The following is a 41,505-nucleotide window of genomic DNA, read 5'->3' on the forward strand; positions in this document are numbered from 1 at the left end:
CCTTGATCATTAACCCTGGTGTGGATGAAGGCTTATCGTTTGCAGGCTATCCCTTGGCTGCTCAGGTTCGCGAAACAGTCGCTGCTGAAATGTTTCGTCGCCGTGGACTGGCATGTCTCGACTGGATTACCGACAGCATTTCTGACGCTGTGGCAATCACTCTTGCACGAGAAGTCGCTAAAACGAATCCAGACTTTGCAATTCAGAAATTAAAAGGGATGGGACGCTATGTTGGTATTGTCCCTAACATGATTCAATCTGCAGTCATCAATCGCGCGGCGATGCGGAGCGCTCCCGAATTGATTGAGTTACTGAAAGATAATAAATTTTCTGTTCAGGCAGTTACAAATTTCGCACCCGACTTCAATTTTACTGAATACATCAACGATATGAACGGGGCGGGAAAGGTCACCAATTCAGCTTGGAAATTTTTGGCTGCGAAAGATCCGGATCAGACGCGATCCCTGTTGATCGAGGGATTAGGTGGCTCGTCTGGCAATGGCTTTTCGGCTGCGGTGGAAGGGATGGCTATTATCAATGGCGAAACCGAAGCGGCGAAATGGTATGTCTCAATGCTAGATGAAATCCCCGAGACGACGCGCAAGGAAAGCTTGCGAATGCTGGCACTAAGCGACGCGAGCCCTCGACTTGAAGCGGTATTTAACGGTTTGCAAAGCGAGCAAGATCGCGCCGAATTCGGAGCCAATCTGTTGAATAACTATAGAACGAAAACCGAATGGTTGTTAGATGAATCTGTGGAGGTTCGTGGCAAAATCATCGAGCACTGGATGAAGAACACCATGGCTCGCACCAAGGGACCACTCAATGCGAAGGAACTCATCAACACGATGGACAAGTTGAATTTTCCCGAGGAGTCGCGGGAAAAACTGCTTAGCCTTCTGCCACCGACGAGCAACTAACGGAAATCAGCCGATCAACTCAGCCAAGCCCGCTTCATCGAGAATCGGCACGCCAAGTTTTTCCGCCTTGTCGCGTTTCGAACCACCACCATCGCCAGCCAGCACGTAGTCGGTTTTGGCAGAGACGGAACCGGTGACTTTGCCGCCTTTGGATTCGATGAATGATTTCATTTCACCGCGCTCCATGCTGAGGGTGCCGGTGATGACGAATGTCTTGCCCGCAAGCGGAAGTGAGGAAAGGTCGGCTTCGTCGAGAACAGGCAGGTAGTTGTCGGATTTTGGATCAATGCCGAGCTTCTGCATTTTTTCTAACACATGGTGTCCTGCTTCCGAGTTGAAGAAAGTCACGATGGTTTCCGCAACAGCAGGACCGACATCGCCGGTGATGTTGTATTGCGCGAGAAAGGCGTTTTGCTTTTTCGCTGTAGCTCGTTTGTCGTTCAAAAGTTCGCGAAGGATCTCGGAGTTTGGGATGTCGCTCAGCTTTTGATGCAGTCGTGAAAGTTCCTTTGCCGCAGATTCGCCAAGGTGGCGAATGCCCATGGCAAACAGCCAGCGGTTGAGCGGTTTCTCACGGGCGTCATCCAGCGAGGCCAATACCTTCGCGGCGTTTTTCTCGCCGAAGCGTCGCGCTGCATCGTCGGTGCCAAGGTTGAGTTTCGCTAGCTTATCTTTATTTAGTATGAAAAGGTCCAGCGGGGTGTGGCAAATGTCACGTCGCACCAAGGCCTCGGCCACCGTTTCGCCCAGGCCATCGATGTCCAATGCTTTGCGCGCAGCGAAGTGGGCGATGCGTGTGACCGCCTGCGCCGGGCACTGAAAATTGGTGCAACGCCAGGCGACAAAGCCATCTTCCTGCTCAATCGGGCCCTCGCAGGACGGACATTTTCCGCTGACAGCTGCGAATAGGTTGTAGGGTTTCGAATCCGGCAGATGAGAAATGACCCGAACGATGGCCGGGATGATCTCGCCAGCTTTCTCGATCAAAACCGTGTCGCCAATTCGGACATCCTTGCGGTCGATCTCATCCTGGTTGTGCAAGGTCGCGCGCGAAACGGTGGAGCCGGAAATCAGCACCGGAGTCAATTCCGCGACCGGAGTAAGCACGCCAGTGCGCCCGACCTGGATGCTGATTCCCTCCAGCGTCGTTTCCTGTTGCTCGGGTAAAAACTTATAGGCAGCAGCCCAGCGTGGAGCACGCGAGGTTTGTCCGAGCTTCTCGCGCAATGAAAGATCGGCCACTTTCACTACTGCACCATCGGTGCCGTAATCGAAATCATGTCTCACGACTCCGATGCGAGCAACTGCCGCTAACAATTCGTCCTGGCTTGAAGCTGTTAGTATCGGCTGGTTGCCTGGGATGCCAAGCCTGGCTAGCAGCTTGTGAAAATCGAATTCGGTTTTTAGCGGTGGCCCTTCATATGCGCCCAATCCATGAGCGATTAGAGCAAGCGGACGTTTCGCTGCGATCTTGGGGTCGAGTTGTTTCAAGGTGCCAGCCGTCGCATTGCGCGGATTGGCAAACGCAGGAAGGCCTGCTTCATCACGTTCTGCGTTCATGGCGGCAAATGCCAAATTCGGCATGAATATCTCACCGCGCACTTCTAACACCCGGGGAGCACCAGCCCCTAAGAACAGCGGTACGTTGCGGATCGTACGGACGTTGTGGGTGATGTCATCACCAGTTTGAGCATCGCCCCGAGTTGCCGCATAATCGAGCGTTCCATCTCGATATAATAGGCTCACAGCCACTCCGTCGATTTTCGGTTCGATCGTGACTTGAACCTCTTCACTGCCGAGGTTTTTGCGTAGACGCTGATAGAATGAGATCAATTCCGCTTGGGGATTTTCCACGTCCTTTAGCTCAAAAACATTGTCAATACTCAGCATTGAGACTGTGTGCCGAATTTGTTGGAAGTTTCGAATAGGTTTTCCAATTCGAAGCTTAGATTCATCTGCAGTATACTCCTTTTTGAAACTGGTAATGAGAACTCCAGGTAATTCCAACTGGCTTTCGCCACTTCTTTGATCATCACGACCAACCGATTGCGTTGGTGATTTTGGGTCTTGAAGCTCCGGATATTTTGCCTCTAGGACTACCAACTCGCGGAACAACTTGTCATAATCGGCGTCGGAAATTTCCGGCTGGGCCTGGGTGTAGTAGAGCCGATTGTGGTGCTGGAGTTCCTCGCGCAGTTCATGGATCCGGCGTTTCTCATCGGCTGGCGGAGTATCGGGAAACAGATCCATATCGGGCATGGCAGGAATTTCCCGGGGAACGGCTGAAAATTCAAGATAATGGTGCATTGCAATTTTGCAGAAGATCCCTAATCTCGGACCGTTCAAATGACCGGGGGAGCTGTCAGTGAAAATGACGGATTGGTGATCGCGATGCTGATTGCCATGGCCTTGAGCTGTGGTGTGGTCTTGATGCTGATTTTTACGATTGTTTGGAATGTCCGGCGTCGGGATGACGAAGTGGATGAGTTGCTTGAAGAGATCCGCGCGACCGAAGAAGTTGAGCAACCGGTGGTTGCCAATCAGGAGCCGACCGAACGACGGGAACCCTGGGAACGTCCCGCGGATTGGTGGAAGTGACGCCTGAGCTTGGCGGACGCGGGGATTGATGTAGTATCGGCGTGACCCGGATATTTTACCACCGCGGTTCATGCTAAAAACGCCATGCACATACCCACCCTGATTGCCCGGAAACGTGAAGGAGAAGAGCTGACCTCGGATGAAATCCGTGAGCTGATTGCTGGCTACGCCAAAGATGAAGTGCCGGATTATCAAATGTCCGCCTTTGCGATGGCAGTTTTTTTCAAGGGGATGACCCCACGGGAAGTCGCCGCGTTAACTCGGGCGATGATGGATAGCGGTGATTGTTTCCAATACCCGGCGGATCGCCCAACGGTGGTCGACAAACACTCCACTGGCGGAATCGGCGACAAGGTTTCTTTGATACTCGCGCCATTGGTCGCCTGTGCCGGCTGCTGGGTCCCCATGGTTTCCGGTCGCGGCCTTGGCATCACAGGCGGAACTCTGGATAAATTGGAATCGATCCCAGGCTTCAATGTCCGGGTCGAAATGGACGAAGCGGTAAAACAATTGCAGCAGATGAATGTGGTCATGATGGGGCAAACCGAGCGGTTTTGCCCTGCCGACAAGCGCTTGTATTCGCTGCGAGATGTCACCGGCACCGTGCCATCGATTCCTTTGATCACGGCATCGATCATGTCGAAAAAACTCGCCGAATCGCTGGATCGCTTGGTTCTGGATGTGAAATACGGCACCGGCGCGTTCATGCAGACCCAAAGCGATGCGGAAGCGCTCGCCGCCAGCATGACGGCTGTAGGCCAACAAATGGGCGTCGAGGTTTTCACCATTCTCAACCCGATGAGTGAGCCTACCGGCCGGACGGTGGGCAATGCCTTGGAAGTCATCGAAGCCCTGGAATGCCTGGAGGGTGGGGGACCTGCGGATTTGCGTGATATCGTCTTGGAATTGTCGATGCCGATTAGCGGAAAATCCCGAGCCGAATTGGAAACGCTTCTCGACGGGGGAAAACCGCGTGAGCTTTTTGATCGAATTGTGATCGCTCAAGGCGGAGATCCCGCCGATTTGAAGAAACTCGGTGAAATTCACCGCGCTCCGCTGATCCGTGAGGTGCTCGCACCTACGGCTGGCATCGTCGAAGCGGTCGATGCGGGCCTGGTAGGCCAAGCTTCGCTGCAATTGGGAGCTGGGCGGGCCAAATCGAACGATGGGGTGGATTTCTCCGTCGGATTTGACCAATTGATCAAATCAGGCGAATCCGTGACGTCCGGTACTCCGCTTTGCCGCATTCATGCCCGGAATCAGGCCGATTTTGAAATGGCGGAAGCGATGATTTTGAAGGCAATCCGGGTCGCAAATTGAGGAAATTTCAAAGGAATGAAGATTCATTGAATTTCCCGGTTGCCAAAACGGAAAGGTGCTGTCTATTTTTCGCCCGCCGCAGGCGAAAGCCTCCCAAAAGCCTCATGGTGTAATGGTAACACTCCGGATTTTGATTCCGTCATTCTAGGTTCGAGTCCTAGTGAGGCTACTTTACCAAACGAGTTCAGGAACAACCCCGATCTCCATTGGAAGTAGCAAGTCACTGTTTAAGCAAACACACGGTGGCAATCATGAACGAAGCAGACTGTTTCGTTTCAGCTGTCAGCAGTTCTCCAATTGATCTGCATGATTTTTGATCCGTTCGCATTTGCGTGCATGAATGTTGAGGATTATTTAGGCTGACCGCACTCTCGTTAAGTAATGACTCTGAAAACATCCGATTGGCTTTCCTCACGACATCCGGTGCTTGAATGTCTTGGCACCTGCGTGGCTGGCCTTCTTTACGCGGTGGCGCTCAAATACTTTGTATTTCCATCGAAGATCATTCTAACAGGATTCGAGGGACTGGCTGCAGCTACAGCTTATTACTTTGAGAAAAATTCTCTGTTCCTGTGGCTTTACGGAATTTCACAGCTGATCCTGATTGTTTTCGCCTTCTTCAAAATCAGTCGCGGATTTGCGCTACGCACCATGCTGACCGTCTCGACGGTATTGTTAGGTTTGGCCTTTCTGCCATTTTTGGAATTCGCGGATCCGGGATCCAGCAATGAACGCATCCTTCTCGTATTGTTCGGGGGCATTCTCGCAGGGTTGGCAAAAGCCGTTTCTCTGCGCCTCCGGGGATCCACAGGAGATGAGGATATCTTGGCAGCGTGGTTCGCCATGAGATACTTGAAGCCGGTTGGCACGATTGCTGTCGGCGCGGCTGCCGTATCCACCATTTATGGCCTAATCCTGGAATTTTTGAAAAGCGGTAGCATTGAACCTGTGGTCAACACTCTGATGTATACCAGCATCTATATCTTCGCTTCAGCAGAGACACTGAATAACTTTTTCCGAAAATTCAAATTGGTGTTGCTGACGGTTTTCGGCAATGACCCAAAACGTTTGGGCAATGCCATTACAGCTGCCGCTCCGCATCGCACTTATACCATTCATCAAGCAACAGGAGGATTCAGTTCGGATTCGGTGCATTTGATCCGAACCGTGATCACTCACGAAGAGTTACCTGAAATTCTGGATGGCATCCAAAAAGCCTGCCCGGATGCATTTTGGTTCCATCATGACATTGAAGGGATTTCCAGGAGATATTATATCAAGCCGATTGGTTGAATCCGGGGGCAGGGGGTTACGGAGCCGTAAAATTATCTGCCCTTTGATTGTTGTCTGGAGTGATGTCTGCGGTCCGGGCGTTTACGGAGAGTGAGGAAACAACCTGGAACGAAGTGCCGGATGGAATGGAGGAAAGATTGATGGGAATGGAGGAGGTGTGGCTGTCTCCAACAACAAGTGTGGTGATGGTGGACTGACGATTTCCGCCAGGAAGACTCACATCTAACAAAGTGTTGATCAGTGCCTGGGTACCACGATTTTGAATCGTAACCTGAAGAACCTGGCCTTGCTGAGTGGTGACGATCCGTTGATCCGTGATCGCAACGTCCACAATGCCCGGAGTTGATCGATTGATGATGCGCCGGATATCCACAATGCCGTATCCATATTCGGAATCCGGTCCAGGAATCCCGGCATCATCGGCATAATTGGTAAGCAGTGACAACGCCTCAGTTGCTGAGACTTTTTTTCCGGATCCATCTGACATGATGGCGGCCAAAATACCGGTTACCACCGGGGCACTTGCGGAGGTTCCACTGAACTGCACATATTTGCCACCTGGCCAGGCTGTATTGATGAAATATCCGGGGGCCGTGATATAGAGGTAGCTACCGAAATTGGAGAAGTTGAGATGTTCACCTCTGCCATCGACTGCGCCGACGCTAACGACTCCTTGATAGGCTGCAGGATAAGCTGCATTGTCTTGCCCATCGTTACCGGCGGCAGCCACAATCAGGATGCCGCTATTTTGAACCATGGCCGTCGCTTCCTGAATCAAACTACTATCTTCGTAGGAGCCAAGTGACAGGTTGATCAGATCTGCTCCCGCATCGATCGCAGCTAACATTCCAGCGGCTAAGGAAAATGAGTCCGTGATGCCTTGTTCGCCACTTACGCGAATGGAAATCAAATCAACAGCTGGTGCGATCCCGGAAGCCTGTCGCTCTCTACCTGCAATAATCGAAGCTACGGCCGTGCCGTGTCCATTGGTGTCATCGGGGTTATCTGGTGGCTCGATGATGTTGGATATCGCTGCAAGCGGTGGCAAAGTGGAGTGGGGGACAATCCCGGTGTCTAACACCGCCACTTTGACGCCAGCTCCCCAGCTCGAATGGTCGCCGGTGATGCCCAGCCAAGACAAGAGTTCAGCACCAAATCCAACTGCCCCTGGCTCTAAATCACTGGATGGAAACGGTCGGTCTGGAACCCTCGAAAGCGCACTGCGCGTGGTGATGTTCTCGTTTTCTAACAGCTCCTGAAGATCCGCTAGATCCGTGTAGGAAATGCGGATCGCATGCAAGGGATCCAGTCTCTGTTCCAGAGTGACTTTGCTTTGTGAAAGTGCAGCCAGGAAGCCCCCATATGAATCCGCCGAGGGAAAATGCAGGATCGCCTCATTTGGATTGGCACTAGCGAGCATTTCGACGGTGGTGCCATCGTCAAATTGATCACGTTGGTTGGAACGAAATGAGTGAGGAGGGGTGTAGCGATTGGTTTGCCCGGATGGTTTGCGTGGATCTGAGGAATGATCGGATTTCGCCAGCTTGTCGGGAAACAATGCATTCTTCAGATCAACGACCAGCCACCAACCGAGGCAGGCGCATAAAATCACAAAGATGACAGAGATAAGAATGCTGGTTTTTCTGCGCATGGGGAACTTTTGGGCCAATGTGAATTTCCAGGCATTTGCTCCAGAGACTCATGCCATTAACCGCAATATGGCCTAAAAGTTGCCACAGTTCCAGTTCATTGAATTGAAATTCAGACCCAGTGAACAGGCTCTACACTGCAATGCGCATCCGCAGATGCTTGAAAGGTAGTCACAAGTCGGGAACCCAACACCTGTGACTGCCTTTCTGACAAAACCAGAATATTCGAATCATGATTTGTCCCATGATTCATGAAACCCGATTTCCGGATTCCATAAGCACAGCCATTACGATGGCTCGGCTTGGATGAAATGAACGATATCCTTGCGGGCTTTCGTCAGATCTGGCGGGTTCAAGTAGAACATGTGTCCGCCGTCGTAATGGGTAAACGTGATGTGCCCGCGCAGGCTTTTTGGAAGATCCATCATTTGGTGAATCGAGTATTCCATGCCCGATGGCGGCGTTGCCAAATCCGTGTATCCGCCCATCACCAGCACGCGCAGATAAGGGTTTTCTTTGAGTGCTCCGGACAGCTCGTCGCTCATGTTTACATAGCCGTTGCTGGCGTTCCATTTCCACGGTTGAACTTCACCGGTCAGGATTTCATAAGGCTGATCTTCCTTCCAACCCAAGTCGCTCCCAAGGTAATTCAGCATGGCGGTTGCAAAAGGGCCATAGGCCACTGAGTAAGAAGCATCACCACGAGGAAATTGCGAGGTTGCATCGCCGCTGTCCCAAGCCACCCGGCCATCGAATCGACCAATGGCTTTGCCTTCCTTGCGCAACAATTCAGTCCGGAAAAGAGATGAACTGACCCGCAAATCGTGATCGCGCCAGAATTGGGCATCAATCCCGGTGTATTTCTCGAGTTTTTCAGAAACGCTCTTCAATTCCTCATCAGAAATCGCAGTTCCTTTGATCAAGGCTGCTGCGTATTCACCAAAGGCAAAATCACGGCATTCCGCTACCAACGAGTCGCGATCTCCCTGGATTTTTTTGAAGTGATGAGCAACGCCGGTGAAAGATGGCAGGAAGACTTCGTAAGCCAAATTGTTGCCTTGGCTGGATTGCAAGGTGCGGAAATCCATCAAGGTGGACAGCATGATCACACCATTGAGGCTCATGCCGTAACGCGATTGAAGATGTTCCGAAAGTCCGGCAGCACGGATGCCGCCGTAGGATTCTCCAAGCAGATACTTGGGTGAATCCCAACGATCATGTTCGGTGACCCAGCGCCGGATGAAATCGCCAACCGAGCGAATGTCGCCATCCACACCGTGGAAATCAGATGCATTCACGTCCTTGCCAGCGCGGCTGTAACCAGTGGATACGGGATCGATGAAGACAATATCCGCCACATCCAGAAGTGAATTGGGATTTTCGATCATCCGCGCAGGCGGTGGCGGCGGCATCGTGCCATCGCCAGGAAATTCGACTTTGCGTGGACCAAATGCACCGATGTGCAGCCAAACGGCGGATGATCCAGGACCGCCATTGAATGCAAAAATCACAGGACGTTTGCTGGAGTCCTGAATATCCGTGCGCTCATAGCTCACGTGGAAAATGTAGGCGGAAGGATCGCCGTCTTTTTTCTGCAATTCCAGTTTACCGGTCGTCGCTTTGTAAGGAATTCGTTTGCCGTCAATTGTCACGGCATTTTCCGTAACCACAGGATCGCGCGATTCTTTCGATTCCGATTTTTTCGAATCATCTGACTTCGGCTTGTCTTTAGGCGGACTCGGCTGTGCGAAAACAGCCATGCTAGTCATGAGTAGCAGGGAAAGAACTGGCTTCATGGCGCGGCATGTTAGCCACCGAACCAGTCTTGTCGAGGGACGGTTTGGTTATGATAACTGAGAATTGTTACTTGTTACAATATATGTAATACGGAATCGAAGATCCAGACGGCTGGGTCCATGGACCAGAGCTTCCTGCCTACCCGACTGCTAGGACGGGTTTTTTCTATCGAACTCGATCGGCTGGATTACTTGCCTTGCAGCTTTGCGACGATGTCAGCTCCGACATCAAACGTGCCGGTGCCGAATGGTTTCACTTCTCCGTTCTCGGAAACTTGATATTCGAACGCTTTGATCGGCTGGACGCCTTGGACCTGTGAAAAAAGATAAACCCGGATGGTCATCGCTTCATGGCCTGTGCCACCGTCCAGTTTGGTAATCGCATATTGGATCTCGTTCAGACCGTCCAAGGCTCCGCCAATGACAATCTCTGCTTCTTTGGCATTGGCGAATCGATGCTGGCTGATTTTGTTCACCAAAAGCTTCACCTCACGTCCCGGGCAAAAAACGTAGACTTTCGCGATGTATTTGGCGGGCTGCGCAAATATCGGAGTTGGCGGAACCACGCCGGATGGTTGTGCTTCTGGCGTTTCCTCAAGATATTTCACATTCCCAGCTGCGAGCTCTTTCCTGACATCCGGCAAGGCTGTTAGATTGACGAAATCCGCCCGATCGTAAAGCCAACCTGTGGGCTCCTGGATGAATGAGAGCACCAAAAGATTGTCGGTCGGATCTCCGCCGACTCCAAAATCGATTTTGCCGAAATAGGATGCCTTTGCGGTGCGGCCATTCTGCTTTGCTTCCAGAAACTTGAGTCCGGCGATGGTTGGCGGCGGTGTGGGTAGCTCAAAAACTGCTGCCGGGAACGGGCGCTTTTCGGAGACGATCCGGTTCCTTACCTCGGCCCTTCGGTAGGTTGCGGTGAAGCGCGACCAATCCCGTGAGTCCTTCTTAATGATGGACTCACGCCAAGCACTGTAGGTCTTTTCCAACACCGGCCGGAGTTCATTCTGCGCCTGGCTCACGATGGCAAGCAACATGCTGGTTGCAAAAATCAGTCGAATCATACGCCAAAAGATTGGACAATTGGGCCCATCTCACAACAAACAAATCGCTGCCCGTTCGCAAGGTGGAGCGGGTCGTTTCTTTCCATGAGTAGTATTTTGCAAAAAGTGGCGCCAATCGGCGAGGCGCGTGAGCGTGAGATGCTGAAGGATTCCGCTTCCTACATTTATCATCAAACTCCTGATGGTGACGTTCTTGCCCATGTTTTCCTGCCTCAGCAGCCGTCCGAAAAACCGGCTCCTGTCGTGGTTTTTTTCCATGGCGGTTTCTGGGATAGTTCGATGCCCACTCAGTTTGTCCCCCACTGCCTTCATTTTGCCAGCCGCGGTGCGATCGCTGTTGCTGCAGAAACCCGGACTGCCTCGAAAAATGGCACGGGAGCGATGGAGGCCATCGAGGATGCACGTGAGTTGATCCGCTGGTTGCGCAACAATGCGGATACCTTGAATTTGGATCCGGACCGCATTGCTGTCGGCGGTTCTGCAGGTGGTGCCCTACTCGCTTTGCTTACGGCGATGCCGAAGCCTAAAAATTTGCCACCAGTCGATGGCGTTGATTGTCGGCCACAGGCACTGATTTTGTTCAGCGCTTTGGTCAATACTTCGCCTCGCGGCCAAGGATCCGATCGCTTTCCCAATGCCAAACTGGCGAAAGCGAACAGCCCGATGTCTCTGGTGAGAGGCAAACTGCCGCCGATGGTGTTCTTCCACGGCAAATCGGACCGCATCACTCCGTTTGAAGATGTTGAGAGGTTCTGCCGCAAATTGAGATGGCGGCGAAATAAGTGCAAACTCATTGATTTTGAGAAGTCTGACCACAGTTTTTTTAATTTTAACGTAAGCCATACTCACTTCGAGCTAACGGTGAGAGCGGCCGATGATTTCCTGGTCGATTGCGGTTTTCTGGAGCCGGATCAGGAGCATCACGACACCTTTGCGTGAGCTGACGCGGGCAGAAATCGCGTGCTGATTTTTGCGAGTTTGAGAGGGCGCAGCGTCTATTTTGGGCGCAGCGTTTCATTCACTCAGACTGTCCGGGCACAATTCCTGCTTGGCAGCGTAGTTGGCCTGCCGTTTATTGTCCTTCCCCGCAGGTCGGTTCACCCAAAACAGGTCCCGCGGATCACTGACGATCAAAATCTTCCTGATGAACCCATTCTACCATTCAAGCACCCCGCTGGTCCCCGGTTCCTTGCACCGGCTATCCGAAGAACATGACAACTGCGGTATGGGCGCAATCGCCCACTTGAAAGGTAAACGCAGTTACGAGATTCTCGATCACGCGCTGACGTCAGTTTGCTGCATGACTCACCGCGGTGCGGTCGATGCAGACATGAAAACGGGCGACGGATCCGGTGTTCTCACCCAGATCCCCTACCCACTTTTCAAAAAAGCTCTGGCGAAGCTCGGGCACGATTTGGAAAACGAGGCGGATCTCGCTGTCGGAGTTTTCTTTATCCCTCTCGATCATGAAGCGGCGGACCAAGAAATCAAAACCATCACCGCAGAGGTAATCGCAAAACGTGGCATCTCGCTGCTGGGATGGCGCGAGGTTCCCGTAGATGTGGATGCTCTCGGTAAAATCGCCATAGCCAGCCGCCCGCACATTCAGCATTTGCTGATGCTGAAGCCTGCCGGGATGGAAGCACTCGCCTACGAGCGCCAGCTCTACCTCTGCCGCCGGGAAATCGAGCAACGCACCAAGCACATTCACGGTTTTTACATGCCGTCGTTCTCAAGCCGATTGATTTCCTACAAAGCGCTGGCGATGCCTGCTGCGTTGCGGAATTTCTACCTGGATCTCCAAGACCCGGACTATCAGATCGCGATTTCCCTCTATCACCAACGTTTCTCCACCAACACCTTCCCGGCGTGGCCGCTCGGACAACCGTTCCGGATGATGTGCCACAATGGCGAAATCAACACGGTCGAGGGCAACCGGAACTGGATGACTTCCCGCGAGGAATTCTTCGCCTCACCGGTTTGGGGAGATGATATCGAATGGGTGAAAAATCTGATTCGCCACGGTGAATCGGACTCGGCATCGCTCGATCACGCGCTGGAGCTGCTGATTTTGTCCGGCCGCTCCCCGGAGCACGCGATGTGCATGCTGGTTCCTCCGGCTTATCGCAACGATGAGGATATTTCCAACGACCTGCGCGCCTTCTATCAATACAATCGCTCCTTCTCCGAGCCATGGGATGGCCCGGCTGGATTGGTGTTCACTGACGGCACAAAGATCTGCGCTTCGCTCGATCGAAATGGCCTGCGCCCTTCACGGTTCAAGGTCACCAGCGACGATATTCTCTACATCGGCTCCGAAGCCGGAGCGGTGATTTTTGAAGATTCCAAGGTCACCCGCAAAGGTCGTCTTGGCCCTGGTCAGATGCTCTCTGTCGATACTTCGACCGGAGAATTCCGCAACGACAAGCAGATCAAGGAAGCGCTTGCTCGCCAGAAGCCATATCGCCGTTGGATCGATGAAAACCGGCTTGAGCTCCGCAAGTTCGTCTCGCCCTCCGCTCACGCTCCGGATCTCGATTTTGCTCCGGTTGATCTTTCACGCCAACAAGTCGCGCACGGCATTTCGTTGGAAGAGCTCGACATGGTCTTTCCGCCAATGATCAAAGGCGCGCAGGAAGCGGTCTTTTCGATGGGAGATGACATCCCGCTGGCAATTCTTTCGAGCTATCCCCGTTTGCTTTACACCTACTTCAAGCAGCTCTTCGCGCAGGTGACCAATCCACCGATCGATCCGATCCGTGAATGGGCAGTGATGTCGCTCGGCGCGGGTCTTGGCCCGGAGCGGAACTTGCTCGACGAAACCGCGCGTCACTGTGCCACGGTGAGCTTGGAAAGCGCGATCCTGTTCGAGCACGAGCTGGAAAAGATCAAGCACCTTGGAGATCACGGCTACCACGCCCGGATTCTGGACTGCACCTGGTCCGCCGCCGATGGTGCTGCGGGTCTCAAGAAGCGTCTCGATGAGCTTTGTGCTGAAGCAGAAGCGGGCGTGCAGGAAAAGTGCAGCATCCTGATTTTGACTGATCGCGGGGCATCCGCTGAACGCGTGCCCATTCCGACGCTGCTCAGCATCGGCACCATTCACCACCACCTCAATCGCATTCGCAAGCGGATGCGCGCTTCCTTGGTTGTTGAAACCGGTGAAGCACGCGACGTTCACCAGATCGCGTGCTGCTTCGGGTTCGGCGCTACCGCCGTTTGCCCGTATCTCGGCTATGCGACGGTTCGCCAGCTTGTGGCCGCTGACAAAGGTAAGGGCAAGCTCGGTGAAATCACCGTCGAAAAGGCGATGACCAACTACCGCAAGGCGCTTGAGAAAGGACTGCTCAAGATCATGTCGAAGCGCGGCATCTCGGTGCTCAACTCCTATCAAGGGGCGCAGACCTTCGAAGCCATCGGTATCGGCAATGAAGTGGTCGATTTCTCGTTCACGGGCGTTTCGTCCAAAATCGGCGGAATTGGTTTCAGTGAAATCGCTGAAGAGTCGATCATCCGTCATCGTGCCGCATTCGAGTCTGAGATTCCAGAAGGTGAAACGCTCAATCTCGGCGACCCAGGCTACAATCGCTACCGCAAAGCCGGAGAGCGCCACGCATTCAGCACGGAAGTGATCAAAAACTTCCACACCTACGTCAAAACCGGCCGTGCCGAGGATTACGAGGAATATGTTCGTGTCTCATTGGAAACCAATCCGGTAGCCATCAAGGACTTGATCGAATTTGTGCCGGCGTCCAGCGGTCCGATTCCGATCGATGAAGTAGAAAGCATCGAGTCGATCCGCACCCGTTTCACCACCGCTGCGATGTCGCTCGGCGCGCTCTCACCCGAGGCTCACGAGACCCTGGCAATCGCAATGAACCGGATCGGTGCAAAGTCTGATTCTGGCGAAGGCGGCGAGGATCCAGTCCGATACAGCCCGTATCCGAACGGAGATTCCGCACGTTCTTACATCAAGCAGATCGCATCGGGACGATTCGGCGTTTCCGCTTACTATCTGGTCAATGCCGATGAGCTAGAAATCAAAATGGCGCAGGGTGCAAAGCCTGGCGAAGGCGGTCAGCTGCCCGGTCACAAGGTCAATGCCTTGATTGCCCGTCTGCGCAACACGCAGCCTGGAGTGCAGCTCATTTCCCCTCCTCCACACCATGACATTTACTCAATCGAGGATTTGGCCCAGCTGATCCACGATTTGAAAGAGGTCAATCCTCGGGCCCGCATCACGGTAAAACTCGTCGCCGAATCCGGTGTGGGAACTGTCGCCGCAGGGGTTGCCAAGGCATCAGCAGATAACATCCTGATTTCCGGTCACGATGGCGGAACCGGGGCTTCCCCGCTTTCTTCGACCAAGCACGCAGGTTCGCCATGGGAGCTCGGCCTGGCCGAAGCGCAGCAAACGCTGTTGATCAACAACCTCCGCAACCGCGTGACCGTCCGGACTGACGGCGGTATCCGGAACGGTCGGGACGTTGTAATCGCGGCGATCCTCGGCGCGGAGCAATTCAACTTCGGAACCACGGCCATGATCGCCATGGGTTGCGTTTACGTCCGCAAGTGCCACTTGAACACCTGTCCGGTCGGCATTGCTACCACCGATCCAAAGTTCCGTGCGAAATTCAAAGGCACCCCGGAAATGGTCATTAACTATTTCAATGGTGTCGCTGGAGAAGCACGTGAATGGATGGCCAAGCTCGGTGTCCGGACGATGGATGAACTGATCGGTTGCCCGCAATATTTGCGCCAGCGTGAGATTCCTGATCATCCGAAGGCCAACACTTTGGATCTGAGCTCACTTCTCAAGGACGTTGTACCGGATTTGGCAGCCCAAACGGGACAGGAAATCGCCGCGATCTCCCGCAAGCGGACTCAGGAACGCAACGATGGCTTGGCGAAATCGGCCTTGGATCTCGAAATTCTGGCCGATTTGGTGGAGAAACTCACTGGTAATCCGCTGGAGACCCTTCCCGAGTATGGCCAAGGATCGGTTACCACCGATCTGCTGGACGCGATTCGCCTGCTTCCGGATCGCCCACCGGTGGTGCTCAATTACAAAGTCGTCAACACCGACCGAAATATCGGCACCCGCCTTTCTGGACGCATCGCAGAGGTTCACGGTGACAACGGCCTGCCTGCAGAAACCATTCACATCATTTGCACGGGATCAGCCGGACAATCGTTTGGATGCTTCTTGGTTGGCGGCGTGAAGTTGGAACTCTTCGGTGAAGCAAACGACTACGTCGGCAAAGGCATGTCAGCTGGTGAGATCGTTCTTCGTGTCACGGCGGATGCCAACTTTGAAGCAGGTTCCAACGCCATCTGCGGTAACACCTGTCTCTACGGTGCTACCGGTGGCCGCCTGCTCGCCAATGGTCGTGCAGGTGAACGTTTTGCCGTCCGGAATTCTGGAGCGGTTGCGGTGGTGGAAGGAGTCGGCGATCACGGTTGCGAATACATGACCAACGGCACCGTCGCGATCCTTGGCAAGACCGGTAAAAACTTCGGCGCCGGCATGTCTGGCGGCACCGCTTACGTCTACGATGTCGATGGGAAGTTCTTCTCTCGCGTCAATACGGAGATGGTTGTGGCCTTGCCAATTCGCCGTCCACAGGACATCGCGGAAGTGAAAGGTCTCATCGAACTCCACGCTGAGCGCACCGGTAGCAACCAAGCCAAATCGTTGCTCGCCAATTGGGAGGAAACCACGCGCAAGCTGGTCCGTGTCATCGCACGCGAGCGCGCGGATCTCGAAGCGGCAGAGGAAAAACACGAATCTGCATCCACTCCCGTTTCCGCCAGCTAAACTCTGATTCTGTAAATTCCGCAGATCCGATGTGAGGCAGATCGCTAGATCGCCATACCTCCTCCGGACTGCGGAATTTTTTGGCAAAGAACCACTCGTTGAGGTCGCTTCCTTTTTAGGAGTCGTTGTGCCGCGATTCGGCAAAGTTTCCACTTTGCCCAGCGGCGCTACTCATCCAACTTATCGCTGCCCATGTCAGAAACGACGCCTGCCGTAGAAATCACCCACTTGGTGAAGGACTTCAAAACGTCCTTCCGCCGACAACTTTTGCGGGCGGTCGATGACGTCTCGATTCGAATCATGCCCGGGGAGGTCTATGGTCTGATTGGGCCGAATGGTTCCGGTAAATCCACCACGATGAAGGCCTTGCTGGGATTGGTCTCTCCAACATCTGGTAACTGCGCGATATTCGGCAAAGATTCCGCCAAAGTGGATTCGCGACAAGATGTGGGCTTCCTTCCGGAAAATCCCTATTTCTACAAGCACCTGAGTGGCGCCGAAACGATCCGGTTTTACGGAAAACTCTGCGGGCTGCGCGGCAAATTTCTGGAAGATCGTGTGAGCGAACTACTGGAACTGGTGGATCTGAACAGCGCGCGCGATCGCAGAATCGGCGGCTATTCCAAAGGCATGTTGCAGCGCATCGGTCTGGCTCAGGCCCTGGTGCAGGAACCACGTCTCGTTATTTTGGACGAACCCACTGCCGGAGTCGATCCCGTCGGTTCACGACAAATTCGCGATTTGATTTTCAAACTTCGGGAACGAGGAATCACCGTTTTCCTTTGTTCTCACCTCTTGGAGCAGGTGCAGGAAGTTTGCGATCAAGTGGGCATTATTTTCCGCGGAAAAATGGTGAAGGAAGGCAGGCTTGAGGATCTGATCGCGATTGAAGACCAGACCGAAATCGTGCTCCAGGACGCCGACCCTGAATTGGTCAAATCGATCACCGCGCAGGTCGATGCTTCTGCAACAACCCAGCTCGTCCGGGTTGGCAAGCCACGGACGACTTTGGAGCGCTTGTTCCTCCGCGAAACTCAAAAGGACAAACGATGAAGGGCTATCAATCATCCCACCTCTACCGCATCAGTGTGATTGCTCGTCACACCTTCACCCAGTTGGTGCGCATGAAAGTATTCTACTTTCTCGCAGTGTTTGCGGTGATCGCATTGGCGAGCAATTTCTTTGATCTGCCACAGCACGAAACTCCTGAATCCCTTGGGATCAATGTTCTGCGTTCGATCAAAAGCTGGTCGATTGGGACCATGACGCTCTTCTCCGTGGTGCTATCTGTGGTCGCGACCGCATTGCTCCTGCCGAAGGACGTTGAGGACCGAACGCTCTACACGGTTCTCGCCAAGCCGGTGCCGCGTTTCGATTATCTGGCCGGGAAACTGGGCGGGGTTTTGCTGCTGATTTTCAGTTCACTCGTATTGATGGACATTCTGATGACCGCCGTTCTGCATGTTCGGTCAGGGATCGTCATGAACCAGCAAATGGAATTGGCTACGGCGCAGGGCTGGCCACAGGATGCGATCAACGCAATGCTCAACGACACCGTCGCCCAAGGGGTGACCTGGTCCCTGCAAGGCGCGGTCATTGCGATCTTTATCCGGTCGGCGATAATCGCGTCGATTGCGTTGCTCGTCTCGACTTTCTCGACCAGCACCTTGTTTACGACGATCGTCAGTTTTCTCATCTATTTCATCGGCAACTTTCAGGCCGATGCATTGGACGCTTTTTTGAAGACCAGCGAAACGTTGCAAAAAGTGGTCACTGGCTTGGTTTCGTTGATCCTGCCGAACTTCCAATTGTTCAATGTGATCGATGCGGTCATTGAAGGGCAAATCATGCCGCTGATGGTGCTGGTAAAACTGGTGCTATTAGGCCTGTTTTACGCTGGCTTCTATACCCTGGCCTCCTGGTTCATCTTTTCGGATAAGGAATTTTGAGTGGCATGAAACGCAGCAGGAAAATTGCGATATTTTGTGCGGCTTTGCTCGTGATGGGGGCGATACGCATGCCCTTGGAAATTGCGCTCACCCGTGAGTTGCGCTCCGCTAATTTGTTACCCCCTGAACTCAACATCGGCACCCGGGAGCGCATCGGCCAAACCAGCTCAGCCGTCGCTTTAGGTGGTTTGCGCACCCTGGTTGCGACCTTTTTGAATCTGAAGGCCTACAACTACTTCATGGATATGCGCTGGGATGATTTGGGCGAAACCTTCAATACCATCGTCGACCTCGCACCCCGCACCGGATATTACTGGGACGTTGGCTCGTGGCATCTCGCCTACAACGCGGCATCCTACTACATTGAGAGCGATAACCTGCCTCCCGTCATGCGGAAGAATGAATGGCGGAATAACATTCTCAAAGGAAGGGCATTTCTGGAGCGTGGCATCCGCAATAACCCCAACGACTGGAAGTTGAAATCCAGACTGGGCCAGATGCTTGCGGACTCCAACAAGATCGGTGCATTCCCAGATGAAGCTGAAGCCTATGCGACATCAGCGGCCGCTTACAAAGCCGCGTCAGAAATTGAGCACTCCCCTCTGTTCATGCGTCGGGCGGAGCTTTACTCACTGGCACGGGTTCCAGGCCGCGAAGCTGAAGCTTTGAGCCTGGCCAAGGATCTTAATGAGCACACCAAGGTTCATCCGCCCACCTTGCGCTGTTTGCTCTTTGTTCTGCAAATGCATGAAAATCCCAAGCGGGATGCGCGCGAGCTCGCTGTGCAAATTTTCAAAGATCCAAAAACCGCCTATCAGATGCTTTCGGTTCACTGGCAGAGAACCGACGATCGTTTCCCTCAGGATGGCGTTGCCTCCGCTCTGGTCGCGCTGGAGGCTGAATTGCAGATTCCTGAAGAAAAAAGTGTTTTCAACATTCCGCAACCCAGACGGATGGGGCCGAAAGATTGGTTTCAAAAATAGTATCCGGGTTTCCACTCGACACCCCTGCTCCAGCAGACAAGATTTCCTTTCAGCCACTCGTCTATTTTCTCCATGCGGATTGCATTATTCGGTGATATTCACGCCAACCTCGAAGCCCTTCAGGCAGTCCTAGCGGATGCCGCGACTCAGGGAGTCCATGAGTATGTTTGTATGGGGGACGTCGTCGGATATAATGCCGATCCCGCAGCCTGCCTGGAAAAAGTCCGTGAAATGGGCTGTCCTACGATCAAAGGAAATCATGACGAAGATGCCTCTGGCGATCACACGCTGGATACGATGAATCCCGTTGCTGCTGCGGCCTTGGAATGGACACGCAGCCAACTCAATCCAGAGCAACGTCAGTGGCTGCGCCGTCTGAGAATGGTCCGCCAGGTGCACGACTTTACCGTTGTTCACAGCACACTCGACCAACCGGCCAATTGGAACTACGTGACCAATCGGTTCGATGCCATGTCGAATTTTTCCTATCAGTTCACCCGCCTCTGCTTTCACGGTCACACCCATGTTCCGCGGGTTTATGTAAAAACCGACAAGGTGACCGAAGTTCCCGCGGATTCGATCGCGATCGAAGATGACGTGAAATACTTCATCAATGTCGGTTCAGTCGGTCAGCCACGCGATGGCGACTGGCGCGCCAGCTATGCGATCTTTGACACGGAACAACAGATCGTCAGTTTCCGGCGCATCGAATATGACATTGCGGAGACCCAACGGAAAATTCTCGCGGCGGGCCTGCCGGAAATGTTGGCGGAACGCTTGTCCGAAGGGCGTTAACGCGCTTGGAAAGGCCTGAAAACGGCGCTTGCCTTTTTAGGGCCGATGATTATGAAATGCGATTGTTGGCCCGGCAAGTACGCGGGTTGGCCCACTTCATTTGATCCTTCACGCCATGGTGTCAGGGAGTGTTGATAAGCAATGGCGCGATTAGAATCGAAGAAAATGGACATATATGTGGGCAATCTGCCCTACTCCGCGACCGAAGAAGACGTTACTGGTCTCTTTGCCGAATTCGGCCCTGTTGAACGGGTCAAAATCATCACCGATCGGGAAACCGGCAGATCAAAAGGATTTGCGTTTGTTACCCTGGGTGACCAAAGCCAGTTGAATGCGTCGATCGAAGCGCTGAATGGATACGATTATCAGGGCCGCGCACTTCGCGTGAATGCTTCTGAGCCAAAAGAATCCAAGCCAGGCGGATATCGTGGTGGCGGCGGCGGTGGTTACGGCGGTGAGCGCCGTGGCGGCGGCGGTTACGGCGGCGAGCGTCGTGGCGGCGGCGGTGGTGGCTACGACCGTGGCGAGCGCCGTGGCGGCTATGACCGTGGTGATCGCGACCGTGATCGCGATCGTCGTGGCGGCGGCTACAAAGGCGGCGGCGGTTGGGATTAATTCCTATCTTCGCGAATGATTTAACAGACGTCTGCTTCGTTAAACCGGAGCAGACGTTTTTTGTTATCCATGAACGATCGAGATAAGCGGAATTTTAGTCCTGATAACAACGCACCACGCGTGGAGCGATGCCGGTAAAGATTTCCCAGACAATCATCCCCGCTTTTTTGGAAACTTCGGTAACCGATAAATTTGCGCCGAACATCTCCACCTCATCACCTTCTGCAATTTCATCCGCCCCGGTGACATCAATCATGGTTTGATCCATGGTGACGCGCCCAATGATCGGGAAACGCTGCCCTTTAATCCAAACTTCAGCGTCTTTACCGGATACCTGACGAGGGTAACCATCGCCATAGCCGATGCCAACCGTTGCGACTCGTGTCGGCCGGCTCGTCACAAATTCCCGGCCATAGGAAACCCCGTGTCCTGGAGGCAGTGTGCGGATCAGAGTGATTCGCGATTTCAGGGTTAATACGTTCGAGAGTTTTTCTTGGAAGGCTGGCAGTGGAGAAATGCCATAAAGCATGAGTCCAGGCCGCACGAGATTGCAAACCTCGCCTTCGTAGCCGAGCAAGCCGGCACTGTTTGCCAAATGCCGGATCTTGAATTGATCGATCCCTCCGAGCTTTTCAATAGACTCACGGAACACGGCGAATTGCCTTTTTGTGAATGCTTCATCCTCATCGGCAGACGGGAGGTGCGAACCGAGACCTTCGATTTCCAGATTCTCAAGACTTTGAAGTTTCGGCAAAAGTTCCGGCAGCTCATCGATCAGAAAGCCACCCCGCCCCATTCCTGTATCCAGCGCAAGGTGGACCCGGAATCGGACTCCACGTTGTTTCGCGATCCGATCGAAATCCTGAGCTTCGACCATGGACGAAAGGCAGGGAGTGAAATCCCGCGTCACGATTTCGTCCCGCTCGGCTGCCCAGGTTGCTCCCAAGAGATAGATCCGGGTCTTTACCCCTGCAGCTTGGATGCGCCGTCCCTCACCCACATTGGCGACGCCAAAAAATAAAATTCCTGCATGCTCCAGCCCTTTGGAAATTTGCTCCAATCCGTGTCCATAAGCGTCAGCCTTGACCACCGCCATCACGTCGACAGGACCTGATTGCCTGGCCACTTCAAGATTTCGGCGCATGGCTGCCAAATCAATCTCCGCCCATGCACGCGGCGGCGAAACTGGAAAATCGTTGCTCACGCGCCCAACCTAACTGTCCCTAATCCTTCAGCAAGAATGGATCAGGTTGAATTGAACTTATTGAGCTGAAGCACAAAAAAACGGGAGACCCGTTAGGATCTCCCGTTGGAGTTTCAGGCTGGATAGCCCAAATGGATTATTTGGTAGCTGGTGCTTTTAGCACAGGAGTGGCTGCACCCCAGATGCTGCCTTCCGAATTGTCGAGCAAGGTACGACCAGCACCGAGGCTGATTTTCTTGTCTTCACGGATTTGGTAAGAAACAACACTGTTGTCCATTTTTACAACAACGGCTTTGCCAAGGAATGCATCAGGATCGAACTCGCCGGTGGTTGAACCTAAAAGCAGCGGGGTAACTGCAACTGGGCGGCCTGGGTTACCAGCAGAGCTGAAACCGGACTCGTCGTTCATGATGTAGCCGTAGCCGACTTCACCTGGCTTGAGTGCTTGTCCCGCGCTGATGTCATCATCAGGTTTGCGAGGAGTGTATGGAGTTTTCGCATAGAACATGACTTCTGATTCGGTGACTTTTGCCGCAATCAGCTGACGGAAATAGTCGTTCGAAGTGTCACCACTGGTGTCCATGGTCGAACCGGTGCTGTCTGCAACAACCACTGCTGTTTCCTTATCAGGATAGGTGCCGTAGTCAGTTTCGAACTGGAACAAAGCGATGCCGATTTGTTTGCCGTTACTGATAGCTTCCGTTTGGTCAGCCTTCTTACGCTGTTTCATCACCATCGGTGCGGTCAGACCCGCAAGGGCGGCGATAATCACGATCACGACGAGAAGTTCCACCAAGGTGAAACCGCTTCTATACATGCGATTGGATTTCATAGGTTTGTGATATTTTGGGTTACTAGAATGGGACAATTGTCCCGTTTTATTTATAATCCTCATGAGAATTGCCTACACGAGGATGCATCAAGCTAAGGTTGCGATCGGCCGGTGCAAGAAAGAATTTGACGACCGGGGCTTTTTACGCGGCATCCGCTTGCCTCTTGGCTGCGGCATCCGATTTCGCCTGACTCAGCAATCGATATTCACGGTCAGTGATCGAGTATGGACCAGAGAATTCAACCGCATTCGAGTGCGGACTCTTGGCGCGACAGGCAAAGGCTTGCCGTTGTTTGAGGTAGTAGAAGATCAAATATTGCCGATCGCCGCTGCTCGTTTCCGCGAAGTAATCCGGCAGGCCGGTGTCCTCTACGAAAATTTTCAGATCCGGAAATTCCTGAGTTTTTAGCATCAGTCGCTGATAACCAAATGAATTTGGATCGTTCCGAACCAACATCATCTGATCATTCGCGGCTGATGCGGGAGTCCTGGATAGCCAGCGATGCGTCGGCGCGCAGGCGCCCACCAGCAGGCAGGAGAGGATCAGGGACAGAATGGAACGGCTCACCTTGAACATTACGAATCAGATTCAGAGACCATTACGCGCACGATCGCGTTTAATCAAATCATCGATTTTCCTAATATTTGGCCGGTTCCCTTCGGAATCGACAAAAAAGGCGGTTTCCAAGGGGACCAGGAACTCCACCGCTGAATTGACGCCGATCAGTCGCCCGGCCCCATCCACAATGGGTCCCCCGCTGTCGCCGGGTTCGAGCGGGATATCGATTTTGAATCGGGTGCTTCCAGTAAGCCACCCATCGGGTTGGATCGCCGTGCTCAACTTCCCGACTGCGGATCGCATGCCCGTGGAAATGCCTCCATGAATCAATGGGGTTCCTTCTGGAAGTAACTGGTTTGGCGAAGTCCAACGGTAGTAGTAGGGAGTATTTTCCGGCACGTGGAGCAAGGCCAAGTCCGATGATTTTGAGCGCCAAACCACACGTGCCTTGCTTTGCACCAAGCCGCCCCGGCGATGGAAAATCACGAAGACATTCCGACCGTTCATCTGGGCCAACACATGATCTGCTGTCAGAAAGTAACCATCTGGACTTAAAGGAGCTGCAGACCCGCCATCCTCATCAGCCGGCTCCACCTTGCCGATCGGTGTGCTGCCTGAAATATCGCTCAGTTCAGAGCGACTGGTGACCACCACCACCGACATCCGCTCCAATACCATCTGCCGCGCCATCGACCCGGGATATGGCGGATCCGCGACGGCTGGAGCCACGGGTGCACATGATTGGACGAGCACCGCCACCATCGAAATTACTAAACACCGAATCAGTCGTTCCATCCGCGACTAAAGAAGCACAGGCTGACAAGAACGTCACACGCGATTTCAAATTTCTCCAACCAACGTTTCGACAACGCGCCTGAAGGGAGATGGCATGGCCAATTGAAGAAGCTCATCCCCTGCTACCCAGGTATCTCCTTCAGCAGCAGTTCCACCGGTATAAACCCGGAGGGTGACCTTGTAACGGGTGATCGAATAGCGGGATTCGGAGACCATCGATAAACCTGAAACCTCCTCCGCAGTCCGTGTCGGCAATTTCCAAAGTCCTTGCCGTCGTTTCCCACGCTCGCAATGCATCAATACTCGGCCTGCCGAATCCATGAGCCATAGGGCATGTTCGTCGACTTCGGTAACCGTAACTCGAGGTTTTTTTGCAGGGAGCAGTTGTGGGTCGCGGGTTTTACAATAAGCCCCCACCGGACAGGCTAAGCAATCTGGAACCCCGGGCCGGCAAATGCGCTGACCCAATTCCATCAATCCCGCATGGTAACTCCGCGGCCGGTCCTCGTCGGCGAGCAAGCCTGCTGTGTCCCAGATGAATTTCAGCCCGGAGCTGTCGTCGATCACGCCCCTAAAGTCCAAAAGTCGGGAAATCACCCGAGCGACATTTCCATCGACCACCACAGCCGGTAAACCGAAGGCGAATGCCCGCAAGGCACCTGCGGTGTAGCGACCGACGCCTGGCAAATCCAGCAAGGCATCCAGCTCTTCTGGAAATTTCCCAGCATGCCGTGATATCACCTCGCGGGCGGTTTCACGGAGCATGCGAGCCCTGCGATAATAACCGAGCCCTTCCCATGCCTTTAGCAGCTTTTCATCATCGGCGGCTGCCAGACTTGTCACATCCGGGAATGCTTCAAGAAATCGCAGGAAAAAGCCGCGACCTAATACCGTCGCAATCTGGGTTTGCTGAAGCATGACTTCAGAAACCAGCACCGCATAGGGATCGTGGGTTCGCCGCCAGGGGTAATCGCGGCGATTTTTCTCGAACCAACCGACCAAGGCATTCTGGAAATCAGCGCGATGTTCCAGCGGATCGGATTGAAAAACAGGCTTCAGCACGGCCGGATCGTTCCCAGACCACTGACGAAACGCCAAGCAGATCCTCAGGGATTGGACGATTTCCCCGATCTGATCTGCGTGAATGTGGGCTCAAATCCCGAAGCGGAAGTGGTGATGGCTGCCACACCGACGAACGATTGCTCAGGCCAGGACTCAGGTAACTTTTTCGCAGGCAGATCTTTCCACATCGCTCCGTCGACGCTGATGGCGGCACGCACCTCATTCCCATGCCGCTCCAATTTCATGAACACCGGGCCTTCTACAGGCAGCGGATTCTCCCCACTTCCCATTTGTAGAAGTTTTCCGGCGGAGCGAATTTCAAAATTCGCGTAACCATTTGGCTTACCGCCACCGGAAGAAATGGCGGCACGAGCGAGAGTCACCACATGATCGGTGTCAGCCATCAGGATAAGAGCCGCGCCGGTGTAGGAAACCCGGCCTTGCTGGGTTGAGCCACCGTCGGGCTTCGAATTTCCCTCAACTCGCACCGTGAACGAAAAATCACCCTTAACAGGCTGCAAAACTCGAGGGGCATTTACGACACCAATTTCGGCTGCGAGATCGCGGGAAATTTGAGTTGGCGGAACAGAAATCGTGAGTTTTCCATCCTTCAGCTCGAACTGGCAGTCCAGCTCTGGATTTACCGAAGTCCCCCAGCCCTCGACTTTCGCAGTCGGTTCTACCAATGCAGGGAAAACCTGTCGTTTGCTGGTGCTTTCTTGGGCAACGAGCGTGATGCTGGAAAGAAAGCCCAGTGCGAGAATTGATCGTAAAGTCATGGCCTACAGAGATCCAGTGAACGAGAACTCCTAGGCATTACGGAATCCCCTGCCTTTCGGCAAGGAATTCCCAACTTCCCGATCCGCATGGCTGCGGCTCAGCGTTTCGCCGCGTCGGCCTCGATCCAGCCCCAAAGCGAGATCAAGCTGGAGGCGACAGCCGCTTTGGTTTCCACCAAATCCGAGCCTGGCGCCGCCTTGCCGAACAAGTAGAACTTGATTTTCGGCTCCGTGCCGGAAGGACGGACCGCGAATGAGCGACCATCTTCAAGATCCATGAACAGCATCTTTTCTTTCGGAATCAGATCGCCTTCTTGATCGTAAAGGTCCTGCTTTGCGAAATCGCGCACCCGGATCACGTTCGATCCATCGACAACCGTCGGTGGATTTTCCGCGTAGGAAGCCGCCAGCGCTTGGATTTTCGCAGCACCATCGGCACCTTCCATCACCAGCGATTTGCCGATTTCCAGATGATAGCCGAATTCCTCGTAAATCGCATCCATCAGCTCTGGCAGAGTCTTGCCAACTGACTTTGCGTAGGCGGCGACTTCAGCAAACATCAACGCCGATCCGTTGGCGTCTTTGTCGCGAATCGCATCCGAGCCGAGATAGCCGTAGCTTTCCTCACCTCCGAACACGAAGAAACGTGAATATTCCAATCGTAGCGCGCGGGTTTCCGCTTCGCTCAGGGAGCGGTAGTCGCCTTTCTTAACCGCGGGGATCGCATCCTCGTATTTACGCAGCTTTCCGGCGATGTATTTGAAGCCGGTCAACGTATCGACCACGCCAACTCCGAATCCATCGGCGATATTGCGTTGCAGATCGGTGGTCACGAAGGTCTTCACCACCACGGCGCGGCTGCGGTTGGCGTGAGTGAGCCAGCCGAGTTCGAACATGGTCTTGAGGCGGTACCAGGCCATCAATGAACCGATTTGGTTGCCGGTGAGGAGCACCATGCCGCCATCACGATCGCGCACCGCGACGCCCATCCGGTCCGCATCCGGGTCGGTTCCGATCACGATTTCAGCTCCGTTTTTCTCGGCGAGATCAATCGCCATTTTCAATGCCGAAGCATTTTCCGGGTTTGGCGATTCAACCGTCGGAAAGCGGCCATCGAGTTTGTCTTGCTCGGCCACGGTTTCGACTTCGAAGCCAAATCCGCGCAGCATTGGCACGATGATGTGACCACCTGTGCCGTGCAAGTTGGTGATCACCAATTTGGTGGCCGCGCCTTCCAGCAATGAAGGTTGAAGCAGCAAGGTTTTGAGGCGAGCCACATAGCGTTGGTCCATTTCCTCGCCGAGAATGGTCACGGTTCCCTGCTCATCAGCTGGCAAGGCGTCGTAAAGCTCGCTGGTCAGCGCATTAACTTCACTGATGATGCCGGTGGCGTGTGGCTCGACGATCTGAGCGCCGTCGTTGAAGTAGGCCTTGAAGCCGTTGTCGTGCGAAGGGTTATGGCTGGCTGTCAAAACCACGCCGGCATCGGCGCGAAGTTCGCGCACGGCAAAGGAAAGCTGGGGTGTGGAGCGCGCCCCTTCGAATAGATAGGCGTCGCAGCCGAGTTCAGCGGCCGTTTTTGCGCAGAACTCGGCGAAATCGCGTGAGAAATGGCGGGTATCGTGAGCAAACACCAAGAGCGGCTTCCGCTCAGCTCCAACGTGTTTTTTGGTGTAGGCGATCAGACCGCGAACCGCGCGGCTGACGTTGAAATAGTTCATCGTCGCGGTGCCGATGCACGGATATTGCGGCCGCCCGTTCGGGCCGCCATCGCCTTGCTCGGGAGATGTGATTTTCCGACCGATGGTGCGACCACGAAGACCGCCGGTGCCGAAAGCGAGAGTTTTGAAAAACCGGTCATTGAGTTCCTGCCACTCGCCTGCTTTGGCCAGCTCTTCCACGGTTTTTTCCGCTACATCTCCAGACGTTCCGGCAAGCAGCATAAGAATGTTGGCCTTGGCCGATTCCAAAAGTTTTCCATCTGCAACGGCTTCGGTGAGGAGGTCTAGGGTAGAGGTCATTTCGGGCTGCATGGTATGAACTTTTTATCTCATGGCAATTCCCTCGTGCGACGAGTGTTCCAAATTCCTGAGGAATCATCCTATCTCTGCCTTGGGAATCGCCCTAACCCGTTCAAATTGGTGACGAAACTGGCACCGGAGCAGTCCTGCGATTTTTTACGGGCTGCTCAAAATTCAGCCATGAACACCAACTCTCATCATGGCAGTAAAATCGGACGCCGGGACTGGCTCAAGGCCGCGAGCCTGGGTGGAGCCGCGCTGATCACCGGATCGGCCGTCGCGCCAGCGAGCGGACAGGAATCCGAGCCCCACAAACCGCAAGCCCGCCCGGTTCGCGGGATCATCTTCATGGTATCGGATGGAATGAGTCCCGGCGTCCTGACCATGGCGCAGAACTACTCGAAACTTACCCGCAATCGCGGCACCCGTTGGTGGAGTCTGCTAAACGACCGAAAGGCGGCGCGTGGGCTGATGGATACCGCATCGGCCAATTCATTGGTTACAGATTCCGCAGCCGCTTCCAGTTCTTGGGGTGGCGGGCAGCGGGTCAACAATGCGGTCATCAATGTTTCACCAGAAGGCCGGGAAATCACTCCGATTCACGCGATTCTCAAAAAGAAAGGAGTCTCCACGGGCTTGGTCAGCACCACCAGCATCACGGATGCTACACCGGCTGGATTCGGAGCATCGGTTCCCAATCGCTCCATGGAACCTGAAATCGCGGAGCAATACCTGAACCGGGTTGATGTCATTCTCGGTGGCGGCGCGGACTCGTTTTCTGCAGATAAACGCAAAGACGGACGGGATTTGGTCGGCGATTTCAAAGCCGCGGGATACGGTCATTGCACGGATCGCGCTGGGATGCTCGTTTCACGCGATGAGAAACTGCTCGGCCTGTTTGCCCCCGGCCACCTTCCCTTCACCGTCGACCGCGACCAAAGCGAGGATTTGACCCGCTCCGTGCCGACGCTCACCGAAATGGCAACTGCCGCTCTGAGCAGGTTTTTGGAAAAAGGAAAACCGTTCCTGCTTCAGGTCGAGGGTGCCCGGATTGATCACGGTGCGCACACCAATGACATTGCGGCTTTAATTCACGATCAACTCGCTTTCGACGATGCCTTGGCGGCGATGATTTCTCAAACCACAGGCCACAACGACATTCTCATCATTGTGACCAGCGACCACGGCAACTCGAATCCCGGATTGCGCGGGATGGGCGATACTTACAAGGAAAGCACCCCATGTTTCGCCCGCATCCAGCAGATGAAGGCGTCCAACGAACGCATATTTGCCGACTGGACCAACACCGCCGAAAAGTCACCGGATAACCTCCGGTCATTGATTCAAAAGCATCTCGGGTTCATGCTGAAAACCGAGGAAGCGGAATCGTTCATTGAGGCATTTGCCAAACATCCGGTCGTGGAGTGGAACGATCAACTGGCAAATTCCGAAGGGTTGCTGGGTCAGTTTGCTGGAAATCACACCGGCATCGGCTGGACCGGGATCAGCCACACCTCGGATCCTACCCTGGTTTCCGCGCTAGGACCGCAATCGGATCGATTCACCGGCATGGTCATCAATTCGGATGTTTTCGGCCATTTCATGGATTTGCTGGGCTGAAGCAATTCTCACTGGCGCTTGACTTGCGTGGCCGTGGATTCGAAGAACCCCGGCGATATGGATCGATCCGTCCGCAAGCTCGCGCCCATCGCCCTCGCCAAACGCAAGGCGCTTCTGAATCCCAATACGGACGCGGTTCGGCTGATCGATGGTATCGGCGATCAACTCCCGGGCACGATTTTGGAGGCATTCGCGGACCATTGGTTGCTATCCACCACCTCCGATTTCATCGACCCGGAGGTCAGGCAATGGCTGCGTGACCAGCCCCATTCCTGCTACTGGAAACGTCTTGATCAGCATCAAAAAGAGTCCCCGGTTCTGCTTTCCGGCAAGCCGGTGACCGAGCCATTTCTGGCGAAGGAAAATGGCATCAACTACGAGATTTCCTTTCAGTCCGGATATTCCCAAGGGATCTTCCTCGATCAACGCGACAACCGTGCCGAGGTCCGGAGGCGCATGGCTCCGGGGTTGAAGCTGCTCAATACATTTGCCTACACCGGGGCCTTTTCCGTGTCGGCCGCCATGGCTGGTGCTGAAACCACCACGCTGGATCTTTCCCAACCGTATCTCGATTGGGCAAAACGCAATCTGGCACACAATCAACTGGATCCGGCAGCCCACCACTTCTGCAAAGGCGATACCTTCCACTGGCTGCGCCGATTCGCCAAACAAGGACGGACTTTCGACGGCATCGTGCTCGATCCACCGACTTTCTCCCGCGATGAAAAAGGCAAGGTGTTCCGGGTTGAGTCAGATTTCACCGAACTTGCCTCGCTTGCGCTCGACGTGCTGGCTCCAGGTGGCTGGGTGCTGTGTTGCACGAATTTCAAGAAGCTCTCCCCTCACCACTTTGAGAAGCAGCTTTTTGCGGCCTCTTCACGTCGGCTTCGTGCTGTGCATAGCCCGATGCCGGACGATTTCTCCGGTGAATCCTATCTAAAATCCGTTTGGCTGACATTCGACGGAGCATAAAAAAAGCCCGTTCCCGCGATTGGGAACGAGCCTGCAATCGATCTGAGGCCTGAAATCAGAGATTTTTGAGGAAAGAACGCAGCATCCAGAGCGCCTTTTCGTGAACCTGAATGCGGGCGATCACCATGTCCTGAGTTTCAAGATCTCCAGCCTCTTCGGAGGCTTTGCGCAGTTCCATGGAAGTCGCGACCACGATTTCATTGCACTCGATCAAATGCGCAACCAGGTCTTTAGCTGGCATGTGCTCAATCGGGAGTTCTGAAATTGAGGAGAGCGAAGCCAGGGTTTTCAGGCCGCCAGGAGCAAGCTCGTCCAAGGCACGAAGTCGTTCTGCAATTTCGTCAACCGCTGGGAACAGCTCGTTATACTGGTTTTCGAAGGCGATGTGGAGTGAGAAAAACGCAGGCCCTTCCACGTTCCAGTGTGCGACCTGGGTCTGGCCAAGCAGCGCGTAGGTGTCGGCGAGCAAGGTGGTGAGGCCTTTTACGACAGCGGAATTTTTTGTGGCGTCTTTATTCAGTGTTTTCATGGTTCTAAGCGGATAAAATTTCAGGAAGGCGTTTGGACAACAAGCTTTCCGGCTCACTAATCATATTGAAACATGCGTCGCTTGTCCCGCCAAGCAAGGGGAAATCTGAGACAGCCTTCGCTTTACGTGACCAATCCTGCGCGTATCTTATCGCATGGCGAAAACCCTTTGCGATTGGTCCAAGTCCGACATCAAGGAACGGGCGGCGGAGCTGATGGAGCTCACGCGTGCGCCAAAATTTTTCTGCCGCAAATGCGCCCGGGTCTCAACGGAGTCGAAGTTTCTCTGCAAACCGATGCGTTTCGACCGGCAAATCGCCAAAAACCATGACTCAAAATAACTCTCGGATCCGGGTTATCTGGCTTTAAGCAAGTTGCGTCCGCTCCAGATGTAGTTCCATCCGGAAATCAGAGTGAGCGCTACCGCAATCCACAACGAAATCGGCAGCAACCAACCATCGGGGCTGGCCAGATTTTCAAACCAATTCCCGATCGGTCCAGGCGGTTTTCCGGTCGAAAACGTCAACCAGACAAGACCGGTGATGCAGAAGGTCAGCTGGAATGTAGTCTTCCACTTGCCCAAACGGTCCGCCGCGAGCACTTGTCCGGCTTCTACCGCGATTTGTCGCAGCCCGGTAACGAGGAATTCGCGGCCGATGATCAATGCGGTGACCCAAACCGGGCAAAGCCCACGTTCCGTCATGAAAACAAAGGCGGAACAGACGAGAATTTTATCCACCAAGGGGTCCATCAGCTTGCCGAGCGGGGTTACCAGCCCCAATTTCCGCGCCAGCCAGCCATCCAGCCAATCGCTTGCGGCTGCCACGCTGAAGAGCACGAGGCCGATTCCGTAGTTCGTATCCGAGTGACGCGAGACGACCGCGATGAAAATGGCGGTCATGATTAATCGGGAAAAAGTTATCGCGTTCGGAAGATTCACGCGATGAGTCTTATCGATGCATTTGAAGATGGCAACTAGGTTGCTGAATTCTGCTGAAACTCCCGGTGGCAATTCCGCCATCCAGAGGTATTGCTTCATGGGAAATTCTGATCCCAAGGATGAAACCAATGCATCTTTCCGTAAAAACAAGGGGTTGCACCCCGGCCCGGTCTTTACTATCGGAGTGCGCCTCTTTAATCCTCAATTTTCATGAATAAAAGCGATTTCGGACTCATCGGTCTGGCCGTCATGGGCCAGAATCTCGTTCTCAATGTGGAATCCCGCGGCTTCCAAGTCTCGGTTTACAACCGCACCGCCTCCGTCATGGAGGAATTTGTTTCCCAGCATCCTGACAAGAAATTGGTCGGTGAAGAAACACTCGAGGGCTTTGTCAACTCCCTCGCCTCACCACGCAAAATCATGATCATGGTCAAAGCGGGTGGCCCGGTGGATGCCGTGATCGAATCGCTGATTCCTTTGCTCGACCAAGGCGATATCATCATCGACGGCGGCAACTCGCTCTATACCGATACCGAACGCCGCGACAAATGGCTCGGCGATCTTGGTTTCCGCTTCATCGGTGCCGGCGTTTCCGGTGGTGAAGAAGGAGCCCGCAAAGGCCCATCCATCATGCCAGGCGGCCCTGCTTCCACTTGGGACGTGATGAAACCGATTTTCGAATCGATCGCGGCAAAGGTCGATGGCGAGCCATGCGTCACTCACATCGGCCCAGGCGGTGCCGGCCACTACGTGAAGATGATTCACAACGGCATCGAGTACGGCGACATGCAGTTGATTTGCGAGGCATACAACATTTTCAAAGCTGCAGGCTTCACCACCGATGAGCTGGCTCAAGTCTTCACCGACTGGAACAATGGCGATCTCGAATCTTACCTGATTCAGATCACCTCGAAAATCTTCGAACAAAAAGATCCTGAAACCGGTGATCCCTTGGTCGACAAGATCCTCGATACAGCCGGTCAAAAGGGCACGGGCAAATGGACCATCATGAACGCGGTGGAAAACGCCGTTGTCATTTCCACCATCAACGCTGCGGTGGAAGCCCGGATTCTTTCCTCCATGAAAGACAAGCGGGTCAATGCCAGCGACATTCTCGAAGGACCCAAAACCGAAATTTCCGCTGAAAAAGCTGAATTGGTCAAACAAGTCCACGACGCATTGTTTGCCTCGAAAATCATTTCCTATGCCCAAGGTCTCGACCTGATCGCCACCATGGGTGCCGAAAAAGGCTGGAATCTCGATCTCGGTAAGATCGCTGCGATCTGGCGTGGTGGCTGCATCATCCGCGCCCGTTTCCTCAACGACATCACGGATGCCTACCGCACCAACCCTGAGCTCAGCAACCTGATGCTTGCTCCGTTCTTCACCAAATTGCTGAACGGATTCCAGCAAAACTGGCGTGAAGTCATCTCGCTCGCAACGCTGGCCGGCATTCCGGTTCCTGCATTCAGCGCGTCTCTCGGCTACTACGATAGCTACCGTAGCGCGGTGCTTCCTGCCAACCTGCTTCAGGCCCAGCGCGACTTCTTCGGTGCTCACACCTATGAGCGCACCGACAAGCCTCGCGGCGAATTCTTCCACACCGACTGGCCGGAGGTCATCGGCTGATTGGATCATCAGATCTGTATTTCCAAAAGGTCGTCCGGAGTACCGGGCGGCCTTTTTTGTGGCTTTGGTCTGGGCTGTATTCATCCGCTTCGTCGCGGATCACAAAAGCGACTGACCATCAGCAGCTCAGAAGGTGGTTCCCGAATTATAGCGCAAAAAATAGAATTGGAAGTGGCCTAACAACTTCTGACTGGGTAATCTGGGTCGTAAACCATGACGAACCATCAAGGTACCATCGTTTCTGTTCGAGGAAGTGTGGTGGACATTCGGTTCACCGAGGATTTGCCTCCGATCCATTCGATCATCCGTGCGGGTGATACCGGGCAAATCATCCTGGAAGTGCTGTCACAACGGGATTCCCAACACGTGCGTTGCATCGCACTGACTCCTACGCAGGGACTGACTCGCGGCATGCTGGTCGAAAATACCGGCGCGCCGCTTCAGGCACCGGTGGGAAAGCAGATCCTTTCCCGGATGTTTGATGTTTTTGGCAACCCGATCGATCGATTGCCAGCTCCACCTGAGTTGGAGTGGCGGAGTGTGCATCACGCCCCCCCGCCCCTTGCTCGCCGCTCTACGAAGTCAGAAGTCTTTCGAACCGGCATCAAAATCATCGATGTGCTCATGCCGCTGGAACGTGGTGGCAAAGCTGGTCTTTTCGGCGGTGCGGGCGTTGGCAAGACCGTGCTTCTAACCGAAATGATCCACAACATGCTGGGGCATCAACACGGCGTGAGCATATTCTGCGGAATCGGCGAGCGCTGCCGCGAAGGTGAGGAACTTTACCGGGAAATGAAGGAAGCGGGTGTGCTTTCAGACATGGTGATGATTTTTGGTCAAATGAACGAGCCACCCGGCGCGCGTTTTCGCATCGCCCATGCCGCATTGACCATGGCTGAGTATTTTCGCGACGATGAACATCGCGATGTCCTGCTGCTCGTGGATAACATATTTCGTTTCATCCAGGCGGGTTCGGAGATTTCCGGGATGATGGGCCAGATGCCATCAAGGCTCGGCTATCAGCCAACCATGGGCACGGAACTTTCCTCGCTGGAGGAACGCATTGCCAATACCGACACGGGTGCCATCACTTCCATTCAGGCGGTTTATGTCCCTGCCGACGACTTCACCGATCCAGCGGCGGTTCACACGTTTTCTCACCTCTCTGCATCGATCGTACTTTCCCGTAAACGCGCTGCCGAAGGGCTCTACCCTGCGATCGATCCCCTGCAATCCAATTCCCAGCTGGCTGCACCAGGTGTGGTCGGCAATCGGCACTACACCATCGCTCAAGAGATCCGCCGAACGCTCGCCCAATATGCCGAGCTGAAGGACATCATCGCGATGTTGGGTCTGGAACAACTTTCGCCGGATGATCGCAACCTCGTGGGTCGTGCCAGACGGTTGGAAAGATTCCTCACCCAGCCATTTTTCACCACCGAACAATTCACCGGTCTTGCTGGTAAATTGGTGAGCCTGGATGACGCGTTGGATGGCTGTGAGCGCATCCTGCGGGATGAATTCAAAGATTATCCGGAGAGCTCACTCTACATGATCGGGTCGATTGATGAAGCCGAGCAAAAGCGAAATGCGACTCAATCAGCCGCGTGAAATCACAGCCATGAACCTGAAAATCCTGCTGCCTTTCCAAGTCTTCGATCAACAGATCGGAGTGCTGCGCATCGTTGCAGAAACGGCAAAAGGCTCGTTCGGATTATTACCCCAGCGCCTCGATTGTGTGGCCGCTCTGGTGCCTGGAATCTTGGTTTACGAAACACCGGAGCAAGGCGAAGTCTTCATCGCGGTGGATCAGGGACTGCTGGTCAAAACAGGCAAGGACGTTTGCGTATCGGTGCGTCGCGCGATCCGTGGCGCGGATCTATCGCAATTGCGCTCGTCCGTAGAAAAAGAGTTCCTGACCTTGAGCGAAAACGAGCAAGCCGTTCGCAACGTGATGACACGCATTGAATTCGGATTGATGCGAAACCTTGCCAATTTCCAGCATGAATGAGCAATCATCCAATCCTCGCTCCCGGACCCAATCCGATTTCGCAGGAGAAATCGGCAGCAAGGCAGTCCGTAAAATCAAAGCACGGAGAGAGGCTCAGAATCACGTCTGGTTTGGCCTCGGGATGATGGGCTTGATTGGCTGGTCCGTCGTGGTTCCTACACTTGCAGGAACCGGCCTGGGACTATGGCTCGACAAAAATTTTCCGAGCGAACATCATTGGACCTTGGCGTTGCTGGTAGCGGGGCTGTGCTTGGGTTGTCTTAACGCCTGGGCATGGGTATCGAAGGAAAGCAAAGCATTGCACGACCAACAGGAGGAAAAGGATGACTGATGCCTTTACATGGATCTTGGCTGGACTCGCCGGAGCCGCATTAGGTGCTCTGTTTTTCGGCGGCTTGTGGTGGACGGTGCGTTGTGGGATGCAATCCAATCGACCCGCACTCTGGTTTCTGGGAAGTGTCGTGATTCGCACCGGAATCACCGTGGCTGGATTTTATTGGGTCGGCGCAGACCGTTGGCAGCGTTATGCCGCCTGTTTGTTAGGTTTTTTAATCGCGCGCCGGGCTGTTACTTACTTTACCCGACAAACCACGGAGGATCGCCATGCATCTGAGTCCTGACGAAATCATCTACTGGCAGCACGGTGTCGTTAAGCTGAACGCCACCATCGTCTTCACCTGGGTGCTGATGATCCTTCTAACGGTAGGCTCTAAGCTGATTACGCGGAAATTAACGACCGATTACCAGCGCTCGCGTTGGCAGAATCTGTTAGAAATTCTGATCTCCGGCATGGTGGATCAGATCAAGGAAATCGGGCTGCGCCAACCTGAGAAATATATCGGATTTTTAGGGACGATTTTCCTGTTCGTCGGGACTGCCGCGCTGTGCACGATCATTCCGGGATATGAACCGCCGACCGGCTCGTTATCGACCACTCTGGCATTGGCACTCTGTGTATTTGTGGCAGTGCCGCTTTTTGGCATCGAGGATCAGGGGCTGCGTGGCTACTTGAAAACCTATACCGAACCAACGGTGATCATGTTGCCGTTCAATTTGATCAGTGAGGTATCGCGCACTCTCGCGCTGGCAGTCCGCCTTTTTGGAAACATGATGAGCGGCTCCATGATTATTGCCATTCTTCTCAGCATCACTCCGTATCTGTTCCCCGTGGTAATGACATTGCTCGGGCTTCTAACAGGTATGGTCCAGGCTTACATTTTTACGGTTTTAGCTGCTGTCTACATCATGGCGGCGACCCGGGCGGAGAAAGACCCGACTGCCATTTCGAACTGACCTAACAGAAATATGGACGATATCACACTCATCGCGATCACCTCGATCATTACCGCAGGAGTTACGACTAGCTTCGGCTGCATGGGCCCGGCTTTTGCGGAAGGTCGTGCCGTAGCCACTGCGCTCAGCTCTATTGCGCAGCAACCGGATGCATCTTCGACGATTACCCGAACTTTGTTCGTTGGTTTGGCCATGATCGAATCGACCGCAATTTATTGTTTTGTGGTCTCGATGATCCTGATTTTTGCCAATCCGTTCTGGAATCATTTCATCGATCAACTCGCAGGAAAATAACGCCATGCTCATCGATTGGTTCACGGTTTGCGCGCAAGCGCTCAACTTTCTGGTCCTCGTTTGGTTGTTGAGGAAGTTTCTCTATCAACCAGTCATGCAAGCCATCGATGGACGGGAAAAACGCATTGCGGCTGAACTTGCGGACGCGGATGCCAAACGCACCGCGGCACAAGCCGCGCGGGACGAGTTCGAGCGTAAAAACACAAGCTTCGATCAGGAACGCACATCACTCATGGCCAAAGCGGCGACAGATGCCGAGGAGCTGCGTAAAAAGCTCCAGCAGGATGTCGCGAACGAAGCCACTGAGCGTCGTGCCAAATGGCGGGAATCCTTGGTGACGGAGCAGCAAACTCTTAAAGAAACTCTCATTGAAAAAACTCGGGATGAAGTCTTCGCGATCAGCCGCAAAACTCTGGCCGATTTAGCTGATAGCACACTGGAAGCATCCATCGCCCATGTCTTGGTGAAGCGAATGAAAGATTTGGGGGCTGCGGAAAAATCCATTTTGAAAACTGCTCTGGAAACCGATGCGTCGCCGATCGTGCGCAGCGCTTTCGAACTGCCAAACACCGAACAAGCAGCGATCCAGAATGCGTTTCGCGAAACATTTTCCAACAATCTAACACTGCGCTTCGAGGTGGCTCCTGACTTGATCAGTGGGATTGAGATCACCACCGAAGGGCAAAAAATAGCGTGGAGCATTGATGGATATCTAACAACTCTGGAGCAAAGTGTGGACGCTTTGATGAAACCCGCTGCTGGAGCTGCCGCATGAATTCACCGGTGTCAGATCTTGCTACGGCTTTCGAAACCGCTGTTGCTGGAATCCGTGAGACTCGCGAACAATTTCGGCCAACTCTCGCCGTGCGCGAAATTGGGACGGTGACTCATGTCTCTACGGGAGTTGCCAAAGTTACCGGACTGCCGGGTGTCGGTTACGAGGAGTTGATTGAATTTGCCGGTGGAGTCTCCGGCATCGCCTTCAACCTCGATGAAGATGAAATCGGTGTTGTCTTGTTAGGCGATTATTCACTGCTGCAGGTAGGAGCAGAAGCGACGCGCACCGGCCGCGTGATGGACGTGCTGGTTGGTGACGGCTTAATCGGACGTGTGATCGACCCGTTAGGTCGGCCACTCGATCATCAAGGCGTAATGGTGGCCAGCAAACGCCTGCCGATTGAGCGTCCTTCCGCAGCGATCATGGATCGTGCGCCAGTTAGTGAACCGCTGCAGACGGGAATCAAAGTGATTGATGCGCTGATTCCGATCGGTCGCGGACAGCGCGAATTGATTCTTGGGGATCGCCAAACCGGCAAGACCACCATTGCGCTGGATACCATACTCAATCAGCGTGGCAAGGATGTGATCTGCATTTACTGCGCCATCGGCCAGCGCGCGTCAGCGGTCGCCAAAGCGGTTGCCACACTGCGGGAAAAAGGCGCTCTGGACTACACCGTAGTAATGGTCACGGAAGGCAATGATCCACCAGGGCTTTCTTACATCGCGCCTTATGCCGCCACCGCGATGGGTGAGCATTTCATGGAAAGTGGGCGCGATGTTTTGATTGTTTACGATGATTTGACCCAGCACGCCAGAGCCTATCGAGAGCTATCACTTCTTCTTCAGCGCCCGCCCGGACGTGAAGCGTTCCCGGGCGATATTTTCTATCTGCATTCACGCCTGCTGGAGCGATCAACCCATCTTTGCGCGGAACGCGGCGGCGGATCGCTCACCGCATTGCCCATCATTGAAACCGAGGCGCAGAATATTTCTTCTTACATTCCGACCAATCTGATCTCGATCACCGATGGGCAAATCTATTTGTCCCCTTCCCTGTTCGCGCTTGGTATTTTGCCTGCTGTCGATGTCGGAAAATCGGTCTCGCGTGTTGGCGGAAAAGCTCAACACAAACCCTATCGCGCCGTGGCTGCCGATCTTAAGCTGGGCTACGCGCAATTTGAAGAGCTGGAATCATTCGCCCGATTTGGAGCACGCCTCGACGATGACACACGCCGGGTGATTGAACATGGTCGCCGCATCCGTGCTTGCCTGAAGCAACCCGAGTTTTCACCGGTTTCAGTCCCAGCTCAAATCACCACGCTTCTGGCCCTGAGTGAAAATGCCTTCGATGCGATCCCTCTGGAAAATATGACCGCTGCGGAAAATGCCCTGCACCTGGCTGCGGACCAACTTCCGGCTGACCTACGTTCACGCATTGAAGGGAATCAGAAATTATCTAACGACGATCGCCAGGCGATTCTGAATCTGGCGACAAGAACATTGGCCGTTTTTCAAAACCCGGAGAAAACATCCTGATGAGCGAAACGACAGCCAGTCTCCAACGCAAAATCCAAAGCGCTGACGACCTGCGGTCCGTGGTGCGAACCATGAAGGCGCTGGCAGCTTCGAGCATTGGCCAATATGAAGCATCGGTTCGTTCACTGGCTGATTATCACCGTCATCTTGAACTTGGCTTGGGAGTGTGCCTGCGCCAACGCGGACTTGTTACTACCGCTCCCGCGAAACCCACTTCCAAGCCGCCGGTCATCGCGATTGTTTTCGGCTCCGATCAGGGACTTGTCGGTTCTTTCAATGATAACATCGCAGACTTTGCCGTTCGTGAGTTATCCACCCTAACCGAGCGGCCGCAGGTCCTGGCGATTGGCGAGCGTGTTCACACGCGATTGGCCGATGCCGGATTGTCGATGCTTGGACCATTTCCCGTTCCCAACTCCGTCAAAGCGATCGCTCCATTGATTGCGCAAATCCAGCTGGCATCGGAGCATCACACGCGAGCCGATACCTCGGTTTATCTATTCCACCACCGGCCCAAAAACCGTGCCACCTATGAACCGAACCGTCAGCGATTGCTACCCCTCGATTCTGACTGGCAGTCAAACTTGGCAAAGTCTCCCTGGCCGACCCCATACCTACCGGAAGTGCTGCCGGATGCTCTAACAACTCTTCCGGCGTTGGTGGGTGAATACCTGTTTATCTCGCTTTTCCGGGCCTGCGCGGAATCCTTGGCCAGTGAAAACGCCAGCCGTCTCAACGCCATGCAGCGGGCCGAAAAAAATATCGATGAATTGGTCGAAAAACTTCACGGCGACTACAACAGCTTGCGGCAAAGTTCGATTGATGAAGAGTTGTTCGACCTCGTTGCCGGTTACAACCATCTTTCTGAGCCAGATTGATTCTAGCAGAGCACCTCAGAGATTGCTGCGATTGCTTCTCATTCCCAATTCTAACTGGTTCATTTGAGGGTTCTTCGCAGGTATTGGGGGGCGAAACTGCTTAAATTTTCACCAGTTTGGATCAAACCCACGCTTTTGATTGCATCGGCTCTGAAACTGCTCCAAATGCTCGTCATTCACACGACCGGTTCTTTTTTCCCATTATGAAATTCGCCCTTCTCGCGCTTCCCCTCGGCCTCGTAGCTGCCCATGCTGCTGAAACCACCGTAAAATTGCAGCCATTTGAAGTGGATCGTTCATTTCCGGCGACTCTGTTGCCGTCCAAGCCAACCTTGATCTCGGTTGATCCGAAACAATTTGGTGATTTCACCATCGAAACCATCGTTCCTCACGGTGCCCAGGTTCAGAAGGGTGATGTTCTGGTGAAATTTGAATCGAAGGCATTCAAACGGAAACTGGAGGATCAAAAGCGGGCGGTTGAAGCGAATCGATTGAGCCTCGCCAGCAATGAACTTTCATATTCGAAACTCAAGGAGGAGACGGATATGAAAATGGATGCGGCCAAACGTGCTGCGCGCATCGCTGCGGAAGATCTCGCCTACTTCAAGGAAACCGGTCGCAAAGCGAAAGAGGACGATGCTCAGAATGATTTGGAAACCGCAGCACAACGCCTTGAAGGAGCCAAGGAAGAGCTTCGTCAGCTGAAAAAAATGTATGAGGCTGATGACGTCACGGAAGAGACGGAGGAAATCATTTTAAAGCGACAGGAGTTCACCGTGAAGTCTGCGGAATTGAGCAAACATCTTACGGATCTCGCCATCGCCCAACGCTTGGAAAAGACCATCCCGCGCGAGCTGGAGCAACTCACGGCTGCGGACCATTCCGCGGCATTAGCGTTGGAAAAGGCTCAGAATGAGCTGCCGCGCAGTCTGGAAAGCGCCAAAATCAGTCTCGATGCTGCCAAAGTGG

Annotated in this window: 38 protein-coding genes and 1 tRNA gene (1 of these 39 running past the window's edge); 26 read left to right on the plus strand and 13 right to left on the minus strand. The window is 53.8% G+C overall.

Annotated elements, in window-relative coordinates; genetic code table 11:
• Positions 1–920, plus strand: the 3' portion of a protein-coding gene (locus JIN85_RS11255; RefSeq protein WP_200270695.1) for a hypothetical protein. Its footprint begins 43 nt before the window's first position; the window shows 920 of its 963 coding nt (coding positions 44–963); its start codon lies beyond the left edge, outside the window; it ends in the stop codon at positions 918–920.
• Positions 921–926: 6 nt separating this feature from the next.
• Here the strand turns inward: JIN85_RS11255 and ligA are convergent, their stop codons facing one another.
• Entirely contained in the window at positions 927–3,170 is a 2,244-nt protein-coding gene (ligA, locus tag JIN85_RS11260; RefSeq protein WP_234047378.1) for an NAD-dependent DNA ligase LigA, read from the minus strand.
• 96 nt (positions 3,171–3,266) lie between these two features.
• On the opposite strand from ligA, the gene JIN85_RS11265 reads away from it, so the two are divergent.
• The 4 genes from JIN85_RS11265 (at position 3,267) to JIN85_RS11280 (ending at position 6,131) form a co-directional block, all read left to right on the plus strand.
• Positions 3,267–3,518 carry a hypothetical protein gene (locus JIN85_RS11265; RefSeq protein WP_200270697.1) on the plus strand — a complete coding sequence of 84 codons (252 nt, stop codon included), beginning with the start codon at positions 3,267–3,269 and terminating at the stop codon, positions 3,516–3,518.
• A gap of 84 nt (positions 3,519–3,602) precedes the next feature.
• Complete coding sequence (locus JIN85_RS11270) at positions 3,603–4,838, plus strand: thymidine phosphorylase (protein ID WP_200270699.1); 1,236 nt, start codon at positions 3,603–3,605, stop codon at positions 4,836–4,838.
• Between the two features lie 98 nt (positions 4,839–4,936).
• Positions 4,937–5,007: transfer RNA gene (locus JIN85_RS11275), tRNA-Gln, on the plus strand.
• A gap of 212 nt (positions 5,008–5,219) precedes the next feature.
• On the plus strand, positions 5,220–6,131 hold the full coding sequence (locus tag JIN85_RS11280) for a YitT family protein (RefSeq protein WP_200270701.1): 912 nt from the start codon (positions 5,220–5,222) through the stop codon (positions 6,129–6,131).
• 16 nt (positions 6,132–6,147) lie between these two features.
• On the opposite strand, the gene JIN85_RS11285 is transcribed toward JIN85_RS11280, so the two are convergent.
• The 3 genes from JIN85_RS11285 to JIN85_RS11295 form a co-directional block, all read right to left on the minus strand.
• A complete protein-coding gene (locus JIN85_RS11285; RefSeq protein WP_200270703.1) occupies positions 6,148–7,782 on the minus strand; it encodes a S8 family peptidase in 1,635 nt (544 codons plus the stop codon).
• 285 nt (positions 7,783–8,067) lie between these two features.
• Positions 8,068–9,576, minus strand: a complete 1,509-nt coding sequence (locus JIN85_RS11290; protein ID WP_200270705.1) for a S10 family peptidase — start codon at positions 9,574–9,576, stop codon at positions 8,068–8,070.
• Between the two features lie 188 nt (positions 9,577–9,764).
• Complete coding sequence (locus JIN85_RS11295) at positions 9,765–10,643, minus strand: hypothetical protein (RefSeq protein WP_200270707.1); 879 nt, start codon at positions 10,641–10,643, stop codon at positions 9,765–9,767.
• A gap of 84 nt (positions 10,644–10,727) precedes the next feature.
• Here JIN85_RS11295 and JIN85_RS11300 point away from each other — a divergent pair, with 84 nt between their 5' ends.
• From JIN85_RS11300 to JIN85_RS11330, 7 genes are all read left to right on the plus strand, one after another.
• Complete coding sequence (locus JIN85_RS11300; RefSeq protein ID WP_200270709.1) at positions 10,728–11,582, plus strand: alpha/beta hydrolase; 855 nt, start codon at positions 10,728–10,730, stop codon at positions 11,580–11,582.
• A gap of 205 nt (positions 11,583–11,787) precedes the next feature.
• The gene (gltB, locus tag JIN85_RS11305) at positions 11,788–16,461 is read left to right on the plus strand and encodes a glutamate synthase large subunit (protein ID WP_200270711.1); all 4,674 of its coding nucleotides are present in this window, start codon (positions 11,788–11,790) and stop codon (positions 16,459–16,461) included.
• Positions 16,462–16,653: 192 nt separating this feature from the next.
• Complete coding sequence (locus JIN85_RS11310) at positions 16,654–17,514, plus strand: ABC transporter ATP-binding protein (protein WP_200270713.1); 861 nt, start codon at positions 16,654–16,656, stop codon at positions 17,512–17,514.
• Positions 17,511–18,410 (plus strand): ABC transporter permease, encoded by a 900-nt coding sequence (locus JIN85_RS11315; RefSeq protein ID WP_200270715.1) that lies wholly within the window; start codon positions 17,511–17,513, stop codon positions 18,408–18,410. Before JIN85_RS11310 ends, JIN85_RS11315 begins: the two co-directional genes overlap by 4 nt.
• 5 nt (positions 18,411–18,415) lie before the next feature.
• Positions 18,416–19,393, plus strand: a complete 978-nt coding sequence (locus tag JIN85_RS11320) for a hypothetical protein (protein ID WP_200270717.1) — start codon at positions 18,416–18,418, stop codon at positions 19,391–19,393.
• A gap of 72 nt (positions 19,394–19,465) precedes the next feature.
• The gene (locus JIN85_RS11325; protein ID WP_200270719.1) at positions 19,466–20,188 is read left to right on the plus strand and encodes a metallophosphoesterase family protein; all 723 of its coding nucleotides are present in this window, start codon (positions 19,466–19,468) and stop codon (positions 20,186–20,188) included.
• Between the two features lie 165 nt (positions 20,189–20,353).
• Positions 20,354–20,803 (plus strand): RNA recognition motif domain-containing protein, encoded by a 450-nt coding sequence (locus JIN85_RS11330; protein WP_200270721.1) that lies wholly within the window; start codon positions 20,354–20,356, stop codon positions 20,801–20,803.
• Positions 20,804–20,897: 94 nt separating this feature from the next.
• On the opposite strand, the gene alr is transcribed toward JIN85_RS11330, so the two are convergent.
• The 7 genes from alr to JIN85_RS11365 all read right to left on the minus strand — a co-directional run bounded on the left by alr (position 20,898) and on the right by JIN85_RS11365 (position 28,055).
• Positions 20,898–22,007: an alanine racemase gene (alr, locus tag JIN85_RS11335; protein WP_325109137.1), complete on the minus strand. Its 1,110-nt coding sequence runs from the start codon at positions 22,005–22,007 to the stop codon at positions 20,898–20,900.
• A 136-nt stretch (positions 22,008–22,143) separates the two neighbouring features.
• Positions 22,144–22,824, minus strand: coding sequence for a type II secretion system protein (locus JIN85_RS11340; RefSeq protein ID WP_200270723.1), 681 nt, complete (start codon positions 22,822–22,824; stop codon positions 22,144–22,146).
• A gap of 157 nt (positions 22,825–22,981) precedes the next feature.
• Positions 22,982–23,416 carry a hypothetical protein gene (locus JIN85_RS11345; RefSeq protein ID WP_200270725.1) on the minus strand — a complete coding sequence of 145 codons (435 nt, stop codon included), beginning with the start codon at positions 23,414–23,416 and terminating at the stop codon, positions 22,982–22,984.
• A 12-nt stretch (positions 23,417–23,428) separates the two neighbouring features.
• Positions 23,429–24,127 carry a trypsin-like peptidase domain-containing protein gene (locus JIN85_RS11350; protein WP_200270727.1) on the minus strand — a complete coding sequence of 233 codons (699 nt, stop codon included), beginning with the start codon at positions 24,125–24,127 and terminating at the stop codon, positions 23,429–23,431.
• A gap of 111 nt (positions 24,128–24,238) precedes the next feature.
• Positions 24,239–25,255 carry an A/G-specific adenine glycosylase gene (locus JIN85_RS11355; protein WP_200270729.1) on the minus strand — a complete coding sequence of 339 codons (1,017 nt, stop codon included), beginning with the start codon at positions 25,253–25,255 and terminating at the stop codon, positions 24,239–24,241.
• A gap of 44 nt (positions 25,256–25,299) precedes the next feature.
• Entirely contained in the window at positions 25,300–26,034 is a 735-nt protein-coding gene (locus JIN85_RS11360; RefSeq protein WP_200270731.1) for a DUF1349 domain-containing protein, read from the minus strand.
• 98 nt (positions 26,035–26,132) lie between these two features.
• On the minus strand, positions 26,133–28,055 hold the full coding sequence (locus tag JIN85_RS11365) for a phospho-sugar mutase (RefSeq protein ID WP_234047379.1): 1,923 nt from the start codon (positions 28,053–28,055) through the stop codon (positions 26,133–26,135).
• Positions 28,056–28,235: 180 nt separating this feature from the next.
• Here JIN85_RS11365 and JIN85_RS11370 point away from each other — a divergent pair, with 180 nt between their 5' ends.
• Both JIN85_RS11370 and JIN85_RS11375 read left to right on the plus strand, forming a co-directional pair.
• Positions 28,236–29,675 carry an alkaline phosphatase gene (locus JIN85_RS11370; RefSeq protein WP_200270735.1) on the plus strand — a complete coding sequence of 480 codons (1,440 nt, stop codon included), beginning with the start codon at positions 28,236–28,238 and terminating at the stop codon, positions 29,673–29,675.
• 33 nt (positions 29,676–29,708) lie between these two features.
• The gene (locus tag JIN85_RS11375) at positions 29,709–30,647 is read left to right on the plus strand and encodes a class I SAM-dependent rRNA methyltransferase (protein ID WP_325109143.1); all 939 of its coding nucleotides are present in this window, start codon (positions 29,709–29,711) and stop codon (positions 30,645–30,647) included.
• A 55-nt stretch (positions 30,648–30,702) separates the two neighbouring features.
• Here JIN85_RS11375 and JIN85_RS11380 read toward each other — a convergent pair whose 3' ends face one another.
• The gene (locus JIN85_RS11380) at positions 30,703–31,176 is read right to left on the minus strand and encodes a Dps family protein (protein WP_200270737.1); all 474 of its coding nucleotides are present in this window, start codon (positions 31,174–31,176) and stop codon (positions 30,703–30,705) included.
• Between the two features lie 154 nt (positions 31,177–31,330).
• Here JIN85_RS11380 and JIN85_RS11385 point away from each other — a divergent pair, with 154 nt between their 5' ends.
• Positions 31,331–31,516: a hypothetical protein gene (locus JIN85_RS11385; RefSeq protein ID WP_200270739.1), complete on the plus strand. Its 186-nt coding sequence runs from the start codon at positions 31,331–31,333 to the stop codon at positions 31,514–31,516.
• A 14-nt stretch (positions 31,517–31,530) separates the two neighbouring features.
• Here the strand turns inward: JIN85_RS11385 and pgsA are convergent, their stop codons facing one another.
• Positions 31,531–32,214 carry a CDP-diacylglycerol--glycerol-3-phosphate 3-phosphatidyltransferase gene (gene pgsA / locus JIN85_RS11390; RefSeq protein ID WP_200270741.1) on the minus strand — a complete coding sequence of 228 codons (684 nt, stop codon included), beginning with the start codon at positions 32,212–32,214 and terminating at the stop codon, positions 31,531–31,533.
• A gap of 111 nt (positions 32,215–32,325) precedes the next feature.
• Here pgsA and gnd point away from each other — a divergent pair, with 111 nt between their 5' ends.
• From gnd to JIN85_RS11445, 11 genes are all read left to right on the plus strand, one after another.
• Positions 32,326–33,744 (plus strand): decarboxylating NADP(+)-dependent phosphogluconate dehydrogenase, encoded by a 1,419-nt coding sequence (gene gnd / locus JIN85_RS11395; protein WP_200270743.1) that lies wholly within the window; start codon positions 32,326–32,328, stop codon positions 33,742–33,744.
• Positions 33,745–33,957: 213 nt separating this feature from the next.
• On the plus strand, positions 33,958–35,355 hold the full coding sequence (atpD, locus tag JIN85_RS11400) for a F0F1 ATP synthase subunit beta (protein ID WP_200270745.1): 1,398 nt from the start codon (positions 33,958–33,960) through the stop codon (positions 35,353–35,355).
• A 10-nt stretch (positions 35,356–35,365) separates the two neighbouring features.
• Positions 35,366–35,755, plus strand: a complete 390-nt coding sequence (locus JIN85_RS11405) for a F0F1 ATP synthase subunit epsilon (protein WP_200270747.1) — start codon at positions 35,366–35,368, stop codon at positions 35,753–35,755.
• The gene (locus JIN85_RS11410; protein WP_200270749.1) at positions 35,748–36,086 is read left to right on the plus strand and encodes an AtpZ/AtpI family protein; all 339 of its coding nucleotides are present in this window, start codon (positions 35,748–35,750) and stop codon (positions 36,084–36,086) included. Before JIN85_RS11405 ends, JIN85_RS11410 begins: the two co-directional genes overlap by 8 nt.
• Complete coding sequence (locus JIN85_RS11415) at positions 36,079–36,375, plus strand: ATP synthase subunit I (RefSeq protein ID WP_200270751.1); 297 nt, start codon at positions 36,079–36,081, stop codon at positions 36,373–36,375. The genes JIN85_RS11410 and JIN85_RS11415 overlap by 8 nt, the downstream gene beginning before the upstream one ends.
• Positions 36,359–37,048 carry a F0F1 ATP synthase subunit A gene (locus JIN85_RS11420; RefSeq protein WP_200270753.1) on the plus strand — a complete coding sequence of 230 codons (690 nt, stop codon included), beginning with the start codon at positions 36,359–36,361 and terminating at the stop codon, positions 37,046–37,048. The genes JIN85_RS11415 and JIN85_RS11420 overlap by 17 nt, the downstream gene beginning before the upstream one ends.
• Positions 37,049–37,060: 12 nt before the next feature.
• Positions 37,061–37,342: a F0F1 ATP synthase subunit C gene (locus JIN85_RS11425; RefSeq protein ID WP_200270755.1), complete on the plus strand. Its 282-nt coding sequence runs from the start codon at positions 37,061–37,063 to the stop codon at positions 37,340–37,342.
• Between the two features lie 4 nt (positions 37,343–37,346).
• Positions 37,347–38,117 (plus strand): F0F1 ATP synthase subunit delta, encoded by a 771-nt coding sequence (locus JIN85_RS11430; RefSeq protein ID WP_200270757.1) that lies wholly within the window; start codon positions 37,347–37,349, stop codon positions 38,115–38,117.
• On the plus strand, positions 38,114–39,658 hold the full coding sequence (locus JIN85_RS11435) for an alternate F1F0 ATPase, F1 subunit alpha (protein ID WP_267906655.1): 1,545 nt from the start codon (positions 38,114–38,116) through the stop codon (positions 39,656–39,658). Before JIN85_RS11430 ends, JIN85_RS11435 begins: the two co-directional genes overlap by 4 nt.
• Positions 39,658–40,536, plus strand: coding sequence for a F0F1 ATP synthase subunit gamma (locus JIN85_RS11440; RefSeq protein WP_200270761.1), 879 nt, complete (start codon positions 39,658–39,660; stop codon positions 40,534–40,536). Before JIN85_RS11435 ends, JIN85_RS11440 begins: the two co-directional genes overlap by 1 nt.
• A gap of 203 nt (positions 40,537–40,739) precedes the next feature.
• Positions 40,740–41,505, plus strand: a 766-nt coding sequence (locus tag JIN85_RS11445; protein ID WP_200270763.1) for an HlyD family secretion protein, incomplete at its 3' end; no start/stop codon positions are given.

The organism is Luteolibacter pohnpeiensis (assembly GCF_016595435.1).
Lineage (GTDB): Bacteria > Verrucomicrobiota > Verrucomicrobiia > Verrucomicrobiales > Akkermansiaceae > Luteolibacter > Luteolibacter pohnpeiensis.

Excerpts from the sequence above, each read along its gene's own strand:
- ligA (WP_234047378.1), bottom strand. The coding sequence starts at position 3,170 with ATGGATCTGTTTCCCGATACTCCGCCAGCCGATGAGAAACGCCGGATC.
- JIN85_RS11265 (WP_200270697.1), top strand. The coding sequence starts at position 3,267 with ATGACCGGGGGAGCTGTCAGTGAAAATGACGGATTGGTGATCGCGATG.
- JIN85_RS11270 (WP_200270699.1), top strand. The coding sequence starts at position 3,603 with ATGCACATACCCACCCTGATTGCCCGGAAACGTGAAGGAGAAGAGCTG.
- JIN85_RS11280 (WP_200270701.1), top strand. The coding sequence starts at position 5,220 with ATGACTCTGAAAACATCCGATTGGCTTTCCTCACGACATCCGGTGCTT.
- JIN85_RS11285 (WP_200270703.1), bottom strand. The coding sequence starts at position 7,782 with ATGCGCAGAAAAACCAGCATTCTTATCTCTGTCATCTTTGTGATTTTA.
- JIN85_RS11290 (WP_200270705.1), bottom strand. The coding sequence starts at position 9,576 with ATGAAGCCAGTTCTTTCCCTGCTACTCATGACTAGCATGGCTGTTTTC.
- JIN85_RS11295 (WP_200270707.1), bottom strand. The coding sequence starts at position 10,643 with ATGATTCGACTGATTTTTGCAACCAGCATGTTGCTTGCCATCGTGAGC.
- JIN85_RS11300 (WP_200270709.1), top strand. The coding sequence starts at position 10,728 with ATGAGTAGTATTTTGCAAAAAGTGGCGCCAATCGGCGAGGCGCGTGAG.
- gltB (WP_200270711.1), top strand. The coding sequence starts at position 11,788 with ATGAACCCATTCTACCATTCAAGCACCCCGCTGGTCCCCGGTTCCTTG.
- JIN85_RS11310 (WP_200270713.1), top strand. The coding sequence starts at position 16,654 with ATGTCAGAAACGACGCCTGCCGTAGAAATCACCCACTTGGTGAAGGAC.
- JIN85_RS11315 (WP_200270715.1), top strand. The coding sequence starts at position 17,511 with ATGAAGGGCTATCAATCATCCCACCTCTACCGCATCAGTGTGATTGCT.
- JIN85_RS11320 (WP_200270717.1), top strand. The coding sequence starts at position 18,416 with ATGAAACGCAGCAGGAAAATTGCGATATTTTGTGCGGCTTTGCTCGTG.
- JIN85_RS11325 (WP_200270719.1), top strand. The coding sequence starts at position 19,466 with ATGCGGATTGCATTATTCGGTGATATTCACGCCAACCTCGAAGCCCTT.
- JIN85_RS11330 (WP_200270721.1), top strand. The coding sequence starts at position 20,354 with ATGGACATATATGTGGGCAATCTGCCCTACTCCGCGACCGAAGAAGAC.
- JIN85_RS11340 (WP_200270723.1), bottom strand. The coding sequence starts at position 22,824 with ATGTATAGAAGCGGTTTCACCTTGGTGGAACTTCTCGTCGTGATCGTG.
- JIN85_RS11345 (WP_200270725.1), bottom strand. The coding sequence starts at position 23,416 with ATGTTCAAGGTGAGCCGTTCCATTCTGTCCCTGATCCTCTCCTGCCTG.
- JIN85_RS11360 (WP_200270731.1), bottom strand. The coding sequence starts at position 26,034 with ATGACTTTACGATCAATTCTCGCACTGGGCTTTCTTTCCAGCATCACG.
- JIN85_RS11365 (WP_234047379.1), bottom strand. The coding sequence starts at position 28,055 with ATGACCTCTACCCTAGACCTCCTCACCGAAGCCGTTGCAGATGGAAAA.
- JIN85_RS11370 (WP_200270735.1), top strand. The coding sequence starts at position 28,236 with ATGAACACCAACTCTCATCATGGCAGTAAAATCGGACGCCGGGACTGG.
- JIN85_RS11380 (WP_200270737.1), bottom strand. The coding sequence starts at position 31,176 with ATGAAAACACTGAATAAAGACGCCACAAAAAATTCCGCTGTCGTAAAA.
- JIN85_RS11385 (WP_200270739.1), top strand. The coding sequence starts at position 31,331 with ATGGCGAAAACCCTTTGCGATTGGTCCAAGTCCGACATCAAGGAACGG.
- pgsA (WP_200270741.1), bottom strand. The coding sequence starts at position 32,214 with ATGAAGCAATACCTCTGGATGGCGGAATTGCCACCGGGAGTTTCAGCA.
- gnd (WP_200270743.1), top strand. The coding sequence starts at position 32,326 with ATGAATAAAAGCGATTTCGGACTCATCGGTCTGGCCGTCATGGGCCAG.
- atpD (WP_200270745.1), top strand. The coding sequence starts at position 33,958 with ATGACGAACCATCAAGGTACCATCGTTTCTGTTCGAGGAAGTGTGGTG.
- JIN85_RS11405 (WP_200270747.1), top strand. The coding sequence starts at position 35,366 with ATGAACCTGAAAATCCTGCTGCCTTTCCAAGTCTTCGATCAACAGATC.
- JIN85_RS11410 (WP_200270749.1), top strand. The coding sequence starts at position 35,748 with ATGAATGAGCAATCATCCAATCCTCGCTCCCGGACCCAATCCGATTTC.
- JIN85_RS11415 (WP_200270751.1), top strand. The coding sequence starts at position 36,079 with ATGACTGATGCCTTTACATGGATCTTGGCTGGACTCGCCGGAGCCGCA.
- JIN85_RS11420 (WP_200270753.1), top strand. The coding sequence starts at position 36,359 with ATGCATCTGAGTCCTGACGAAATCATCTACTGGCAGCACGGTGTCGTT.
- JIN85_RS11425 (WP_200270755.1), top strand. The coding sequence starts at position 37,061 with ATGGACGATATCACACTCATCGCGATCACCTCGATCATTACCGCAGGA.
- JIN85_RS11430 (WP_200270757.1), top strand. The coding sequence starts at position 37,347 with ATGCTCATCGATTGGTTCACGGTTTGCGCGCAAGCGCTCAACTTTCTG.
- JIN85_RS11435 (WP_267906655.1), top strand. The coding sequence starts at position 38,114 with ATGAATTCACCGGTGTCAGATCTTGCTACGGCTTTCGAAACCGCTGTT.
- JIN85_RS11440 (WP_200270761.1), top strand. The coding sequence starts at position 39,658 with ATGAGCGAAACGACAGCCAGTCTCCAACGCAAAATCCAAAGCGCTGAC.